The 56,269-nt window shown below is 64.7% G+C and carries 59 protein-coding genes (1 of these 59 cut by a window edge); 50 read left to right on the top strand and 9 right to left on the bottom strand.

Annotated features, from left to right (window positions below; genetic code table 11):
* Positions 1-49: 49 nt before the first annotated feature.
* From flgB to RAD15_RS17140, 31 genes are all read left to right on the top strand, one after another.
* Positions 50-430, top strand: coding sequence for a flagellar basal body rod protein FlgB (gene flgB / locus RAD15_RS17290; RefSeq protein ID WP_458179343.1), 381 nt, complete (start codon positions 50-52; stop codon positions 428-430).
* An 11-nt stretch (positions 431-441) separates the two neighbouring features.
* A complete protein-coding gene (flgC, locus tag RAD15_RS17285; RefSeq protein ID WP_458179342.1) occupies positions 442-858 on the top strand; it encodes a flagellar basal body rod protein FlgC in 417 nt (138 codons plus the stop codon).
* A gap of 2 nt (positions 859-860) precedes the next feature.
* Positions 861-1,190: a flagellar hook-basal body complex protein FliE gene (locus RAD15_RS17280; RefSeq protein WP_458179341.1), complete on the top strand. Its 330-nt coding sequence runs from the start codon at positions 861-863 to the stop codon at positions 1,188-1,190.
* 18 nt (positions 1,191-1,208) lie between these two features.
* Positions 1,209-1,997, top strand: a complete 789-nt coding sequence (flgG, locus tag RAD15_RS17275) for a flagellar basal-body rod protein FlgG (protein WP_458179340.1) — start codon at positions 1,209-1,211, stop codon at positions 1,995-1,997.
* A gap of 34 nt (positions 1,998-2,031) precedes the next feature.
* Entirely contained in the window at positions 2,032-2,487 is a 456-nt protein-coding gene (gene flgA, locus RAD15_RS17270; protein WP_458179339.1) for a flagellar basal body P-ring formation chaperone FlgA, read from the top strand.
* The gene (gene flgI / locus RAD15_RS17265) at positions 2,484-3,614 is read left to right on the top strand and encodes a flagellar basal body P-ring protein FlgI (protein WP_458179338.1); all 1,131 of its coding nucleotides are present in this window, start codon (positions 2,484-2,486) and stop codon (positions 3,612-3,614) included. The genes flgA and flgI overlap by 4 nt, the downstream gene beginning before the upstream one ends.
* Before the next feature lie 67 nt (positions 3,615-3,681).
* Positions 3,682-4,446, top strand: a complete 765-nt coding sequence (locus tag RAD15_RS17260) for a MotE family protein (RefSeq protein WP_458179337.1) — start codon at positions 3,682-3,684, stop codon at positions 4,444-4,446.
* Positions 4,447-5,154, top strand: coding sequence for a flagellar basal body L-ring protein FlgH (gene flgH / locus RAD15_RS17255; protein WP_458179336.1), 708 nt, complete (start codon positions 4,447-4,449; stop codon positions 5,152-5,154).
* Between the two features lie 42 nt (positions 5,155-5,196).
* On the top strand, positions 5,197-5,640 hold the full coding sequence (locus RAD15_RS17250) for a flagellar basal body-associated FliL family protein (RefSeq protein WP_458179335.1): 444 nt from the start codon (positions 5,197-5,199) through the stop codon (positions 5,638-5,640).
* A complete protein-coding gene (fliP, locus tag RAD15_RS17245; RefSeq protein WP_458179334.1) occupies positions 5,637-6,377 on the top strand; it encodes a flagellar type III secretion system pore protein FliP in 741 nt (246 codons plus the stop codon). The genes RAD15_RS17250 and fliP overlap by 4 nt, the downstream gene beginning before the upstream one ends.
* 263 nt (positions 6,378-6,640) lie before the next feature.
* Complete coding sequence (locus RAD15_RS17240; RefSeq protein WP_458179333.1) at positions 6,641-7,582, top strand: flagellin N-terminal helical domain-containing protein; 942 nt, start codon at positions 6,641-6,643, stop codon at positions 7,580-7,582.
* Between the two features lie 275 nt (positions 7,583-7,857).
* Positions 7,858-8,805: a flagellin gene (locus RAD15_RS17235; protein WP_458179332.1), complete on the top strand. Its 948-nt coding sequence runs from the start codon at positions 7,858-7,860 to the stop codon at positions 8,803-8,805.
* 306 nt (positions 8,806-9,111) lie between these two features.
* Entirely contained in the window at positions 9,112-10,740 is a 1,629-nt protein-coding gene (fliF, locus tag RAD15_RS17230) for a flagellar basal-body MS-ring/collar protein FliF (protein ID WP_458179331.1), read from the top strand.
* Complete coding sequence (locus RAD15_RS17225; RefSeq protein WP_458179330.1) at positions 10,737-11,441, top strand: hypothetical protein; 705 nt, start codon at positions 10,737-10,739, stop codon at positions 11,439-11,441. Before fliF ends, RAD15_RS17225 begins: the two co-directional genes overlap by 4 nt.
* 5 nt (positions 11,442-11,446) lie before the next feature.
* Positions 11,447-12,784: a MotB family protein gene (locus tag RAD15_RS17220; RefSeq protein ID WP_458179329.1), complete on the top strand. Its 1,338-nt coding sequence runs from the start codon at positions 11,447-11,449 to the stop codon at positions 12,782-12,784.
* Entirely contained in the window at positions 12,781-13,968 is a 1,188-nt protein-coding gene (locus RAD15_RS17215) for a chemotaxis protein (RefSeq protein ID WP_458179328.1), read from the top strand. Before RAD15_RS17220 ends, RAD15_RS17215 begins: the two co-directional genes overlap by 4 nt.
* Complete coding sequence (locus RAD15_RS17210) at positions 13,965-15,293, top strand: flagellar hook-length control protein FliK (RefSeq protein WP_458179327.1); 1,329 nt, start codon at positions 13,965-13,967, stop codon at positions 15,291-15,293. Before RAD15_RS17215 ends, RAD15_RS17210 begins: the two co-directional genes overlap by 4 nt.
* Positions 15,244-15,825: a transglycosylase SLT domain-containing protein gene (locus RAD15_RS17205; RefSeq protein WP_458179326.1), complete on the top strand. Its 582-nt coding sequence runs from the start codon at positions 15,244-15,246 to the stop codon at positions 15,823-15,825. Before RAD15_RS17210 ends, RAD15_RS17205 begins: the two co-directional genes overlap by 50 nt.
* Positions 15,826-15,915: 90 nt before the next feature.
* Positions 15,916-17,148: a flagellar hook protein FlgE gene (locus tag RAD15_RS17200; protein ID WP_458179325.1), complete on the top strand. Its 1,233-nt coding sequence runs from the start codon at positions 15,916-15,918 to the stop codon at positions 17,146-17,148.
* 34 nt (positions 17,149-17,182) lie between these two features.
* Positions 17,183-18,661 (top strand): flagellar hook-associated protein FlgK, encoded by a 1,479-nt coding sequence (gene flgK, locus RAD15_RS17195; protein ID WP_458179324.1) that lies wholly within the window; start codon positions 17,183-17,185, stop codon positions 18,659-18,661.
* A gap of 3 nt (positions 18,662-18,664) precedes the next feature.
* On the top strand, positions 18,665-19,711 hold the full coding sequence (locus tag RAD15_RS17190; RefSeq protein WP_458179323.1) for a flagellar hook-associated family protein: 1,047 nt from the start codon (positions 18,665-18,667) through the stop codon (positions 19,709-19,711).
* Positions 19,712-19,779: 68 nt separating this feature from the next.
* Positions 19,780-20,127 (top strand): flagellar biosynthesis regulator FlaF, encoded by a 348-nt coding sequence (flaF, locus tag RAD15_RS17185; RefSeq protein WP_458179322.1) that lies wholly within the window; start codon positions 19,780-19,782, stop codon positions 20,125-20,127.
* Positions 20,124-20,534, top strand: coding sequence for a flagellar biosynthesis repressor FlbT (gene flbT / locus RAD15_RS17180; RefSeq protein WP_458179321.1), 411 nt, complete (start codon positions 20,124-20,126; stop codon positions 20,532-20,534). Before flaF ends, flbT begins: the two co-directional genes overlap by 4 nt.
* Before the next feature lie 14 nt (positions 20,535-20,548).
* A complete protein-coding gene (flgD, locus tag RAD15_RS17175) occupies positions 20,549-20,971 on the top strand; it encodes a flagellar hook assembly protein FlgD (RefSeq protein WP_458179320.1) in 423 nt (140 codons plus the stop codon).
* A complete protein-coding gene (gene fliQ / locus RAD15_RS17170) occupies positions 20,968-21,234 on the top strand; it encodes a flagellar biosynthesis protein FliQ (RefSeq protein ID WP_458179319.1) in 267 nt (88 codons plus the stop codon). Before flgD ends, fliQ begins: the two co-directional genes overlap by 4 nt.
* A 69-nt stretch (positions 21,235-21,303) precedes the next feature.
* Positions 21,304-23,385 (top strand): flagellar biosynthesis protein FlhA, encoded by a 2,082-nt coding sequence (gene flhA / locus RAD15_RS17165; RefSeq protein ID WP_458179318.1) that lies wholly within the window; start codon positions 21,304-21,306, stop codon positions 23,383-23,385.
* Entirely contained in the window at positions 23,382-24,134 is a 753-nt protein-coding gene (gene fliR / locus RAD15_RS17160) for a flagellar biosynthesis protein FliR (RefSeq protein ID WP_458179317.1), read from the top strand. Before flhA ends, fliR begins: the two co-directional genes overlap by 4 nt.
* Before the next feature lie 5 nt (positions 24,135-24,139).
* Complete coding sequence (locus RAD15_RS17155; RefSeq protein WP_458179316.1) at positions 24,140-24,559, top strand: hypothetical protein; 420 nt, start codon at positions 24,140-24,142, stop codon at positions 24,557-24,559.
* The gene (locus RAD15_RS17150; RefSeq protein ID WP_458179315.1) at positions 24,556-25,056 is read left to right on the top strand and encodes a rod-binding protein; all 501 of its coding nucleotides are present in this window, start codon (positions 24,556-24,558) and stop codon (positions 25,054-25,056) included. Before RAD15_RS17155 ends, RAD15_RS17150 begins: the two co-directional genes overlap by 4 nt.
* A 39-nt stretch (positions 25,057-25,095) precedes the next feature.
* Complete coding sequence (locus RAD15_RS17145) at positions 25,096-25,608, top strand: flagellar biosynthesis protein FlgN (RefSeq protein ID WP_458179314.1); 513 nt, start codon at positions 25,096-25,098, stop codon at positions 25,606-25,608.
* Entirely contained in the window at positions 25,605-26,063 is a 459-nt protein-coding gene (locus RAD15_RS17140; protein WP_458179313.1) for a hypothetical protein, read from the top strand. The genes RAD15_RS17145 and RAD15_RS17140 overlap by 4 nt, the downstream gene beginning before the upstream one ends.
* Before the next feature lie 210 nt (positions 26,064-26,273).
* On the opposite strand, the gene RAD15_RS17135 is transcribed toward RAD15_RS17140, so the two are convergent.
* Positions 26,274-27,044 (bottom strand): response regulator transcription factor, encoded by a 771-nt coding sequence (locus tag RAD15_RS17135; RefSeq protein ID WP_458179312.1) that lies wholly within the window; start codon positions 27,042-27,044, stop codon positions 26,274-26,276.
* An 820-nt stretch (positions 27,045-27,864) separates the two neighbouring features.
* On the opposite strand from RAD15_RS17135, the gene RAD15_RS17130 reads away from it, so the two are divergent.
* Positions 27,865-28,830: a hypothetical protein gene (locus tag RAD15_RS17130; protein WP_458179311.1), complete on the top strand. Its 966-nt coding sequence runs from the start codon at positions 27,865-27,867 to the stop codon at positions 28,828-28,830.
* Between the two features lie 12 nt (positions 28,831-28,842).
* Here the strand turns inward: RAD15_RS17130 and RAD15_RS17125 are convergent, their stop codons facing one another.
* Positions 28,843-29,421, bottom strand: a complete 579-nt coding sequence (locus RAD15_RS17125) for a MarR family winged helix-turn-helix transcriptional regulator (RefSeq protein ID WP_458179310.1) — start codon at positions 29,419-29,421, stop codon at positions 28,843-28,845.
* A gap of 543 nt (positions 29,422-29,964) precedes the next feature.
* Between RAD15_RS17125 and RAD15_RS17120 the strand changes: the two genes are divergently transcribed.
* Positions 29,965-30,852 (top strand): dienelactone hydrolase family protein, encoded by an 888-nt coding sequence (locus RAD15_RS17120; RefSeq protein ID WP_458179309.1) that lies wholly within the window; start codon positions 29,965-29,967, stop codon positions 30,850-30,852.
* A gap of 58 nt (positions 30,853-30,910) precedes the next feature.
* Here RAD15_RS17120 and RAD15_RS17115 read toward each other — a convergent pair whose 3' ends face one another.
* Together RAD15_RS17115 and RAD15_RS17110 are read right to left on the bottom strand one after the other, a co-directional pair.
* Positions 30,911-32,179 (bottom strand): serine hydrolase domain-containing protein, encoded by a 1,269-nt coding sequence (locus tag RAD15_RS17115; protein ID WP_458179308.1) that lies wholly within the window; start codon positions 32,177-32,179, stop codon positions 30,911-30,913.
* Positions 32,180-32,303: 124 nt separating this feature from the next.
* Positions 32,304-33,152, bottom strand: a complete 849-nt coding sequence (locus RAD15_RS17110) for an SDR family oxidoreductase (protein ID WP_458179307.1) — start codon at positions 33,150-33,152, stop codon at positions 32,304-32,306.
* A 150-nt stretch (positions 33,153-33,302) separates the two neighbouring features.
* On the opposite strand from RAD15_RS17110, the gene RAD15_RS17105 reads away from it, so the two are divergent.
* Complete coding sequence (locus RAD15_RS17105) at positions 33,303-34,058, top strand: HAD family hydrolase (RefSeq protein ID WP_458179306.1); 756 nt, start codon at positions 33,303-33,305, stop codon at positions 34,056-34,058.
* A 24-nt stretch (positions 34,059-34,082) separates the two neighbouring features.
* Here RAD15_RS17105 and RAD15_RS17100 read toward each other — a convergent pair whose 3' ends face one another.
* Positions 34,083-34,490, bottom strand: coding sequence for a nuclear transport factor 2 family protein (locus RAD15_RS17100; RefSeq protein WP_458179305.1), 408 nt, complete (start codon positions 34,488-34,490; stop codon positions 34,083-34,085).
* A gap of 97 nt (positions 34,491-34,587) precedes the next feature.
* On the bottom strand, positions 34,588-36,072 hold the full coding sequence (locus RAD15_RS17095; RefSeq protein ID WP_458179304.1) for a mannitol dehydrogenase family protein: 1,485 nt from the start codon (positions 36,070-36,072) through the stop codon (positions 34,588-34,590).
* Positions 36,073-36,214: 142 nt separating this feature from the next.
* On the opposite strand from RAD15_RS17095, the gene RAD15_RS17090 reads away from it, so the two are divergent.
* From RAD15_RS17090 to uxuA, 6 genes are all read left to right on the top strand, one after another.
* Positions 36,215-37,039 carry a FadR/GntR family transcriptional regulator gene (locus RAD15_RS17090; RefSeq protein WP_458179303.1) on the top strand — a complete coding sequence of 275 codons (825 nt, stop codon included), beginning with the start codon at positions 36,215-36,217 and terminating at the stop codon, positions 37,037-37,039.
* Between the two features lie 70 nt (positions 37,040-37,109).
* Entirely contained in the window at positions 37,110-38,087 is a 978-nt protein-coding gene (locus tag RAD15_RS17085; protein WP_458179302.1) for a sialic acid TRAP transporter substrate-binding protein SiaP, read from the top strand.
* Between the two features lie 169 nt (positions 38,088-38,256).
* Positions 38,257-38,835 (top strand): TRAP transporter small permease, encoded by a 579-nt coding sequence (locus tag RAD15_RS17080; RefSeq protein ID WP_458179301.1) that lies wholly within the window; start codon positions 38,257-38,259, stop codon positions 38,833-38,835.
* A 4-nt stretch (positions 38,836-38,839) separates the two neighbouring features.
* Positions 38,840-40,246 carry a TRAP transporter large permease gene (locus RAD15_RS17075; RefSeq protein WP_458179300.1) on the top strand — a complete coding sequence of 469 codons (1,407 nt, stop codon included), beginning with the start codon at positions 38,840-38,842 and terminating at the stop codon, positions 40,244-40,246.
* On the top strand, positions 40,243-41,292 hold the full coding sequence (locus RAD15_RS17070) for an L-idonate 5-dehydrogenase (RefSeq protein ID WP_458179299.1): 1,050 nt from the start codon (positions 40,243-40,245) through the stop codon (positions 41,290-41,292). Before RAD15_RS17075 ends, RAD15_RS17070 begins: the two co-directional genes overlap by 4 nt.
* Before the next feature lie 13 nt (positions 41,293-41,305).
* Entirely contained in the window at positions 41,306-42,496 is a 1,191-nt protein-coding gene (uxuA, locus tag RAD15_RS17065) for a mannonate dehydratase (RefSeq protein ID WP_458179298.1), read from the top strand.
* A gap of 16 nt (positions 42,497-42,512) precedes the next feature.
* Here the strand turns inward: uxuA and RAD15_RS17060 are convergent, their stop codons facing one another.
* Positions 42,513-43,274: an FCD domain-containing protein gene (locus tag RAD15_RS17060; protein ID WP_458179297.1), complete on the bottom strand. Its 762-nt coding sequence runs from the start codon at positions 43,272-43,274 to the stop codon at positions 42,513-42,515.
* 223 nt (positions 43,275-43,497) lie between these two features.
* Here RAD15_RS17060 and RAD15_RS17055 point away from each other — a divergent pair, with 223 nt between their 5' ends.
* Positions 43,498-45,144, top strand: coding sequence for an L-lactate permease (locus tag RAD15_RS17055; protein ID WP_458179296.1), 1,647 nt, complete (start codon positions 43,498-43,500; stop codon positions 45,142-45,144).
* 13 nt (positions 45,145-45,157) lie between these two features.
* The gene (locus tag RAD15_RS17050) at positions 45,158-46,309 is read left to right on the top strand and encodes an alpha-hydroxy acid oxidase (protein WP_458179295.1); all 1,152 of its coding nucleotides are present in this window, start codon (positions 45,158-45,160) and stop codon (positions 46,307-46,309) included.
* Positions 46,310-46,329: 20 nt separating this feature from the next.
* On the opposite strand, the gene RAD15_RS17045 is transcribed toward RAD15_RS17050, so the two are convergent.
* Positions 46,330-47,268 (bottom strand): LysR family transcriptional regulator, encoded by a 939-nt coding sequence (locus RAD15_RS17045; protein WP_458179294.1) that lies wholly within the window; start codon positions 47,266-47,268, stop codon positions 46,330-46,332.
* Positions 47,269-47,480: 212 nt separating this feature from the next.
* Between RAD15_RS17045 and RAD15_RS17040 the strand changes: the two genes are divergently transcribed.
* From RAD15_RS17040 to RAD15_RS17015, 6 genes are all read left to right on the top strand, one after another.
* Positions 47,481-48,560 carry an ABC transporter ATP-binding protein gene (locus RAD15_RS17040; RefSeq protein ID WP_458179293.1) on the top strand — a complete coding sequence of 360 codons (1,080 nt, stop codon included), beginning with the start codon at positions 47,481-47,483 and terminating at the stop codon, positions 48,558-48,560.
* Between the two features lie 34 nt (positions 48,561-48,594).
* Positions 48,595-49,311 carry an HAD family hydrolase gene (locus RAD15_RS17035; RefSeq protein ID WP_458179292.1) on the top strand — a complete coding sequence of 239 codons (717 nt, stop codon included), beginning with the start codon at positions 48,595-48,597 and terminating at the stop codon, positions 49,309-49,311.
* A gap of 15 nt (positions 49,312-49,326) precedes the next feature.
* Positions 49,327-50,634 (top strand): NAD(P)/FAD-dependent oxidoreductase, encoded by a 1,308-nt coding sequence (locus tag RAD15_RS17030; RefSeq protein WP_458179291.1) that lies wholly within the window; start codon positions 49,327-49,329, stop codon positions 50,632-50,634.
* 22 nt (positions 50,635-50,656) lie between these two features.
* Positions 50,657-51,703: an ABC transporter substrate-binding protein gene (locus tag RAD15_RS17025; RefSeq protein ID WP_458179290.1), complete on the top strand. Its 1,047-nt coding sequence runs from the start codon at positions 50,657-50,659 to the stop codon at positions 51,701-51,703.
* Between the two features lie 69 nt (positions 51,704-51,772).
* The gene (locus RAD15_RS17020; RefSeq protein WP_458179289.1) at positions 51,773-52,585 is read left to right on the top strand and encodes an ABC transporter permease; all 813 of its coding nucleotides are present in this window, start codon (positions 51,773-51,775) and stop codon (positions 52,583-52,585) included.
* On the top strand, positions 52,582-53,367 hold the full coding sequence (locus tag RAD15_RS17015; RefSeq protein ID WP_458179288.1) for an ABC transporter permease: 786 nt from the start codon (positions 52,582-52,584) through the stop codon (positions 53,365-53,367). The genes RAD15_RS17020 and RAD15_RS17015 overlap by 4 nt, the downstream gene beginning before the upstream one ends.
* 154 nt (positions 53,368-53,521) lie before the next feature.
* Here RAD15_RS17015 and RAD15_RS17010 read toward each other — a convergent pair whose 3' ends face one another.
* Complete coding sequence (locus RAD15_RS17010) at positions 53,522-54,172, bottom strand: TetR family transcriptional regulator (protein ID WP_458179287.1); 651 nt, start codon at positions 54,170-54,172, stop codon at positions 53,522-53,524.
* Positions 54,173-54,404: 232 nt separating this feature from the next.
* On the opposite strand from RAD15_RS17010, the gene RAD15_RS17005 reads away from it, so the two are divergent.
* Positions 54,405-55,745 (top strand): MFS transporter, encoded by a 1,341-nt coding sequence (locus RAD15_RS17005; RefSeq protein ID WP_458179286.1) that lies wholly within the window; start codon positions 54,405-54,407, stop codon positions 55,743-55,745.
* Positions 55,746-55,764: 19 nt separating this feature from the next.
* Positions 55,765-56,269, top strand: the start of a protein-coding gene (locus tag RAD15_RS17000; RefSeq protein WP_458179285.1) for a carboxylesterase/lipase family protein. Its footprint extends 974 nt past the window's final position; the window shows 505 of its 1,479 coding nt (coding positions 1-505); its start codon is at positions 55,765-55,767; its stop codon lies off the right edge, out of view.

Genomic DNA, 56,269 nt, shown 5'->3' with positions numbered 1-56,269 from the left:
GAAAGCTTAACGCCCTAAGCTGACCCCAACGGATCATAATGGGGCTGTCGTGGGACCGCTTTATCTCTTTGAACTCGCATCGTCGCAGGCGCGGTACCTCGAGCTCCGCCAGTCGACCATCGCGACCAACGTTGCCAACGCCAATACGCCGGGCTTCAAGGCCCGCGACGTCGAGCCGTTCAACAAGGTGCTCGACACGATGCCGGTCAGGCTTGCGATGACATCGCCATCGCACATGCAGATGGCTACGGCCGAAAGCGACACACGCCCGACGTCCAAGAAGGACAGCTGGGAAGTGGTTCACTCCGGCAACTCCGTCAGCCTCGAGCAGGAAATGATCAAGGGCAATGACGTCAATCGCGACTACTCGATGAACACGGCGGTCGTGCGGTCGTTCCACCGCATGATCCTGTCGAGCGCGAAGACCTGAGGTGAATTGATATGCTGGATCCACTGAGCGCCTCTCTGACGGTCGCGAGCTCCGGGCTCGAAGCGCAATCGACGCGCATGCGCATCGTCTCAGAAAACCTCGCCAACGCCACGGCGACGGGGCGTACCGCGGGCGCCGATCCGTATCAGCGCAAGACCATCACCTTCGATGCTGCGATGGATCGCGCCTCGGGCGCGCAACTGGCGAAAGTCAAGGAAATCGGTGTCGACACCACGCCCTACCGCGTGGAGTACGAGCCCGGACATCCCGCCGCCGACAAGGCCGGCTACGTCAAGATGCCGAACGTCAACATGATGGTCGAAATGGCCGACATGCGGGAAGTCAACCGGTCCTATGAGGCAAATCTCCAGGTCGTGAAACAGGTTAGGTCGATGCTTGGCATGACCGTCGACCTGCTGAGGAGCTGACAATGCTTGAGGCGATTTCATCCACCCTGATCTCCGGCGCCCAGGCGGCGTTGCGCGCGAATGAAACGCAGGCGATCGCCCCCGCGGCGCCGACTGCGGTCCAGTCCGGCAACGACGTCGGCTTTGAATCGGTGATGAAGCAGGTGACGACCGACGCGATCGGAACGTTGAAGTCGGGCGAAGCGGCGTCGATCTCGGCGATGCAGGGCAAGGAATCGACCCGCAAGGTCGTAGAGGCGCTGATGTCGGCCGAGCAGGCTCTGCAGACCGCGGTCGCGGTCCGCGACAAGGTCGTGCAGGCCTATCAAGAAGTCGTCCGGATGTCGATTTGATCTGAAGGAATAACGATCGTGAAATCGCTAGCCATTGCGGCCACGGGCATGAATGCCCAGCAGACCAATATCGAAGTCATCGCGAACAACATCGCCAACATCAACTCGACGTCGTACAAGCGGGCGCGCGCGGAGTTCACCGATCTGTTCTATCAGATGGATCGCATGCAGGGCGTCGCGAACGTCAACGGCTCCTCGCCGATCCCGGAGGGCGCCAATCTCGGCCTCGGCGTCAAGTCGGCGGCCATCCGCAAGCTGCACATCCAGGGCGCGCTGACGCAGACCGGTAACCCCTACGATCTCGCGATCAACGGTCGGGGCTGGTTTCAGGTGCTGGGCCCGAACAACGAGGTGCAATACACCCGTGCGGGTTCGTTCAACACCAATGCCAACGGCCAGCTCGTCACGACCGACGGCTACCTGCTGGATCCCGCGATCACGATCCCGCAGGGAACGGTCCAGGTCACGGTCAACCAGACCGGTCAGGTGTTCGCCAAGCTGGACACCGAAGTGAACCCGCGGCAGATCGGCCAGCTCAACCTCGCCAATTTCGCCAACGAGGCGGGCCTCGAGCCGCTGGGCAGCAATCTCTATCGCGAGACCACGGCGTCCGGCACGCCGGTCGTCGGACTGCCGGGCGATTCCGGATACGGCAAGATCAACCAGCAATATCTCGAAGCCTCGAACGTCGACCCGGTCAAGGAAATCACCGAGTTGATCTCGGCGCAGCGCGCCTACGAAATGAATGCCAAGGTCATCCAGGCCTCGGATGAAATGGCCCAGACAGTCTCGAAGGGCATGCGCTAGTTCCGGTGTCTCGATGTTGAACAGGGTGAACTTGATGGTGCGCGGGTTGGCCGCCGTGCTGCTGGTTCTCGTCTCGGCGCAGGCCGCTGCGGCCGAGGAGAAGCGGCTTCCCGTGCCGGCCGTCTCGATCCGCGCCGGCGAGCTGATCCGGGACGACATGATCACCGAGCGCGCCTTCGCGCCGAGTCTGCTCGGCGTTGCCATGTTCATCGAAGGACGCCAGGTCCTGGTCGGCCGTATGGCGCGGCGCGCCTTGCTGCCGGGCCAGCCCATTCCGACCAACGCGGTGGAAGATCCGTGGACCGTCGCGCGCGGCGCGATGGTCAAGGTCGTCGTCGAAGACAGCGGCCTGTCGATCGTCACCTACGGCGCGGCGATGCAGTCGGGCGCGGCAGGCGCCCTCATCCCGGTGCGAAACACCGATACCGGCGTGATCATCAGGGGCGTCGTCCAGCCGGACGGCACCGTCAAGGTCGTGGACGGGTCATGACCAGATTCCTGCTTGCGCTCGTCCTCCTCGTCTCCGCCGCCAGCGCCCAGGCCGCCGTCCGCATCAAGGACATCGCGGACATCAAGGGATTGCGCGAGAACCAGATCGTCGGCTACGGCCTCGTCATCGGCCTGAACGGCACCGGCGACACGCTCCGCAACGCCCCGTTCACGGAGCAGTCCCTGCAATCGATGCTCGAGAACATGGGCATCAATGTCAGGAACGAGACCACGAGCACCAACAATCCCCCGCGCCCGACGACCCTGCGCACGCGCAACGTCGCGGCCGTGATGGTGACCGCGGACCTGCAACCCTCGATCGGGCCCGGCGAGCGCATGGACGTGACCGTGTCCTCGCTCGGCGATGCGACCTCGCTGCTGGGCGGCACGCTGGTGATGACATCGCTGCGCGCGGCGGATGGCGCGGTCTATGCGGTGGCGCAAGGGGCGGTCACGGTCGCCGGCTACAGCGTGGGAGGCCAGGCCCAGAACGTCAGCCAGGGCACGCCGACCGCCGGGCGCATTCCGAACGGTGCGCTGGTCGAACGGGAAGTGCAGGGAAGTCTCCGCGAGATGGAGTTCCTGGTGCTGGAGCTGAAGAACCCCGACTTCGTCACCGCGACGCGCATTCTCGACGCCATCAACCACTACGCAGGCGGACGTTATCGCGCGCAGATCGCCTTCGAGCGCGACTATCGCACCATCGTGCTGTCGAAGCCGCGCCACATCGGGCCGGTTCGCTTCCTCGCCGAGATCGGCGAGCTGACGGTCGAGCCGGACACACCGGCGCGGGTGGTGATCAACGAGCGCACCGGCACGGTGGTGATCGGACGCGACGTGCGGATATCGACCGTTGCCGTGACGCACGGCAACCTGACGGTTCGTGTCACGGAGATGCCGGTGGTGTCGCAGCCGGCGCCGTTCTCGCGGGGGCAGACGGTGGTCGTGCCGCAGACCGTGGTCGAGGCCAACGAGGCCGGATCACAGGTGGCGATCCTGAGCGGTGTCGATCTCCAGCGCCTGGTGCGCGGGCTCAACCAGATCGGCCTGAAGCCGTCCGGCATCATTGCGATCCTCCAGGCAATCAAGACGGCCGGCGCGCTTCAGGCCGACGTCATCGTGCAATGATGCGCAAGCGTCGTGCAAGCTTGGTCGCTCAATGCTCAGGTCTCGACCGAGAATCGCACGCGGCCCGATGCTGAAGCTGGATCACAAAGCCAAACTCCTCCTCCTGGTCGCGGCCGCGGCGCTTGCGAGCGCTTCGCCCGTGCAGGCGCTGGACGAGGCGAAGTCGTCGAAGCCGCTCAACCTGCTGTCCTTTGCGCGCGCCCGGGCGCCCGGGGCGCAGAAGCCGGGCGCGCCGATCACCGCTGTTCCGGCGAGCAGCGCGTCCATTCGGGCAACGGCATGGGCGGCCGAAGATTCGGGACCCGCGATCACCGGCGCCGTACCGGCTGCCGAGACGCCGGCGCTAGCACCCGCGCCCGTGCGTCCGGCCAAGCCCGGTAGCGTCACGGCGCCGCCGAAGACCGCGCCGCCCCAGGCCGCGGCAACCGCGGACAATGAAGTCGCACTGTTCTGCAGCAACGTGGCCGACCCAGCGGTCGATGCGAGGCTGGCCTGGCAGCTCAAGGAGCTGGAGAAGGCCGAGAGCCAACTCCGTGAACGGATCGCCGAGGTCGAGGCCAAGCGCGCCGAATACGAGAAGTGGATGGCGCTGCGCGACGACTTCCTGAAAAAGGCCGAAGCGCAGATGGTCGAGATCTATTCTCGCATGAAGCCCGACGCTGCGGCCACCCAGATCGCCGGCATGGCGGACGAGACCGCGGCTGCCGTGCTTGCCAAGCTCAGCCCGAGGAGCTCGAGCGCAATCTTCAACGAGATGGATACGGCGCGCGCTGCGCACCTTGCCGACCTGCTCGGCGGAATGCGCCGTGTGGATGACGGAAAGACCAAATAGATGAAGCAGCCGATCCTCACCCTCTCGCTCCTGCTGTCATCGGTGCTTCTGGCCGGATGCTTCCAGGATCCGGCCGAGGTCCTGACCGGCCCGCGCATGTCGCCCGTCGGCAGCGGCCTGAGGACACAGGCGGACCCGATCCCGGTGACGCCACGCATGCGCACGCCCGTCAGCTTCCGCTCGACCTGGGACGACGGCACGGATCTCTACCGCGATCCCCGCGCCCGGCGCACCGGCGACGTGGTGACGGTGATCATCTCGATGCAGGACAAGGCCAAGCTCGACAACAAGACCGACCGCTCGCGCGATTCGCAGATCAAGTTCGGGCTGGACTGGCTGATGGACGTGGCCGGCTGGAACGACAAGGGTTCGGCCAACGCCAATCTCAGCACCAACACCCAGATCAAGGGCAACGGCCAGATCGATCGCACCGAGGACATCAAGCTGTCGATCGCGGCCATCGTCACCGACGTGTTGCCGAACGGCAATATGATGATCAGCGGTTCGCAGGAGTTTCGCGTCAATACGGAGATGCGCGTGCTCAACGTCGGCGGCATCGTTCGTCCACGCGATATCTCACGAACCAACACGATCTCCTACGAGAAGATCGCCGAGGCGCGCGTCTCCTATGGCGGTCGCGGAAATCTGTCGGACGTGCAGCAGCCTGGATGGGGACATCGGATCTATGACGCCGTGGCACCATTCTGAGATTCGCAGCGGCCGGGCCGCGTCGCGAGGGCAGGGGACGTGATGCGCCTGATCGCGGCCATCGTGGCGCTCACGCTTGTTGCGATCGGTGCGGGCGCGCTCGCCGGTCTGCACCTGTTTGCGGCCGCCGAGCGCGTCGCCGACGCCAAGAAGACCGCCACGCCGCCGCCGCTTGCATCGAGCTATGCCGGCAGCGCGCGGCTTCGCAAGCTGTCCCCGATCGTGACCAATCTCGCCGCGCCGGCCAACAACTGGGCCCGCATCGAAGCTTCGATGGTGACCGAGAGCATGAGCGACGAAGATGCCGGCATCCTCGCCGCCCACATCAGCGAGGACATCATCACCTATCTGCGGTCGGCCTCGGTTGGGCAGTTCGAGGGATCGCGCGGGCTCCAGCATCTGCGCGACGACCTGACCGAGCGCGCCAACATCCGCTCGTCGGGCAAGGTGCGCGAATTGATCATTGAGACGTTGGTGATTCAGTGAAAGTGAAAGTCCTGCTGCTCGCGCTGCTTCTGGTCGTGCTGCCCGAGGTGGCGCTGGCCCAGATTCCGGACCTCAACTCGCTGCTGCCGCCCGGCAACGGCTCGACCAGCGGCCGCATCATCCAGCTGATGGCGCTGATCACGGTGCTGTCGGTGGCACCGGGGCTGCTCATCATGGTGACGAGCTTCACGCGATTTGCGGTGGCGCTGTCGTTCCTGCGCTCCGGTCTCGGCCTCCAGACCACGCCTGCCAATCTGGTGATGGTCAGCCTCGCGCTGTTCATGACGTTCTACGTGATGGCGCCGACCTTCGACCGCGCCTGGGAGACCGGCGTCCAGCCTCTCATGAAGAACGAGATCTCGGAGCAAGAGGCCTACCTGAAGATCACCGATCCGTTCCGCGAGTTCATGCTGGCCCACGTCCGCGACAAGGATCTGCAGACCTTCGAGTCGCTCGCCGCCGAAAGCTTCCGCAGGAAATTCGAGGACAAGCGCATCGATCTGCGCGTCATCATTCCGGCCTTCATGATCTCCGAGCTCAGGCGTTCCTTCGAGATCGGCTTCCTCATCATGCTGCCGTTCCTGGTGATCGACATGATCGTCGCGACGCTGACGATGTCGATGGGCATGATGATGATGCCGCCGACGATCCTCGCGCTGCCGTTCAAGATGCTGTTCTTTGTGCTGATCGACGGCTGGAACCTGCTTGCCTCGGGACTGGTACGGTCGTTCTCGTAACGACCGTCGGCCGGCCGGCGGGGTTATGGTTAGCGAGAAGTACCGGCTTATGGTTACCATAGGGTAATAGTAACCATATGATATTGCTACGAAATTCAAGCCGATCTTAATCTCGGCGCAAGATTCGACGTGCTAGCAATGCGGCACGGCGGGTTGGACCCCACCCACATCAGTCCAAAGGCATGATGCCGCCCCTCCGTACCGGTGAAAGCCCGGTATGTCCCCTCGTGAAAATGTAACGCGTACATAAAGGGACATTCGCAATGTCAAGCCTGCTTACGAACTCGACCGCCATGACCGCGCTCCAGACCCTGCGGTCTGTCAGCTCGCAACTCGCCACCACCCAGACCCGCATCTCCACCGGCCAGCGCGTCTCGACCGCTTCGGACAACGCTGCCTACTGGTCGATCGCAACCTCGATGCGCTCCGACAATGCCGCGCTCTCCGCGGTCTCCGACTCGCTCGGTCTGTCGGCCGCGACCGTCGACACCGAATACACCGCTCTGAACACGGTCATCGGCGACAAGGACTCCGGCCTGACCAAGCTCCAGGCGCTGCTGGTCGAAGCCAAGACCGCCGGTATCGACCGCTCCAAGATCCAGGCAGACGTCACCCAGATCCAGGCGCAGCTGAAGTCGACGGCCCAATCGGCCACGATCAACGGCATCAACTGGCTGAGCATCGACGTCACGCCCTCGTCGTCCACGGCCACGCCGACGAGCTTCAACCTCGTGTCGTCGTACTCGCGTGTCGGCAGTACGCCCACCATCGGCTCCATCACCGTGACGACCGCCACCTACGCGCTCTACACCACCGGCGGCTCATCCACCGTCGGCATCCTGGACACGGTGGTCGGCGGCTCCACCGGCGCGTCGGTCGCCTCGATCGCCATCGGCACGCTGACCGACTCGGCGGCTGACCAGACCAAGCTCGATGGCTACATCGCGCAGGTGACCGCCGCGATCGGCTCGGTGGCCTCGGCCGCCGCCAATCTCGGTGCCGTCAAGAACCGCATCGCGACCAACACGGAATTCGTCAAGTCCTTGATGGACTCCGTGGATCGCGGTGTCGGTCAGCTCGTCGACGCCGACATGAACCAGGAGTCCACCCGCCTTGCGGCCCTCCAGGTCCAGCAGCAGCTCGGCGTGCAGGCGCTCTCGATCGCCAACAACAGCAGCCAGAGCATCCTGTCGCTGTTCCGCTAAGCTTCAAACACCATCAGCAAAGGGCCGCGCTTCTCGCGAAGCGCGGCCCTTTCGTTTGGGCGCGACGCAGCGCGCACGCCTAATTTTGGCTGCTCTGTTGCGGCTGGGCCACAGAGCCACAAGCCCCGCACAAGCTTCGTCCGCTAATCTCGCCGTTACGACAGGTTGGGCATTAACCCGCTTTCCGCGGCCCAAAGGCATGACGCCGCCCTGTCGTACCGGTGCAAGTCCGGTATGTCCCCAAACATCATTCAATCGTCAAAGGGACATCAAAAATGGGTTCTAGCCTCCTCACCAACTCCGCAGCAATGACCGCGCTGCAGACCCTTCGGAACGTCAGCACCAGCTTGCAGACGACCGAAAACCGGATCTCGACCGGCCAGCGCGTCTCGACCGCCGCGGATAACTCGGCCTATTGGTCGATCGCGACCTCGATGCGCTCCGACAACGCCGCGCTCTCCGCGGTCTCCGACTCGCTCGGTCTGTCGGCTGCGATGGTCGACACCGAATACACCGCTCTGAACACGGTCATCGGCGACAAGGACTCCGGCCTGACCAAGCTCCAGGCGCTGCTGGTCGAAGCCAAGACCGCCGGTATCGATCGCACCAAGATCCAGTCCGAAGTCACTCAGATCCAGCAGGATATGAAGCTCAAGGCCAGCTCGGCCACGATCAACGGCATCAACTGGCTGAGCATCGACGTGACGCCCTCGTCGTCCACGGCCACGCCGACGAGCTTCAACCTCGTGTCGTCGTACTCGCGTGTCGGCGGTACGCCCACCATCGGCTCCATCACCGTGACGACCGCCACCTACGCGCTCTACACCACCGGCGGCTCATCCACCGTCGGCATCCTGGATACCGTGGTCGGCGGCTCCACCGGCGCGTCGGTCGCCTCGATCGCCATCGGCGCGCTGACCGACTCGGCGGCTGACCAGACCAAGCTCGACGGCTACATCAACCAGGTCACCGCTGCCATCAACTCGGTCGCCTCGGCCGCCGCCAATCTCGGTGCCGTGAAGAACCGCATCGCGACCAACACGGAATTCGTCAAGAACCTGATGGACTCCGTGGATCGCGGTATCGGCCAGCTCGTCGACGCCGACATGAATGCGGAATCGACCCGCCTGCAGGCGCTCCAGACCCAGCAGCAGCTCGGCGTTCAGGCGCTCTCGATCGCCAACCAGAACAGCCAGAGCATCCTGTCGCTGTTCCGCGGCTAAGCGGCGCTTTCGAAAACGACCGTGCTCCCTCAGGGAGCACGGTCCCCGCCGTGAACGGCGGATGTAACGGCACATGACGTGCCCGCAATCGACCTCCCGACGCCACACTTCAAGTCGCACGCCGCAGCCCATCGCGCTGCCACGCGCCAGAATGTCCGCTCGTTGCTGCCGAGCAGATCGCGTCATCCGAGATTCTTGTAAAATTGCAACGCCTCGCCCGCGAACCGACACATTCGCGTCCTTGCGCAACCTTCAGACAAGGTTGGCAGCGGAGTGTCCTCTACGTTCGCATTGGTACGAGGTCATATGCTGTTCAGTCGTGCGCAGATACAGCAACTGCTCAACAATCTGCTGGAGCTTGGGCCGCGACGCCTGATGGCCTTGGGCCTGATCGGCTTTGCCGTCCTCGTCACCGTCGTCGGCGGCGCGTACTATCTGAGCCGGCCTGAATTCGAGACGCTCTATACCGGCCTTTCCCGCGAAGACGTGACGCGCATGGGCGCCGCGCTGCGCGAGCAGAACATCGCCTTCGACGTCAATACCGCCGGCGACGCCGTCTCGGTGCGCCCGAGCCAGACCATGCAGGCACGCATGCTGCTGGCGGAGAAGGGCCTGCCGACCAGCGCCAATTCCGGCTACGAGCTGTTCGACAAGATCGGTTCGCTCGGCCTGACCTCGTTCATGCAGGAAGTCACCAAACTGCGCGCACTCGAGGGCGAGATCGCGCGCACGGTTCAGTTGATGAAAGGCGTGAAGGCGGCGCGGGTGCATATCGTGCTGCCGGTGCGCGGCTCGTTCCGCGCCACGCAGCAGGCGCCTTCGGCCTCGGTCGTGCTGCGCACCGACGGCGCGATCGAGGCGCGCACGGCGCAGTCGATCCGTCATCTCGTCGCCGCCGCCATCCCGGGCATGAGCAAGGACAAGGTGACGGTGCTGGATGCCGACGGTTCGATGCTGCTCGCCGAAGAGGATGAGGCGACCGCGGCGCCGACCAAGATGGCGAGCCTCCAGAAGACCGTCGGCGGCATGGTGCAGGAGAACATCCGCAAGGCGCTGACGCCGTATCTGGGCCTCGACAATTTCGAGGTCAGCGTCGCGCCGCAGCTCTCCACCGACAAGCGGCAGGTCAACGAGACCGTCTACGATCCGGAAAGTCGTGCGGAACGCTCCGTGCGGAACGTGCGCGAGAAGGAATCATCGCAGAACGCGGACCGTTCGCAGCCGACCACCGTGCAGCAGAATCTGCCGGACCAGCAGGTCAATGCCGCCGGCTCCAAGAATTCCAGCGAGGACAAGTCCCGCCGCGAGGACGTCACCAATTTCGAGGTGTCCTCCAAGACCACGACGACGGTGAGCGACGGCTATTCGGTCAAGAAGCTCTTCATAGCCGTGCTGGTCAACCGCGCGCGGCTCGTCGCCGATCTCGGCGACAAGAGCAACCAGGCCATCGTCGACAGCAAGCTCGCCGAGATCAGCGCGCTCGCGGCGACGGCCGGCGGGCTGGACAAGCAGCGCGGCGACCAGATCCAGGTCACCGCCGTGGACTTCATCGAAGGCTCGCGCGAGCTGGCGCCGGTGCCGCCGATCAGCTTCGTCGAGATGATCAACAAGCAGCTCGGCAGCGTCATCAACGCGGTGACGATCCTGGCCGTTGCGTCGATGCTGGTCTGGTTCGGGCTTCGGCCGGCAGTCAACGGCATCCTGATGCACCGCGCGGCGCAGGAGCAGACCGAGGCGGCGGAGGCCGCGGAGCTTGAAGCTGCCACCGCCCTTGCATTGGCCGAGAGCCAGGACCCCGAGCTCAACCTCGTCGAAGACCTCGAGGGCAAGATGCAGCGCACGCCGCAGAAGCGGCTGGAGCAGATCGTCCGGCTCGATCAGATGCAGGCGGCAGCGATCCTTAAAGACTGGATGCGACGCGAGGAGGCGGCATGAACGCGGCAATCGGAAAACTCCTGACGCAGTTCGACGCGAACGGGCGGGCCAAGTCGGCGCCGCCTCCGCCGCCCGTGATCCACGACGTGCTGACGAGACCGAAGGAGGCCCGGCGCGAGCCGCAGCCGCAGCCTCAGGCCCGGCCACAGCCTCAGGCGCATTCGCAGCCGCAGCTCCAGCCGCCGCCTCCCGCGACGGAACCCCCGCCGGTCAATCTTCTGGACGATGCCTATCGGCGCGGCCATGCCGCCGGCGTCGCGGAAGGCGACGCCAGGGTTGCCGAGGAGCGCGTCCGCAGCGCGATCCGGCTCGGCGAGGAGCGCGCCAAGTGGTCCGACCAGCAGGCGGTCGCGATCGTCAACGGCTTCGAGGCGGCTTGCCGCGAGATCGAGACCAACATCGCAAGCTCCGTTGCGCGGATATTGCTGCCGTACCTTGCCGATGCGGTTCGCGACAAGGCGATCGGGTCGCTTGTCGAGCAGGTCGCCGCGCTGACCGGCAACTCGCCGGTGCCGGTGTTCAAGGTGACGGGGCCGAGCGAACTGCTTGATCTCGTGAAGACGCAGCTCGAGGCTTCCCGGCGAACGGGCATCGAGTACGAGGCTGCCGAGACCTTCGAGGTCCGTGTCGTGGCCGACCAGACCGTGATCGAGACGCAGATCATGGCCTGGAGCGAACGCCTGAAGGAAGCGCGCCGGTAGCCGCCATGGAAGAGGTCAAGCAGGAGCTCGTGATCGTCCGCCGGCGTAGCGCCTTCGCCGAGGAGGCGCATCACGGCGGCGTATGGAAGATCGCCTATGCGGACTTCATGACCGCGATGATGGCGTTCTTCCTGGTGATGTGGCTGCTCAATGCGCTCAACCAGGACCAGAAGCAGGTGGTCGCGAGCTATTTCAACCCGATCAAGCTCGCCGAGAACGCACCGGCGCCGAAAGGTCTGAAGGATCTCACCAAGAAGGAGCCGACCACGTTCGACGGCCAGGAGGGCCGGCGTCAGCCGGGTGGGCCGAGCGAGGAACGTCGCGGTGACTCACCGACGGCCGAGAAGCCGCCGTTCTACGAGGAGAAGGTCCTGTTCCGCGATCCCTATGCGACGCTTGCCGAGATCGCCAACAACGCGAACGAGGCCTCGGGCCAGCGCCGCGCCGGTTCGCTGACCTCCGCGGAAGAGGATGGCCTCAAGGGCGGCGACGCCTACCGCGATCCATTCGACCCGGGCTATTGGAAGCTGGCGCCGCAGGCCTCCAAGGATGCCGATCGCATCATCGAGAGCGAGCCCAAACCGAACGCGTCCGCGCGCGACAACGCGACCGGGACGGGCCAGGGCGACCCGCAGCCGCGCCGTGCCAAGACGGATGACGCCGGCGGAAGCGTGGCTCCGAATGCCGATGCGTCGTCGGCAAGCATGTCGCCCCTGCTGCCGCCGGGGCCAGCGCCGTCGCAGTCTTCGCGCGAAGGCAGTGCGCAGGCGAGCGCCCAGGCCAGCGCTCAGGCCAGCGCTCAGACCAATGCCGCTGCGCAGGCGCGTCCCAACGACACGACGAAGGACTCCGAACCGCGCGATGCGGCGCAAACGCAGCAGCCGACGGTCAAGCAGCTTCAGTCCGCGATCGCGGATGCGCTGTCGGACATCAAGGCCGGCGCGGGGCCGGTCGCCGAGGTGCGTCAGGTCGAGGAAGGCCTGCTGGTCAGCCTCACCGACGACGCCAGCTTCGGCATGTTCGCGGTCGGCTCGGCCGAGCCGCGGCCCGAACTGATCCGGGTGATCGACAAGATCGGCCCGCTGCTGATGAAACGCCAGGGCATGATCATCGTCCGCGGTCACACCGACAATCGGCCGTACAAGTCGGAGACCTACGACAATTGGCGGCTGTCAACGGCCCGCGCGCAGATGGCCTATTACATGCTGGTCCGCTCCGGCGTCGATGCGCAGCGGATCGAGCATGTCGAAGGCTACGCCGACCGGCGGCCCAAGCTTCCGAACGACCCCGCGGCCGCACAAAACCGCCGGATCGAGATCCTGATCCGGGAGAAGCGCCCTTGATCCGGCCGCTGCTCCGCGCCGCCGTGCTGATCCTGCTGCCGTTGACGGCCGCAGACGCATTGGCCGGGCCCGCCCCGGCACCGACGTCGGGCGAGCCATATGAGCTCGTGCGCGCGTTGCAGGCGGTGCAGGACGGCATCGCTAGCGGCGACACCGCGGCGCATGGCAGCCATATCGCGCTGATCCGGCAGATCGGCGAGAAATTTCTCGATGCCGATCCGAGCGTATGGAGCAACGCGCAGAACGGTCAGGCCGTCGTCATCTACCTGCTCAGCGGCGGCGGGCCGCAGCTCGTCCGCAAGCTGCCGCGCGACAAGCTCAACGTCGACGAGCGGTTGCTCAATGGTGCGCTGGCCTATGTCGAGGGCCGTCAGGAGGAAGCGCGCGAGCTGCTCAAGGATGTCAAGCCGCGTACGCTTCCGTCGGGGCTGGGCGGGCAGGTAGCGCTGGTGCAGGGCGCGCTGTTCGCGCGCGCCGAGGCATCGCTTGCGATCGAGCGCCTCGACGATGCCCGCCTGCTCCTGCCCGGCACGCTGGTGGAGGAGGCGGCGCTGCGGCGCGAGATCCTGCTGGTCGGGCAAGCCGAGGAGTTCGACAAGTTCGAATTCCTGACGCTGGCCTATATCCGCCATTACCGCAACTCGATCTATTCCGGCGATTTCTGGCAGCGCTTCTCCACGGGCCTGACGCAGTCGAGCCTCGCGCTCGACGAGCGCCGCTTTGCGCGGATCAGCACCTTGCTGGAGCAGATCGATCGCGCGAGCCGCCTCAAGCTCTATCTCGTGATTGCGCGCGCCGCGATGGTGCGTGGACGGATGGCCGTGACCCGGCTTGCCGGCGAGCGGGCGCTGACGCTCAGCGCCGATGCCTCGGCGGACCGCGAGCGTGCGCATTTCTTCCGCGGCGCCTCGCGGGCGCTCACCGACGAATATGACGGCGGTCTTGCCGAGCTGAAGGCACTCGACCGCTCGAAGCTGCCCGAGCGCGATCTTCCGCTCCTGGGTGCAACGGTGCAGCTCGCGCTCGACGTCCGCAAACCCTTCGCGGGCGGATCCGCCGCCGCAGCCGACAAGCCACCAGTAACGCCGGCGCGTCTCGATCTCGCGTCATCAAACGCGAGCCTCGTGCGCGCGCGGAAACAGCTCGGCGAACTCGAACTCCTCACCAGGGATCGCCGCCCATGACCAAGCTCACTGGAACCTCCGGACAGGTCTTTTCGGGGCTCGCCGAAAGTCTCAACATGCGCGGAGCGTCGCGTTCGGCGAAGGGCGCAGCAACGAAATCGCAGACGGATTCCTCGTTCAACGATCTGCTCCACACCGTTTCGAATCTCGCCAAGCGGGCATTGAACGACGAGAGCAGCGACACGGCCGTAAAAGCCGGAACGTTGCGAACGCGCCTGGCGCACGCGGCCGGGCAGGGCGACTCGAAGGACGACATGGTGCACGAACGCACCGACGCGGCTGACGAAGCCGGGTCCAGTCACAAATCCTCCGACCAGAAGACGGAAAAGTCGTCGGACACGCAAAGTGCGGTCGACCACGCCGGGCAGGCGGATGTCTCGGTTCGACCGGCTATTTTCGCGATCGCCGGACAGGAGCTCGCTGCCGTGCCCGCCGTGAAGCCGCAGGTGCACTCGCCGGCCGGCGAGAGGGGCGCGCCGGCGAGCGACGCGCGCTCTTCCACGGCGAAGCGTGAGGTCCAGGCCACCGGCACAGCGAAGGACGGCCTTCCCGAATTCGCGCCGTCCACGGCTGCTTCGACCGGCGCGCGCTCGCAGGCGACGGCAGTCGCGCAGCCGGGCGGCGATGAGTCCTCCAAGGCAATGCCCGCGACATCAGGCTTCGAGGCCGTCACGGCCAATGTCGAACGCGCTGTCAAAGCCTCTGCGCGCGACACACTGCCCGAAGCGACCAAGGTCACCGTGGTTCAGCAGGAGACTCATCTGCCCCCGGCGCAGTTCAACGCTCCGCAACAGGTCGCCAACGCAGTCGTCGCCGAGCTGAAGGAATCCGCAGGCCCAACGGCGTCCGCGGCCCCCGATCTCGCAGCGTCCCAGACCAACGCGCCGGATCAGCCGCTCAAGATCCTGACCATCAATCTGGAGCCGCCGGCGCTCGGCAACGTCACTGTGCGCCTCCGTCTCGTCGGCACGGAGGTCTCCGTCCATCTTGCCGCGGAGCGCAAGGACACGAGCCAGATGCTCGACCAGCAGCGCGACTCGATCCGGGATCTCATGCAGTCGGCGGGCTACGTCGCCGATGTCGCGCCCGTCCAGCATGGCTCGCTGGACGGCTTCCAGAGCGGCTCCGGCCAGTCGCAGCCGCAGCTCTCGGGCCAGCAACAGCAATCTTCGCAGTCGCAAGGCACATTCGACGGCACCGGCACGTCGTCGGGCCAATCGGACGGCGACGCGAAGCAAGCCCGGCAGGAGAGACAGCCGAACCAGGAGACGCGTCATGACCAGGACGTGGGCCCGCAGACTCGTCGCGGCCCTGTTTATCTGTAACGCGGGCGCGGCGGCGGCGGCGACCGACAGCGCGCGCCCCTGCGAGCGCGAGATGGCGCGTGCGTCCCAACAGCACGGGATTCCGCTCGGCATCCTCTATGCGGTCGGCCTGACCGAGACCGGGCGGCGCGGCGCGCTCTATCCCTATGCGCTCGGTGCCGACGGGCAGACCGTGTTCGCCAAGGACATGGATGACGCGATGGCGAATTTCGAGGCGATGCGAGCCAAGGGCATCAAGCTGATCGACCTCGGCTGCATGCAGATCAACCACTATTACCACGGCGACAAGTTCGCATCCGTGCGGGCGATGTTCGATCCCGCCAAGAACGTGGAATATGCCGCGCGCTTCCTCAAGGAGCTGAAGCAGCGGGAGGGGAGCTGGACCATGGCAGTCGCTCGCTACAATGCGGGCCCCAACAACCAGCCGGCGCAGAAGCGCTATGTCTGTCACATCGTCGCTCATCTCGTCTCGAGCGGCTTCGGCGCGTGGACCGACAAGGCGCGCTCGTTCTGTCAGCCGAAAACGACCTGACAACATGAAGTTGTGCATGGTTCCCTACCATCAGCCCCGCGCAAGCAAGAACCCCCATTGTAGCTGCAACCTACCAAAGGAGCCCAATTCATGAGCCTGTATGGTGTTATGCGCACCGGCGTGTCCGGCATGTCTGCGCAGTCCAACAAGCTGTCGACGGTCTCGGACAACATCGCGAACGTCAACACGACCGGCTACAAGCGGGCTTCCACTGAATTCTCCTCGCTGATCCTGAAGAGCGGTTCGGGCAACTACGATTCCGGCGCCGTCGAGACGACGGTTCGCTACGCCATCAGTGACGCGGGACATACGCAGTTCACCACGTCGACCACCGACCTCGCCGTGCAGGGCAACGGCTTCTTCGTGGTCTCGAACGCCACCAACACGCAGCAATATCTGACGCGCGCCGGCTCGTTCGTACCGGACGCCCAGGGCAATCTGGTCAACGCGGCCGGCTACTACCTTCTGGGCCAGCCCGGTAAAGTGACCAATTTCTCGCAGAACAGCCTGTCCGGCATGCAGATCGTCAACATCGCCCAGGTTTCGCAGGTGCCGGTGCCGTCGACGGCGGGGACGCTCACGACCGGCAATCTGGATCCGACCGCGGCCGTGATCGCCGGTCCACCCGGCCCGGCGTCATATTCGTCGAAGAGCTCGATCGTGGCCTACAACAATATCGGCCAGGCCGTTACGATCGACGTCTACATGTCCCACACGGCGACGGCCGCCGGCTCTGACACCTGGCAGGTTCAGGCCTATAACTCCGCGACCGGTGCCTCGCTCGCCGCCGCCACCACCTTCACCTTCGATACGACCGCGACCGGCAAAGGCACGCTGGCCGCGGCGAGCCCGACCGGTATGACCTTCACCGTTCCCGGCGGTGCGGCGATGACCCTGGACTTGTCGAACATGACGCAGGTCGGAACCGATTTCAGCTTCAAGGCGACCGTCAACGGTAGCGTTCCCTCGGCCATCGACAAGGTCGACGTCGACGAGAACGGATACGTTACAGCCGTGCTCAAGAACGGACAGCAACTGACGCTCTACACGATCATGCTTGCCGACGTCGCGAGCCCGGACAATCTGACGCCGGAGCCGGGCAACGTCTATTCGACCAACATGAATTCCGGCAACGCGCAGGCCGGGAATGCCGGCACCGGCGGGCTTGGTACGGTTCAGAGCGGCGCGCTGGAAGATTCCAACGTCGATCTCGCCGACGAGCTCACCGGGATGATCGAGGCCCAGCGCGGCTTCACCGCGAACTCGAAATCGTTCCAGACGGGCGCCGACCTGCTCGACGTCGTCGTCAACCTGAAGCGCTGAATTCTTCAGCGCCCCTTCCGGGCAAGAGCAGATCATGTCCCTCACCGCCGCTCTCGACTCCGCTCGCGCTTCGCTCATGGCGTCGGGCATCCAGTCCTCGACGATCTCACGCAACATCGCCGGCGCCAGCGCCGCCGGCTATTCGCGCAAGATCGCCGTGCTGGACAATCTGCCCGGGGCCGGCGTCTATGTGGCGGCGATCCAGCGCGCCGCCAGCTCAGGTCTCTACGACAACGTCTTGGTCGCGACCTCGTCGTCGGCCAAGCAGGGCGCGATCTATGACGGTCTCCAGAAGATTTCGGCGACCACGGTGGATGATCCGGAGCTCGACCAGTCGCCGACGGCGCAGCTCAATGCGCTGAAGAAGGCGCTGCAGCAATATGCCAACGCCCCTGACAACACCACGCTGGCCCAGGCCGCGGTGACGTCCGCCAAGGACATGGCGACGTCGCTCAATCAGGCGACCAATACCGTGCAGGCGGTCCGTGAGGGCGCGGACGCCGACATGGCGACCTCGGTCGCCAACATCAACCAGCTCCTTACCCAGTTCGACAAGGTCAACAACGCGATCGTGAGGGGCACGATTGCCGGTGACGACGTCACCGACTACCTCGACCAGCGCGACAGCATCGTTTCGAAACTGTCGGGGGAGGTTGGCGTATCGATGTCGATCCGCACCAACGGCGACGCTGCGCTTTACACCGACAGCGGCGTTGTGCTGTTCGACAAGACGGCGCGAACGGTCAGCTTCGCGGCGACTAACATCTATACGCCCGGCACCACGGGCAATGCGGTCTATATCGACGGCGTCCCGGTGACCGGCGCCAATTCGGTGATGCCGCTGAAGTCGGGCAAGCTCGCAGGCCTCGCTCAGCTGCGCGACCAGGACACCGTCACCTATCAGAGCCAGCTCGACGAAATCGCGCGAGGCCTGATCAATACGTTCAAGGAAAGCGACCAGTCAGCCGTGCCGACGCTGGCCGACAGGGCGGGTCTGTTCACCTATCCCGGTGCTCCGGCGATACCCGCGAGCGCGACCGTGTCGGTCGGCCTCGCCGGCACGATCAGCGTTGCTGCATCGGTCGATCCGGCCCAGGGCGGCAATCCCAATCTGCTGCGCGACGGTGCGATCAGCGGCAACCCCGCCTTCAACTACAACACCGCGGGCAATGGCGGTTTCTCGGCCCGGCTGCAGCAGCTCATCGGCGGCATGGATGCATCGCAACCGTTCGACGCGACCACGCAAGGCAAGCCGAGTGGCAGCCTGATCGACTTCGCGTCATCGTCGACGAGCTGGATCGAAAACCAGCGCAAGACCGCGGACTCCAACGTCACCTACCAGAAGACGCTGCTCGACCGCAGCACGGCGGCGCTGTCCAATGTCAGTGGCGTCAACATGGACGACGAGATGTCCTTGATGCTTCAGGTCGAGCGCACCTATTCGGCCTCGTCGAAGATCATCTCGACCGTCGACGAAATGTTGCAGAGCCTGCTGGCCGCCGTGGGGAATTAAGCCATGATGAGCGCGAACTACATCTCGACCTTGATGCTGTCTTCGTCGTTGAGGACTTCGATCACGAACAACCAGGCCGCGCTGAGCAAGGCGTCGAAGGAGGCGACCACCGGTCGTTTCGCCGATGTCGGCCTCGAGCTCGGTGCCACGACGGGAAGCGACCTCACCCTGCGGGCGGACTGGAGCTTCGCCGATCAGCTCGTCGATACCAACGAGCTCGTCGCGGGACGCCTCGACGTGACACAAACCCGGATCACCCAGCTCGGCACGACCGCAAGTGACTTCCTCAAGGACCTGATCGCGGCCCGCAGTACCGACAACGGCGGGCGGATCGTCCTGCCGCCTGCGTCCGCCAACCTCCAGGATCTGATCGGCGCGCTGAACGTCTCCTATAACGGCTCGTATCTGTTCTCGGGCGTCAACACGCAAAACCAGCCGATTACGGCCTATGCCACGGGCTCGGCCAGCAAGAACCAGGTCGATTTCGATTTCAATGCGGCCTTCGGCTTCCCGCAATCCTCGGCCAGCGTGAGCGGCATAACCCCGGCCCAAATGCAGACGTTCCTCAACACCACCTTCGATGCCGAGTTCGCGAGCCCGGCCTGGAACACCAACTGGTCATCGGCCACTGACCCGGTCATGCAAAGCCGTATCTCCACGACCGAGGTCGCCGATACGTCCGTCAGTGCCAACCAGATCGGCTTCCGAAAGCTTGCCGAGGCCTACACCATGATGGCGGATCTCGGGAACGCGAAACTGAGCCAGGAGACGTTCCAAGTCGTCGTGGACAAGGCCATCGGCCTCGTTGGTGGCGCGATCACCGATCTCGCTACGCTCGGCGGCGGCGTCGGCACGGTCCAGCAGCGGATCACCTCCGCAACCGACAAGCTCAAGGCGCAGCAGGACATCCTGAACAATCAGATCGTCGGTATCGAGAAGGTCGATCCGGCGGAAGCCTCGGTCCGGGTCAACACCCTGCAGACCCAGATCCAGACGGCGCTGGCGCTGACGTCACAACTCCAGAAGATCAGCCTGATCAATTATCTCTGAGCCAAAGGCTCCTTCGTAAGGCTCGCAACGTTGCCCTGTTATTCGATTTACTGCGCAGAGTGGTCCTGATGACGTTTGAAGCCTATGAAGCGGTCGTCGACGAGAGTGGCTATGAGGCGAGGGGCCGCGAGCGGCAGGCGCTCAGCCTTGGCATCGACCGGCTCGAGCGGCTCCAGAAGGGGCGCTTCAGCATCGAGGACCTGGTCGAGAGCCTGCTCTATGTGCGACGGCTGTGGACGATCTTCATCGAGGACCTCTCGCATCCGGAGAACGGACTGCCGAAGCAGCTGCGCGCGGACATCATCTCGATCGGCTTGTGGGTGATCAAGGAAGCCGACCGTCTTCGCGAGGAGAAGTCGAACGACGTGATGCAGCTCATCGAAATCAACTGCCTGATCCGAGACGCTCTTCAATGAAGGTCTCCTTGCGGGCTGGCGAGCGGATCTACATCAACGGCGCGGTGCTGCGCGTGGACCGCAAGGTCTCCGTCGAGCTCGTCAACGACGTGATGTTCCTGCTCGAAGGGCAGATCATGCAGGCGTCCGACGCCACCACGGCACTACGACAGCTCTATTTCATCGTCCAGCTCATGTTGATGAACCCGACCGATGTCCGGGATGCTGCTGCGCTCTATGGCGACCATCACGCGGCCCTGCTCGCGGTGTGCGAGAGCCGTGAGATGCTGGACGGACTGGCCGCGATCAACGAACTGGTCGGAGCGACCCGCTACTTCGAGGCGCTCAAACGGATCCGGGCGCTGTTTCCGGTCGAGCAGGCCATCCTGGCCGGCGCCACCATCGACTCCCCCTTCAAGGCTGCCTGACAGCGGAGAGATATATGAACGTCACCAGCGCGACCGACAGTACCAGCAAGTCGTCCAGCTCGACCAGTTCCACCACGACCACGTCGAGCAACAGCGTCGACTACAATACCTTTCTTCAACTCCTCGTCGCCGAGATGAAGAACCAGGATCCGACCAATCCGATGGATACCTCGCAATATATGAGCCAGTTCGCCCAGCTCTCGACGGTCGAGCAGGCGATGCAGACCAATACGAAGCTGGATGCGCTGCTGTCCTCGCAGTCGCTGTCGCAGGCAGACGGGCTGATCGGAAAAACCGTCAGCTTCACCGACTCGACCGGCGCGACCTTCAGCGGCAAGGTCAAGTCCATCTCCATCAACAGCGACGGCTCCGTCGCGACCCTCGAGAACGGCACGAAGGTCGCGGTCGGGCCCGGGCTCACGATCAGCCAGTCATGAACGAGCGGGACGCCCTCGACATCGTCCAGGCGGCGATCTGGACCATCATCGTCGCCTCGGGCCCTGCCGTCGGAGCGGCAATGCTGGTCGGCACCCTCATTGCACTGATGCAGGCCTTGACCCAGATCCAGGAGGTGACGCTGACCTTCGTCCCGAAGATCATCGTCATTCTCCTGGTCGTTGCCGTCTCCGGCTCCTTCATCGGCGCCCATCTGTCGACCTTCACCGAGCTGGTCTATTCGCGGATCGAGCGCGGCTTCTGACCCGGACGGCCACCACCCTCGCGTAAGCTTTGCGCGGCAGATTGGGGGCGGACCCTCTGCCGGTGACCCATGGCCGATACGTTAGCTGCTAGCCTGCCAAGCCCGCGACGCATCGGGGCGGACGCCTTCTTCGCAGGCGGTATCGTGACCATGCTCACGATCCTGTTCCTGCCGATTCCCCCGATCCTGATCGACCTCGGTCTCGCCTTCTCGATCGCGCTGTCCGCACTGATCCTGATGGTCGCGCTGTGGATCCAGCGTCCGCTCGACTTTTCGGCCTTCCCGACCGTGCTGCTGATCGCAACGATCCTGCGCCTGGCACTGAACGTCGCGACCACACGTCTGATCCTGTCGCGGGGCGGGGAGGGCGAACAGGCCGCGGGCTACGTCGTCGCCGGTTTCTCCAAGTTCGTCATGGGCGGCGACTTCGTCATCGGCCTGATCATCTTCGCCATCCTGGTCACGGTGAATTTCGTCGTCATCACCAAGGGCGCGACGCGTATCGCCGAAGTCGGCGCCCGCTTCACCCTGGACGCCATCCCGGGCAAGCAGATGGCGATCGACGCGGACCTGTCCGCCGGCCTTATCGACGACAAGGAGGCCCAGCGCCGGCGCCGCGAGCTCGAAGAGGAAAGCGCGTTCTTCGGCGCCATGGACGGTGCCTCGAAATTCGTCCGCGGCGACGCCATCGCCGGCCTGATCATCACCGCGATCAACATCTTCGGCGGCATCATCATCGGCGTCACCCATCACGGGCTGACCCTGTCGCGCGCCGCCGACGTCTACACGAAGCTCTCCGTCGGCGACGGTCTGGTGTCGCAGATGCCGGCGCTGATCGTGTCGCTCTCGGCGGGCCTCCTCGTCTCGAAGGGCGGCACCAGGGGATCGGCGGAGCAGGCCGTGCTGCGGCAGCTCGGCGGCTATCCCCGCGCGGTGTCGGCCGCCGCGCTGATGATGTTCGTGCTCGCCTTGATGCCCGGCCTGCCGATGGCGCCATTTTTGCTGCTCGGCGGCGTCATGGCCTTCGTCGGCTACTCGCTGCCGAAGCGGCAGGCGGCGCTGAAGCAGAAGGAAGATGCGCGCAAGGCCGACGAACGCGCCCAGGCCGAGGCCAAGGATTCCGTCAAGGAGTCGCTCAAGACCGCGGAGATCGAGCTGGCGCTCGGTGGCCACCTCTCGGTCCATCTGCTGGGCTCGCGCACCGAGCTTGGGCACCGCGTTGCCAAGATAAGGAAGAAGTTCGCCAAGCAGTACGGCTTCGTCATTCCCGAGATCAAGCTCACCGACAATCTGTCGATCGATCCCAAGGGATACCAGATCCGGATTCACGATACGCGTGTTGCCCAGGGCGGGCTCAGGCTCGGCGAGGTGCTGGTGCTTGTCGACAAGGACGGCAAGCCCGACGTGCCAGGCGAGGAGGTGATCGAGCCCGCCTTCGGCATGAAGGCGCTGTGGGTGACGGAAGCCTTCACCGACGAGGTCAAGCGGCAGGGCTGCAAGCCGGTCGACAATCTGTCGGTGCTGCTCACGCACCTGAGCGAGGTGATCCGGGCGAACCTCGCCCAGCTGCTGTCCTACAAGGACATGCGCGGCCTGCTCGACCGGCTCGATCCCGAATACAAGCGCCTGGTCGAGGATCTCTGCCCGTCGCAGATCTCCTATTCGGGCCTGCTGGCGATCCTGAAGATCCTGCTGGCCGAGCGCGTGTCGATCCGCAATCTCCATCTGATCCTCGAGGCGATCGCCGAGATTGCGCCGCATGTGCGCCGTTCCGAGCAGGTCGCAGAGCATGTGCGCACGCGTCTTGCCCAGCAGATCTGCGGCGACCTCTCCGACAATGGCGTGCTCAACGTGGTCCGGCTCGGCAACCGCTGGGACCTCGCGTTCCACCAGAGCCTGAAGCGCGACGGCAAGGGCGACGTCGTTGAATTCGACGCCGATCCGCGCCTGATCGAGCAGTTCGCGACCGAAGCCAGCACCGCGATCCGCAAATTCACCGAGAACGGCACCAGCGTGGTGCTGGCCGTGACGCCCGAAGCCCGTCCCTATGTCCGGATGATCCTGGAACGGGTGTTCCCGACATTGCCGGTCCTGTCGCATGTCGAGGTGGCACGCTGCGCCGAGATCAGGGCGCTCGGAGCCATATCGTGATCAGCGTGCTCGCCGACAGCGTGCTGGTGACGTTCATCGTGTTCTGCCGCATCGGCGCCTGCCTGATGTTCGTGCCCGGCTATTCCAGCGTCAACGTTCCGGCACAGGTCCGCCTGTTCATCGCGCTGGTCACGACGTTCGCGCTGACGCCGATCCTGATCGCGGTCCTGAAACCTCTCACGGACAATGCGGCGCCGCTGACGCTGGCGCTCCTGATCGGCTCCGAGACTCTGGTCGGCAGCGTCATCGGGCTTGGCGGGCGCGTGTTCTTCCTGGCGCTCCAGACCATGGCAACCGTGATGGCGAGTGCGATCGGGCTCAGCAGCATCCCGGGAACGCCGGTCGGCGACACCGATGCGGCGCCGGCCCTGGTGCCGCTGATCATGGTGTCCGTCACCACGCTTTTCTTCATGACCGACCAGCACTGGCAGGTGCTGCGCGGGCTGATGAACTCCTACGACGTCTGGCATCCCGGCGATAGGCTCGGCGGCAGCATGCCGCTCGACCAGCTGGTCAGCCGCCTATCGGAGGCGTTCGTGCTGACGTTGCGGATCGCCAGCCCGTTCATCGTCTATTCCGTCATCGTCAACCTGGCGGTCGGCCTGGTCAACAAGCTGACGCCGGCGATTCCCGTCTATTTCATCTCGGTGCCCTTCGTGCTGTTCGGGGGCTTCCTGCTGCTCTACCTCACCAGCGACGAGCTCCTGACGCAATTCACGCTGGGCGTCTCGTCATGGCTGGCGGAGTGACCGTCATGACGTCGCGCGCGGACAAGCTCGGCCGGATGGTCTCGCTCGTGAAGCTCCAGCTCCGGCTGTCCGAGTGGCAGCTCGCGCAGTTGCGACAGCAGGAGCGAAGCTTGCAGGAAGAACAGGAATGGCTGGTCGGTGCCCTGAACGATGGAAAGCCCCCAGCGGGGTCATCCAGCGCGTCGATCGCGCGGCGCCTGACCAGGACGAGCGTCGGCGCGCGCGAGCTTCAGGCGCAGGCATTGCAGCAGCTCGACCAGGTTCGCTCGGAGAGCCGCCGCGTGAAGCAGCTCGAGGAGGTCGCGAAGGCGGCGCTCGCCGACAAGCTCCGCGATGCCGAGAAGCGCTCGCTCGAGGAAATGACCGGAACGAGCCTTGTCGTGCGCGAATGGATGCCAAGGCCAGCCAATCGGAACAAGACATGATCGTGACAGCGACACCCGACCTCGTCCTCGACGTTCTCGAGGCCGCCGATCCCGTGACCCAGCGGGCGGCGACCGCAAAGCTCGATGCGCTGAAATCGTCCGATGCCGATTTCGCCGCCACGATGGACGCCGAGGTCGTCAAGGCCAAGGCGGCGACGGCCGATCAATCTGCGGCGAAGCTTGCCGAGACCCAGTCGACAGCGATCAACGGAGCGCCGGTAAAGGTGATCAAGGCGCCGGCCTCCGGCGAGGTCTACCGCAAGTTCGAAGCTTTCATTCTGCAGACCTTCGTCGAAACGATGCTGCCGAAGGAATCCGAGCAGATCTTCGGCAAGGGCACGGCCGGCGGCGTCTGGAAGTCGATGCTGGCGGAGCAGCTCGGTGCGCAGCTGGCCAAGGGCAAGGGTATCGGCATTGCCAAGCAGCTCGAGGCCGCGAATGCGGCGAAGGCGGAAGCTGCCGCGAACGCGGACGCCGCGGCGAAGGCCGGATCATGATCCGGGAATGGATGACAGAAGTTGAGGGGTGAATTTCCTATGCAGGCACAAGAAGGCGCGGCGGCCCTGGTGATGGAACAGCCGATCGTGGACACCGAGGCGATGACGACCGAAGCCGCGCCGGGCGATGCGCTGTTGCCGGCGCTGCTGCCGAATGCCGGCGGCGAGGTGGTGATCGACGGCGCGGACGAGGCGAGATCGGACGAGGTGCGCGGCCTGCTGGCGGCGATCCGCCGGCTCGAAAACATCGTCGAGGAGGAGACGGCCGCCCTCACGACGGGTAAGAAGATCGATTTCGACGATTTCAGCGCGCGGAAGAGCCGGAGCATGCTCGAATTCGTCCGTCTGATGCGGGCGCGGATGCATCTCGGCAACGAGCTCGAGGTCACCGAGGAGATTCAGCGATTGCGCGAGAAGCTCGAGCGGAATCGCTCCATCCTCGAAATGCACTACGACGCCGTTCGCGAGGTCGCGTCCATCATCGTCAAGGCGATCAAGGACGCCGAGTCGGACGGCACCTATACCGGTCGCGCAGCGCAGGACGGAAAATGATCAGACTGGTGCTGGCCGGGCTCTGGGTGTGCATCCTCACCGCAGGCACGAGCTACGGCGTGGCCTATTGGAAGGAAAACGGCAGCCTGCTGCCGGCCAAGGACGAATATCTCGACGGGCTGCAATACCAGAAGACGCGGGCGCTGAGCGTGCCCATGGTCGAGAACGGCAGCGTGCAGGGCTACATCGTCGCGCGTTTCGTCTACACCATCGAGGCGCGGACCATGCATCAGCTCAACGTGCCGCCGGAGCCATTCGTCGTCGACGAGGCCTTCCGCAGGATCTATGCCGACGACCGCCTCGATTTCAGGAAGCTCGCCCGTTACGACCTCTCCATCCTCACGACGGCCATCAAGCAGCGCGTCAACGAGCGGATGCAGGCCGACATCGTCCAGGACGTCCTGGTCGAGGACTTCAACTACGTGTCGAAGGAAGAATTCCAATCGAAGCCGTAGGCATCGCCGGATAAGCGTGATCCGGCTTCCCGGAACGATCGTGCGCGCATGAGAAGCTGAGGCGAGATCCCCATCTCGTCGCGCCTTGCGGCTGCATCCGCGCCGTGCGGCCGGACCCTCGTTCCGCCGTCTCCAACCCTCGAAAATGCAACGGCCTCTGCGGGGTGCTCCGCAGAGGCCGTTGTCGTTTGGTCGTGGTGCCCTGCCGGGTCAGTTTCCGGCCGGGTACGCCGCCGGGACGGCATGCGCCCTGTTCAAGAGGATGCCGACCTCGTCGAGCTCCTGCATCGGCACGTCGATGGTCTCGCCGGCCGGGATGTTGAGGCGATATCCGACGTAGCGCCGGGCCACGATCGCGTCGAAGCCGAGGCGGTCGCGGAGCTTCTTGCGCAGCTTGCTGACGTGGCTCTCGATCACGCTCTCGTCGAAGGTCGACTCGAAGATGCCGTAGACCGCGTTGAAGATCTGCGTCTTGGTGATCCACTTGCCGTGGTTGCTGACCATATATTCGAGAATGCGCAGCTCGCGGCGTGGCAGGGTGAGGGCGTGGCCCGCGATCTCGGGGTCACGTCCGTTGAAGAAGACCTGGATCCTGGTCTCGCAGGGCCTCGGCAGTTCGCCCACCCGGCGGCGTGCGATCGCGGCCGTTCGGGCGAGGATCTCGCGGAGATGAATCGGCACGTGCACGACGTCGTCGACACCCGATTCGAACAGCTCCAGCGTGTTCTTGAGCATCTTCTGACCGCTCATGGCGATGATGGGAGCCGCGGAGCGCTTGCGCATCGCCCGCGGCAGGCTTCCACGAGCGTCGCAATCCCCGAGGAGGAAGGCGTCGACCGCAGCCAGATCCGATTCGTTCGCAGATTGCAGCCAGTCCCAGAACTCTCCGGAGGAGAAGCCGATCGACGATACGCCTTCGCGAACGAGCCCTCCGACGTAGCTGTTCGCGACGCTCTCGCGATCATCAACGATAATATACATCAGTCTTTCGCCCCTGTTTCGCACGTGTTGCGGCCGGTTGGTTATTGTGATGCCCGGCTCGGCAACGATGCTGTTTGACGACATTCCTTCCCGCGAACCGTTGTTATGGTTTCGATATTCGCGGGCAGCCCTACGCATTCAGCGCCTGCATCTCGCAGGCCTGCTACTTCGACTCGATACTGAAACGCTTACTGCGTGAGGCTCGGCGGGTGTCTTACGGATCACCTCGCGGAGCGGATTGAGAAAGCGACCTAGAACAGTTGCGCCAAGTTGCTCATCGCGTCTGAACACTACTGAACTGTGTCGATCTCCTCGCCAACTGGCGAGAATCACTTGAGTAGGACCGTAACAATTGCCGATTTCCGATCAAGCGCGCGCAACAAAGCGATTGCTACATCAGCTTGATGCTGTTGGTTCGTTTCGAGTTGTTTCTTTGTATGTCCAATCGCATCAGTTGATTTGGAAGCTGAACTAGTTTTGCACCGTGGCGGGTCTATAGTTCCACATCCCCTACAATTGCAGCTCTTTTAGGTGGTGCGGCGGGTCATGCATATTGAGGGGTTTTCAACCCGGGATTGACTCTCGCGGTGGTGTTTCCGCGTGCGACAATTCGACTCATGTATGGCGAGGCGACTCCAGCTTGGCGAAATCTTGGCGAGTGTGTGTCTTTCGAGTCGCACTATCGCCACGTGTATGTCGCGATTGACTCATGTGACGTCGTATCGCGCGCGGTGAAAACGATTTTGATGCGCACGTTTCAGACAAGCTTCGGCAAATAACGTCACCGTTCGACATATCGAACCGAACGGAGCATTTTCACATGTTGTCCGATGGACAAGCTCGTCCCAACGCGACCGTTGATGCTTCTGCGGCAGCGAAGCCGGCTCCGGAGGTGCGCGATACAAGCAACAACGCGGCGCGAGCCGCCAAGCCCGCGGCAATCGGCAAGCCCGCGGCAAGCGCAAAACGCTCGTCGACGGCAGCGAGCGACGAGGCTCTGGCGAAAGAGGCGCTCGAGGGGCTGAAGCGTATTCGTGCCAAGGCGCGCCTCGACAAGATGGCGATACCCAAGCCTGTGCCGACCGTGATCAAGCCGGCCGTGATCGTGGCCAAGCCGCCGCCGCCCCGTCCGACATGGGTTGCCCCGCTCGCAACGCTGGCGGTCGCCGCTGTGCTGGTGGTCTGCGCCTGCACCGGCGTGATCGCCTATCTCACCACGCAGCCCGCCCAGAACAATGTGGCGGCCAATGCGGAGATCAGGATTCTTCGCGAGACGGTCGCGCAACTGCGCAAGCAGGTGTCGGGCGTGTCCGAGAATCTCGACGGCCTGCGCACCGCGGTCGATCAATCGAGCAAAGCGACCAATGACCGCTTCGGCAGGTTCGCCGAGAATTTGGATCGCATCGAGCGGGTGAGCTCGTCCTCGACCGTGAAGCTCGACAAGCTTGCCCAGGCGCAGGCCCAGGCTCCGGCGCCGGCCGTGGCGCAATCGCAGCCGTCCCAGCCGATGCCGATGATGGCCTCGGTCGCCGCGCCCGAGATCACCGGCTCGGTGTCTCCGTCCGAGCGCGCCTCGGCGCCGCGGAAGACGGTCAAGGGCTGGTCGGTCCGCCAGGCCTATGAAGGGATCGCGATCCTGCAGGGTCCGAACGGCGTCATCGAAACCGTATTGGGGCAGCAGGTGCCCGGCCTTGGCCGCATCGAAGAGATCAGGAACGAGAACGGACGTCTGGTGGTGGAGTCTAGCGGAGGCGTCATCTATTCGTCACGGAAGGCTGCGCCCTGACCGACGTGCCTTCTATTGGCGGTGATGCTCGAAGCTGGTGCATAGCAGATCGACCTCCGCCTCCGCGATCGGCGCGCGAAACAGGCGGCAGCTGAACTCGACTGTCGTCTTGCTGTCGGTGGTGGTGCGGTCTTCCCGCAGGAAGATGCATCGCTTGCAAACGTCGGTGTGGTGCCGCTGCTCGGCCGCGTCCGACTGGTCCAGCACGTGCCGGAAGGTGTCGCGGAAGCGGACCTTGGCCGCGTCGTCGAGGACGGAAATCGCCTCGACGAGAACGTTGACGGGATCGCGCACCAGGAACTTCTTGCCCTGCTGCGTGACGCTCAGCATCACGGAGCGCTTGTCCTTGGCCGAGCGCTTTCGCTCGATATAACCGAGCCGCTCGAGCTCGCCGATGATGAACGAGGCGGTGCCCCGCGTGGTGCCGACGTAGCTCGCCAGCGCCGAGGGGGTCCGGGAAAACCGGTTGGCGCGGGAGAGGAAGCGCAGCGCCATCCACTCGCGGTCGCGCAAGCCATGCTTGGTGCCTTCGAACCACAGGATGCGCGCGGCCTGCTCCAACAGTTCAATCGATTCGCGAGCCAAATTCATTTCAGTTCCAGGTCGGATAAAGCGTTATTCAATTGGGCTTTTGGGAGCGCAATCTGGTTCGGCGAGAATGAAGCTTCTCCATGTCTGGAGACGGAACTTCCGGCCGTGGAACTAGAGCGTCACAAAGAAAGTTCGAGTAAATCACTCCGCTCAACTCTTCTGAAAATTTCAGTCAAATCGCGCCGGCTCGCGCGTCCGCTTCAGATGACGTGCGACGTCCGAGCAACATGATGTGTCCCTGTGGCCACGATGACGCTCATTTATTGCGACGAAGCGTTTCGATTTGTGCGGAGGACACGATCATCGACCACGTCCGACCGTGTGGCCTGTGGCGGCAGAACCGCAATTTGCGGTTAATGGATGTTGCGACGCAACGCGGCCACGCGGTTAAATCCGGCACACGATCGGGGAGGGTTGGTCAGCGGCATCGCAGGCCCGCATCGCGCATCCTGGCTCGCATGCTGGTGACTTGCGTTTGCGCGGCAACTATTGGCGAATGCGTCGCGCTCGGGGCACAGCATGAGCAGAGCAAGGAATAGACCGATGAGCTTTGAAACCACCATGACATCCGATGTCGTCGGGCTGACAAAAGTCGCCCCGGTCTCGCGCCGCGGATTCATGAGCGCCACCGCGGCCGTGGCCGCCGGCTACACGCTTGCGGCCGGTCCGGTCCGCGCCGAGGTGGTCTCGACGGACGTCAATGGCCTCCAGGTCGGCGATACCAGGATCAAGGCCGGCTCCGAGGAGATGCCCGCCTATTTCGCCCGCCCGGCCGGCAACACCAAGGCGCCGGTTGTCATCGTGGCGATGGAGATCTTCGGCTTGCACGAGTACATCAAGGACGTGACGCGGCGCCTCGCCAAGCTCGGCGCGTTTGCGATCGCGCCCGACTATTACTTTCGCAAAGGCATCGATCTGACCAAGGTCGCCGAGGTCAAGGATCTGCTGCCGGTGGTCAATGCCAAGCCGGACGCGGAGCTGCTGTCCGATCTCGACACGGTGGTGGCCTGGGCTGGATCGCAAGGCGGCGACACTGCGAAGCTCGGCATCATCGGCTTCTGCCGCGGTGGGCGCACCGTTTGGGAATATGCCGCCCACAGCGGCAGCCTCAAGGCTGGTGTTGCGTTCTACGGCACTGTGGTCGACCCCGCCAATCCGCTGTGGCCGAAGAGCCCGCTTCAGCTCGCGCCCGAGATGAAGGCGCCGGTGCTCGGCCTCTATGGCGGCGCCGATACCGGCATTCCCGTCGCCCAGGTCGAGCAGCTCAAGGCAGCGCTCGAGCAGAACAAGAAGATGGCCGAATTCAAGATCTATCCGGAGGCACCGCACGGCTTCCATGCCGACTACCGTGGCAGCTACCGCAAGGACGCGGCGGAGGATGCGTGGAAGCAGGCGGAGGTCTGGTTCAAGAAGTACGGCGTGTTGAGCTGACGCCGGATTCCAAAAGGGCGGCCCTGGCGGCCGCCCTTTCTATTTCAGCGCACCGGTCTCACTTCGTCATCGCGCCGTAGACGATGTCCTGAACCTGCTCGCGATAGTATTTGCGCAGCTCGCCCGGCGCCGCCGTTCCGACGACGACCACGAGACGCTCCTTGGGATCGCAGAAGAACTGCGTCCCGTAAGCGCCGTTCCAGGTGAACTCGCCGGGATTGCCGGGGACCGACGACAGGCCCTCGCTGGTGCGGACCGCAACCGAAAGGCCAAAGCCGAAACCGCCGCGATGCGGCTCGACATTGGCCACGTTGTTCTTGATCTCGGGACCGAGGTGGTTGGTTGTCATGTGATGCACGGTCTTGGGCCCGAGGATGCGCTGGCCGTCGAGCTCGCCGCCGTTGAGCAGCATCTGCCCGAAGCGGATGTAGTCGCCGACCGTTGCGAACGAGCAGGCGCCGCCGCAATCGAACTTGGTCGGCGTGTCGAGCAGCTTGATGGCTTGCGGCTTGCCCGTCAGCGGATCGTTGGCGAACGGGCGGGCGAGGCGAGGGCGCTGCGCGTCTGTCGGGTGGAAGGTTGCGTCCTTCATGCCGAGCGGCTGCCAGACATTGGCGGCGAGATAGTCGCCGAGCTTCTGCTCGCTCACTTTCTCGACCACAGCACCCAGCACGTCGATCGAAAAACCGTATTCGAACTCGGTCGAGGGCTGATGCGCCAGTGGCAGCTTTGTGATGCGGTCGATGAAGGTCTGGGTGTCGCCTTCGACCGCCGGCGCGACGCCGTCAGGATATTGCCGTGCCACCGGGCTCGATGAGTCCGGGCGGCCGCCATACATCAGTCCTGAGGTGTGCCGGTAGAGATCGTGGATGAAGATCGGCGAAGCCTGCGGCTCGAGCTTGAGCGAGCCGTCGGCCTGGGGCAGGCCGACCTTCATGTCGGCAAAGCCGGGATAGTAATCGGACAGCTTGGCCTGAAGCGGCAACTGGCCTTTCTCCATCAGCGTCAGGCCAGCGACCGCGGCCATCGGCTTGGTCATCGACGCCAGTGCGAAGATCGCATCGACCGACATCGGCGTGCCCTTGCCCGGATCGAGCATGCCGTAGGCCTGGTAGTGCACCAGCTTGCCGTCCCGCGCGATGGCGACGACCGCGCCGGGGACGCGCTTGGCGGCGATCTCGCGCGCGAAGAAACTGTCGAGCCGCGCAAGACCCTGCTTCGAGAAACCGGCGTCATCAGGATTGGCTTCGGGCAGCGGCGCGGCGTGCGCTGCACTGAGCGTGATGGCGGCAGCTGCCGCCGCGATCATGGCGATCGTCTTCTTCATGGTATCCTCCCCAAGGTGCGAGCTAGTTGTGCTGTGGCTCGCTCACCACCTAGATCACGATCGTGCCGGGGCGAAGTCAAGCGCGGGCAGGGCATGTCTGGGACGCGCCGGGGATGCCGGGACCCTAGCGTCCTTCCCCCGCGCGCCACAGCGCATCGAGGCCATGCCGATAGGTCGAGTGGGCAAGCGTGACGCCGAGCTCGCGCTTCAGTTTCGCGTTGGAGACACGCGCGCTGCTGGAATAGAAGCTGCGGGCGATCGCCGACATCTCGGCCGTCTCGAACGCTTGTTCGGGCGGCGGCGCAATGCCCATGAGCTTCGCGGCATAGGCGATCACGTCCTGCGGCGGGGTCGGCTCGTCATCGCAGACGTTCCAGGTGCCGCCGCCTTGATGGTTCACCGCGGCCATGATCGCGCTCGCGATGTCGTCGACGTGGATGCGGTTGAAGACCTGTCCCGGCTTGATGATGCGCCGGGCGGTGCCTGCCCGCAGCGTCACCAGCGCGTTGCGGCCGGGGCCGTAGATGCCGGCAAGCCGCAGGATCGCGGCATTACCGCCTGTCGTGTCGGTCCAGGCTTGCTCCGCCGCGACCCGCATCCGCGTGCGATCGAGCGTTGCCTGCGGAGCCGTGCTCTCGTCGACCCATTCGCCGCCGTGATCGCCATACACGCCGATGGTCGAGAGATAGACGATCTTGCGGCGTCCCGCCGCCAGCACGTCGCCGAACGCAGCCATGGCGGGATCGCCGGTGCTTCCGGGCGGGATCGATATGAGAAGGACGTCGGCGTCGCCGATACATTCGACCGTCTCGCGAGCCGGACTGCCGCCGGCAAACGGATGCAGCTCGACGCCGGCGAGGTCGTCCCGCTGCGCGGGATCGCGCACCGTGCCGGCGACATGCGAGAAGGCGCCGCCGAATTTGCGGACGAAATGCCCAGCACTGTAGCCGAGGCCAAGGATGAAGAGCCGCATGCGTCTCCCGTGCAGGTCGGAATTCCCGTCCGCGCCAGCTGCGCGTCCTCGCTCATAAGAGATTTTTGGGTCCGGCAAAAGATATTGCGATTTGTCTCGCCCGTCGCCCCGGGCGATGGTTGCCCGTCATAGGGGAGAGAGGCATCGATCATGCAGGCAGAAGCGCCCGCTTTGGCGCAGGCCGATGCGGCCGAACTGATCCGGCGCGCGGCCGCGCTGATCTTCGATGTCGACGGCACCCTGGCCGAGACGGAGGAGCTGCATCGGCAGGCCTTCAACCAGGCCTTCGCCCGCCATGGTCTCGACTGGCAGTGGAACCGGGCTGTCTACAAGGATCTGCTGCGCGTCACCGGCGGCAAGGAGCGCATGCGCGCCTATCATGGAAGGCTGGGAAGGGCTCCGCCATTGCCGGACGAAGACATCGCCGCGCTTCACCGCATCAAGACCGCGCATTATGCCGAGCTGGTCGAAACGGGCTGCTGCCCCCTAAGGCCCGGCGTGGCGGAGCTGCTCGCCGCGGCGAGGGCGCGCGGCCAGCGGCTTGCGATCGCCACCACCACGTCGCACGGCAATATCGATGCGCTGCTGTCGCAGGCGCTCGGCAAGCACTGGGCTGCGGATTTCGAGGTGATCGTGGCCGGCGACGATGTCAGGCACAAGAAGCCCGCACCGGACGTCTATCTCGAAACGCTGGCGCGGCTGAAGCTGGACGCATCGGACTGCGTCGCGATCGAGGATTCGTCGAATGGCCTGATCGCGGCCTCTCGCGCCGGCATTCCGGTGCTCATCACCCGCAGCATGTTCTTTGGGGATGATGACTTCGCGGCGGCGCGGTTCGTGCTGGGTGATCTATTGGAACTCGAGGCCTCAGAACAAAAAACTGAAAAACAACCCCATGCACAGTAGAACGGGCCGGCGGGCCTGCCCCTCTCAGTGGACGCGGTGGCTTGCCCTATCGTCCTCAGCCTGCTCGACAATCTGGGCGATTGGGCTCGACTGGTGATGCACCAGGCGCCAGTCGTCGCCGACACGCCGAAAATGGTTGGCCGCGGCCAAAGCGGTGCCGTCGACGATCTCGATGCAGAGCACGCGGGCGCTGTCGCCGTCGATGATGGCCTGCGGCTCGGCGCAGACGATCTGCGGCCGCTCCGGGTTCTGCAAAATGTCGCGCCAGCTCCCGATCACGGTGGCGCGGCCGATGATCGCCGGCCAGCCGGGATGGATGCAGGAAATGCCGTCGTCATCCGCCCACATCCGTTCCATGCCGTCGAAGTCGCCCGTCGAAAAGGCGGCGTAGAAGGCCGCATTCGCGGCCATGACCTTGCTGTCCTTTGCCATGCCTCTCGGGTGCGGCAATGACACGCAAAAATCAAGCGCGACTTCAGTTCGATTTTGCGTCGACTTTAAACGCAGTGCAGCATTGCCCGCTTTGTAGTCACACGGAGACGTGTGTCTCTACGGCACGCCGCGCGCCATCCTTGTAGAGCCGGCCGAGCGCCGTGGTCACGGCCTCGCGCAGGCGCGGCTCGGCCCCCAGCGGTCCGAACACCTTGGCGACGCCGAGCAGCGCGGGTGCGAGCCGTTCGGCGACGGGACCGGCCTCACGCGCCAGCGTGGCGAACTCGGCGGCAAGGGGATCGCGCACGTCGATCGCGTGGCCCTGCTCGTCGAGCGCGCTGACATAGCGCATCCAGCCGGCGACCGCGAGCGCGTGCGTTGCGATCGGCAGGTTCCTGGCGAGGCGGTCCTGCATCGCGCCGAGCAGGCGCTGCGGCAGCTTTTGCGAGCCGTCCATCGCGATCTGCCAGGTGCGGTGATGCAGTGCCGGATTGGCGAAGCGCTTGAGCAGCGAGACGCGATAGGCGGAGAGGTCCGTGCCGGCAGGCATCGTCAGCGTTACCGCGGCCTCTTCCATCACCTGTGCGGCAAGGCGGGCGAAATGCGGATCCTGCATGGTGTCGGCGATGGTCTCGTAGCCTGAGAGATAGCCGAGATAGGCGAGCGCGGAATGGCTGGCGTTGAGCAGCCGCAGCTTCATCAGCTCGAACGGCTTGACATCAGTGACGAGCTCGACGCCCGCAGCGGCAAAGTCGGGGCGGCCCGCCGTGAACCGGTCCTCGACCACCCATTGCGTGAACGGCTCGGTCATCACCGGCCAGGCGTCGCGATAGCCGAGTGCCGATGACACCGCAGCGCGGTCGGCATCCGTCGTCTCCGGCACGATGCGGTCGACCATGGTCGAGGGGAAGGCGGCGTGATCGGCGATCCACTTGCCGAGGTCCTTCGAGCGCAGCGCGGCAAACTGCGTCACGATCCGCTGCACGGTGTGGCCGTTGGCGGCGAGATTGTCGCAGCACAGCACGGTGAAAGGCGCAAGACCCTGCGCCCGCCGGCGCGCCAGCGCCGCCACGATGAAGCCGGGCGCCGAGCGCAGCGCGTCGAAATTGTTGAGATCGTGCACGACATCAGGATGCCGCTCGTCGAGATCGCCGGTCTGCGGCGTGTGGCAGTAGCCCTTCTCGGTGACGGTGAGCGAGACGATGCGGATGGCGGGATCGGCCATCCGCTCGACCAGGGCTGCCGGCTTCTCGCGGGCGACGACGCTGTCGAGCAGCGCGCCGATGACGCGGTGCTCGGTGCCTTCGGCGGCGCGCACGGCGACAGTATAGAGATGGTCCTGCGGGGCGAGAGCGTCGCGCGTATCCGGGCTGCGCAGGCTCGCGCCGATGATGCCCCAGGAAGCGGCGCCGGTTGCAAGGCAATCGTCGATGACGACGGCCTGGTGTGCGCGATGAAAGGCCCCGAGGCCGAGATGCACGATGCCGGGCGTGGCGCGCGACCGGTCATAGGCCGGGCGGCGGATGGCCGGCGGCAGCCGGTCGAGATTGGCGCTGCCAAGACGCACCGAACCTGGGCGCATGAACGTCTCCCCTTTGCTTTGCCGCTGCTTGACATGGCGCCCGTATCAGGTCAATGCTCCGGTCAATTGGTAAGACCAATTTTCCAAAATTGGCGGGCCGCGGGTTCGGACGACCCCGCGCGACCCTTTCAGGGAGGCCAGCGTGCCGCTGGAAGCTGTGGAGGCGAGACGGCTTTATCGCCAGGTCGCCGATCAATTGCGAAGCCTGATCGACAGCGGCGAGTACGCGGTCGGCAGCCGCTTGCCGACCGAGCGCGAGCTCGCCGAGCAGCTCAAGATCTCCCGGCCGACGGTCCGTGAAGCCCTGATCGCGCTCGAGGTCGAAGGCCGCCTCCGCATCCGCGTCGGTTCAGGCATCTATGTGACCGAGCCCGCGGACGCCACGCCATCACCGGCGGCGGCCGTCATCGAAGGTCCGTTCGAGCTGCTCCGCGCTCGCGAATTCCTCGAAAGCGCCATCGCCGAGCAGGCCGCGCGGGTCGCGACCAAAGACGATATCGCCCGCATCGACGCATCCCTTCTGGCGATGGAGAATGTCGAGCATCCCGGCGAAGCCTCGATGGTCCACGACCGTGCGTTCCATGTCGCGATCGCCGGCAGTCTCGGCAATGCCGTTCTGGTCCGCGTCGTCGGCGAGCTGTTCGACCAGCGCCTCAATCCCTATTTCGCGCAGCTGGCGCATTACTTCGAAAGCCCGGGCACCTGGCGTACGGCGCTCGACGAGCATCGCGCCGTGCGCGACGCGATCGTGGCGCGTGATCCGCAAGGCGCGCGCGACGCCATGCGTGCTCATCTGGCGCGTTCGCAGGAGCGCTTTGCGCAGAATTTTGGTGCGGAGACCGCAGCAGGGTCGCCTGCAGGGCGCGGCCGGTCCGCGCGATCTCCGGTCAAGCCGGCAAAGCCAAAGGGTGCACCGAAGAAGCAGGCCAAGGCAGCCGGAAGGAGCAGCGGCGCGCGGCGGCGATGAGATTGGGCGGTCCGCCTCCGCTTCGGGGCGGGCGAACAAGAAGCAGACTTAGAACATGGAGGAAAAGACAATGTTGAAAAAAATGACGATGGTGCTCGCGGTCTCGGCCGCGGCGATGCTCGCGGCGACCAATGCCGGCATGGCGCAGACCAAGCTGAAATGGGCTCATGTCTACGAGACATCGGAGCCGTTCCACACGGCGTCGGTCTGGGCCGCGCAGGAGATCGGCAAGCGCACCAACGGGCGCTATACGGTCGACGTCTATCCGGCCTCGCAGCTCGGCAAGGAAGCCGACATCAACCAGGGCCTCTCGCTCGGTTCGGTCGACATCATCATCTCCGGCTCGAGCTTCGCGGCCAAGAGTTTTGCGCCGATCGGCGTGACCTACTATCCCTACACCTTCCGCGACTCCGACCATCTGCTCGCCTACACCAAGAGCGACATCTTCAAGGAGCTCGCCAAGGGCTATGAGGACAAGAGCGGCCACCACATCGTCGCGGTGACCTATTACGGCGTGCGCCAGACCTCGTCGAACAAGCCGATCAAGACCTGCGCCGACCTCAAGGGGCTGAAGATGCGCGTGCCCGACGTGCCCGCCTATCTGGCGATGCCGCGCGCCTGCGGCGCCAACACCGCGCCGATCGCGTTCGCCGAAGTCTATCTCGCGCTCCAGAACGGCACGGTCGAGGCGCAGGAGAACCCGCTGACCACGATCGAAGCCAAGAAGTTCTACGAGGTGCAGAAGCACATCGTGCTGACCGGCCATATCGTCGACCATCTCAACACGGTGGTGGCGGGCGCGCTCTGGAAGAAGCTCAGCGACGAAGACAAGAAGATCTTCACCGACGTCGCGCAGGAGGCCGCCGCCAAGGCGACCGGCGAGATCAAGCAGAACGAGGCCAAGCTGGTCGCCTTCTTCAAGGAGAAGGGCCTGACCGTGACCGAGGTCGACAAGAACGAGTTCCGCGACACCGTGCTGAAGAACGTCGCGTTCGAGACCTTTGGTTATCGCAAGGCGGACTGGGAACGCATCCAGGCGGTCAAATAACAACGACTGTCATTCCGGGGCGGCGCGCAGGACCGTGCAGAGCACGGTCCGAGCACCGAACTACGGTGCGCAATTGCGCACCTGAGAATCTCGGGGTTCCGGGTTCTCGCTTTGCGAGCCCCGGAACGACGTGAGTCAATCACGTGAGCGAGTTTTGAGGAGTAACCACATGTCGACCGTCGAAGTGCACCGGCAGATCACCGGGGACGAGATCGCCCATACCTTCGAGGAGGAAGCGACGCCGAAGGTCGATCTCGGCGTCTACGCTTTCGAGGACTGGGTGGCGCTGGCGATTTTCTGGGTGATGGCACTTGCCGTCTTCCTCCAGTTCTTCACCCGCTACGTGCTCAACGACAGCTATGCCTGGACCGAGGAGATCGCGACCTATTGCCTGATCGGCGTCGTCTTCATCGGCGCCTCGATGTGCGTGCGGCTGTCGCGGCACATCCAGGTCGACCTCATCTATCGCTATCTGCCGCACCTCGTGGCGCGCGCGTTGTCGACGGTGATCGACCTGATCCGGATCGCCTTCTTCGGCTACGCCATCAAGCTGGTCTGGGTCTACATCCAGATCATCGGCGACGAGTCCATGACGACGATCAATCTTCCCAAGGACTACGTCTATTACGCCGTGCTCGCCGGCTTCGTGCTGATGTTCGTGCGCTCGGTGCAGGTGGCGCTGCAGCATTTGCGGCAGGGCTATTCGATCCTCGAACGCCCCGGCGCCTACGACGGTTTTGAAGGGTAATCCCATGTTGCTGTTGCTTGGAGGCTTCCTCATCCTGATGCTGCTCGGCGTTCCCGTGGCAATCGCCATGGCCGCGTCGTCGCTGCTCTACATCCTGGTCAGCGGCGTGACGCCCGACGTCACGCTGGCGCAGCGCATGATCGCCGGCGTCGAGAGCTTTCCGCTCCTCGCCGTTCCCTTCTTCATCTTGGCCGGCAATCTCATGAACATCGCCGGCGTCACCGGCCGCATCTACAAATTCGCGGTCGCGCTGGTGGGGTGGATGCGCGGCGGCCTCGGCCACGTCAACATCATCGGCTCGGTGATCTTCTCCGGCATGTCCGGCACCGCGATCGCGGATGCCGCCGGTCTCGGCACCATCGAGATCAAGGCGATGAAGGACCACGGCTACTCCACCGAGTTCTCGGTCGGTGTCACCGCGGCGTCCGCGACGCTCGGACCGATCATCCCGCCGTCGCTGCCCTTCGTGATCTACGGCATGATGGCGAACGTCTCGATCGGCGCGCTGTTCCTCGGCGGCGTCATTCCCGGCGTCGTCCTGACGCTGTTCATGATGGCCACTGTCACCTATTTCGCGCACAAGAACAAATGGGGCAGTGACACGCCGTTCTCCTGGCCGCAGCTTGGCTCCGCGGGCCTCGAGATCGCCATCGTGCTGGCGTTCCCGATGGCGATCTGGCTGATGGTGCTCGCGGGCATGTCGGTCAACATGGCTGTCGTCATCGGTCTCGGCACGCTGCTCGCGATCGACTGGTATTTTGACTTCTCGGCGGTGATGGCGCTGATGGCGCCGGTGATCCTGATCGGCGGCATGACGCTGGGTTGGTTCACGCCGACCGAAGCCGCCGTCGCCGCGGTGATCTGGTCGCTGTTCCTCGGCCTCGTCCGCTACCGGACCATGACATTCCGGACCGTCGCCAAGGCGACCTTCGACACCATCGAGACCACGGCCTCGGTGCTGTTCATCGTCACCGCCGCCTCGATCTTCGCGTGGCTGCTGACGGTGTCGCAGGCCGCCCAGATGCTGTCGGACTGGATGCTCAGCATCACCCACAACAAATGGGTGTTCCTGGCGCTCGCCAACGTCCTGATCCTGTTCGTCGGCTGCTTCATCGACACCACGGCGGCGATCACCATCCTGGTGCCGATCCTGCTGCCGATCGTGCTCAAGCTCGGCATCGATCCGATCCACTTCGGCCTGATCATGACGCTGAACCTGATGATCGGCCTGCTGCATCCGCCGCTCGGCATGGTGCTGTTCGTGCTCGCCCGCGTGGCAAAACTCTCGGTCGAGCGCACCACGGTCGCGATTCTGCCCTGGCTGGTGCCGCTGATGCTCGCGCTGATCGCGATCACCTACATCCCCGAACTGACCCTCTGGCTGCCTAAATACATGGGACTCTCCAAATGACCTCCGTTGCTCTCGCTGCTACCCTGTTCGGACCCGAAGATCTGCGCATGGTCGAGCATCCGCTCGACAAGCTGGCGGACGGCATGGTGCGCATCCGCTTCGGTGCCGGCGGCATCTGCGGCTCGGACATGCACTATTTCCGTCATGCCCGGACCGGCGATTTCGTGGTGAAGTCGCCGCTGGTGCTCGGACATGAGATCTCGGGCGAAGTCGTGGAGATCTCCGGCGCTGCGGCCAACCTGAAGGTCGGCGACCGCGTCGCCGTCAATCCGTCGCGCTGGTGCGGCCATTGCGTCGCCTGCCGCGAGGGCCGGCCGAACCTCTGCGAGAACATCTACTTCATGGGCTCGGCCTCGAAGACGCCGCACATGCAAGGTGGTTTTGCGAACTATTTCGACGCGATCCCCGCGCAGTGCGTGAAGATTCCCGACCATGTGTCCTACCAGGCCGCAGCCCTGGCGGAGCCGCTTTCCGTCTGCCTGCACGCGGTCGCGCGTGCCGGCAAAATCGAGGGCAAGCGCGGCATCATCTTCGGTGCCGGCCCGATCGGGCTTCTGACCATGCTCGCCGCGCACCGCGCCGGCATGGCCGATATCACGGTCGCCGACATCGCGCCGGCACCGCTGGCCTTTGCGACCAAGCTTGGCGCCTCGCATGTCGAGAACGTCTCGGCCGGCGAGGAAGGACTGAAGGCCCAGGCTGCCGCGCGTCCCTATGACGTTGCGTTCGAAGTCTCGGGTACGGCGGCGGGTCTTGCCAGCGCCATCGGCATCGTCAGGCGCGGCGGCGTTGTGGTGCAGATCGGCAATCTGCCAGGTGGGCAGATTCCGACGCCGTCGAATGCGGTGATGGCGAAGGAGATCGACCTGCGCGGCTCGTTCCGCTTCGGCTTCGAATTCGCAACCGCCGTGGAACTGATCTCCAACGGCAGCGTCGACGTGCTGTCGCTGGTCACCGCCGAGCGTCCGCTCTCGACGGCACCCGATGCGCTGAGGCTGGCGCTCGACCGCTCGCAGAGCGTCAAGGTCGTGCTGACCGCGAACTGATCGGAGATTGTACATGATGCTGGAGGGATGGCGCTGGTACGGGCCGGATGATCCGGTCTCGCTGGATGACGTCAGGCAGGCCGGGGCGACCGACATCGTCTCGGCGCTGCATCAGGTGCCGATCGGCGAAGCCTGGACGCGCAAGGCCGTCGAGGAGCGCAAGAACTTCATCGAGAATGGCCAGCCCGGCCGTTCGCAGCTGACCTGGTCGGTGGTGGAATCGATTCCGATCCCCGACGACGTCAAGCGACTTGGCGGAAAGGCGACGAAATCGATCGAGGCGTGGATCGCGAGCCTGGAGGCGGTCGCCGCCGCCGGCATCAAGATCATCTGCTACAATTTTATGCCGGTCGTCGACTGGTGCCGCACAGACCTCGAATGGGAGCTCCCCAACGGCGCCCGCGCCATGCGCTTCGACCAGGACCGCTTTGCCGCGTTCGAGCTGCACATCCTCAAGCGGCCTGCCGCCGTGCAGGAATATTCGCCCGAGCAGCAGGCGCGCGCGAAAGCGCTGTTCGACAGGATGAGCCAGGCCGACATCGACTATCTCGTCATGGTCATCGCCAGCGCGCTGCCCGGCTCGACCACCGAGCCGATGACGATTCCGCAATTCCGCGACCGGCTCGAGACCTATCGCGACATCACGCCAAAAATCCTGCGGCAGCATCTCGCCGAGTTCCTCGGGCGTGTGACGCCGGTTGCCGAGCAGCTCGGCGTTTCGCTGACCCTGCACCCCGACGATCCGCCGCGGCCGCTGTTCGGTCTGCCGCGCATTGCCTCCTCGGCCGACGACTACCAGGCGCTGTTCGATGCCGTGCCGTCAGAGGCCAACGGCATCTGCCTGTGCACGGGCTCGCTCGGCGTGCGCGCCGAAAATAATCTGCCTGAAATGGCCGAACGCTTCGGCCCGCGTATCGCCTTTGCGCATCTGCGCGCAACCAAGCGCGAGGCGGACGGCCTGTCGTTCTACGAGTCCGATCATCTCGACGGCGACGTCGACATGGTCGCGGTGCTCAAGGCGCTGCTGAAGGAGAACGCGCGGCGTTCACGAGACAAGCAGATCGTTTTCCGGCCCGACCACGGCCACCGCATGCTGGACGATCTCGCCGCCACCAAGCGCACCAATCCCGGCTACACCGCGATCGGCCGTCTGCGCGGTCTTGCCGAATTGCGTGGCGCGATCAGAGCGATCGAGCATCGATAGGAGACCTGCGGCTCCATCAAGCGAGAAAATCGCTGCGGTTCACGCGGCTGAGCGATGTCTCCAGCCGCACGCTGTCGCGCCTGATCTCCTCGACCGTCTCGAATGTGAAACGTATGTGTTCCGTTGCGGCGGCTTCGGCGTCCTTGACCTTGCCCGCGATCACGGCTTCCGCGAGCGCCAGGTGCTGCTCAAGCAGCTGATCACGGACGCCTTCGCGCAGGTAGAGCTGAGCGCGGCTGTAGAAGATGTTGTTGCGCAGGAGGTCAGCCAGTGCGCGCATGACGTGGAGCAGCACCACGTTGTGACTCGCTTCGTAGACCAGGAGGTGAAGGTCGACGTCCGCATCGCCTTCCTGCGTGGGGTCTTCGAGCTTGTGCGCCTTCCGCATCCGGTCGACGCACTGGCGGATCGACTGGCGGTCGAGGTCGGTCGCGCGCAAGGCTGCGAACCGTGCAGCGTGCGCCTCCTGAATTCTGCGGAATTCGAAATAGTCGGCGGTGACGCGCGGCTTGTCCTGCAACAGCGTGGCCAGCGGCTGGAGCAGAGGCGAGAGGAATTGCGCGACGAAGGTCCCTGCGCGGCTGGTGACCAGCAATCCCCGCTTTTCCAGAATCTGCAACGCCTCGCGCAGCGAGGGCCGTGAGATTTCCAGCTTGTCGGCCAGCTCCCGCTCGGCCGCAAGCCTTTCGCCCGGCCGCAACACGCCTTCCAGGATCAGCTTCTCGATGTGATCGGCCATCGCCTCGGCGATTTTCGGCGTGTGGACGACGTTGCTCAAGACGGCACCTATCCCTTTGGCGGAGCGTGCGGATTCACCGCCGACTATGAGCCTTTGACGGTGGCGGTCAAGCACGCTCCCCGCCGCCTTCGGCGCACGAAATATATTACCCAATTGACAGCAATGGTAAATTAATTTTACCAGAACTGTGTATGGATAATAGAGATGCCCAAGATCGCGGCCCAACGCGGTGGCATGTGAGGCAACCCGAGGAGATCTTCCAGTGACGTGGACGCAGGTTTACGACCCCTTCAACAATCCGTGGCTGTCGACCGCTGCGGCGGCGCTGCCGATCATCGTCTTGCTGAGCGCGATTGCGATCTTCGAGATCAAGGCGCACTGGGCGGCGGCGATTGGCCTGGCGACCGCGCTCGGCATCGCCGTCTTTGCCTTCGGCATGCCGGCGCAGGCGGCCGGCATGGCGGCGATCTACGGTGCGGGCTTTGGCCTGCTGCCGATCGGCTGGATTGTTATCAACATCATCTTCCTCTATCAGCTCCTCAACGAGAAGGGCGAGTTTGCGGTTCTGCAACGCTCGATCAGCTCGATCAGTGATGATCGCCGGCTACAACTTCTGTTCGTCGCATTTTCGCTGGGCGCGTTCTTCGAAGGCGCCGCCGGGTTCGGCACGCCGGTTGCGGTCACCGCCGCGATGCTCATCGGCCTCGGTTTTTCGCCGCTCGCCGCATCCGGCCTGTCGTTGATCGCCAACACGGCGCCGGTGGCCTATGGGGCGCTCGGCACGCCGGTGATCGCGCTCGCCGCGGTGACCGGACTCGATCTCCAGGAACTGAGCGGGATGATCGGCCGGCAACTGCCGTTCTTCTCCCTGCTCGTGCCGTTCTGGCTGATCTGGGCGTTCGTCGGTTTCCGGCGGATGCTCGAGATCTGGCCGGCGATCTTGGTCGCGGGCCTCTCCTTCGCCATTCCGCAATACCTGGTCTCGAATTTCCACGGCCCGTGGTTGGTCGACGTGATCGCCGCCGTGGCCTCCATGGGATGCCTGGCGCTGTTCCTGCAAGTCTGGCGCCCGGCCAACGTGATGAAGGAGATGCCGGCACGCTATGGCGCGCCGCTGGCAGCCGAAGCGCCGGCCGGCAAGGCCACCAAGGCTGCCGTCGCCAAAGCCTGGACGCCCTGGTTGATCTTCTCGGCCTTCGTCTTCGCCTGGGGCATGCCGCAGGTGAAGAGCTGGCTCGACAGCATCTGGGTCGCGAAGTTTCCGGTCGCGGGCCTGCACAATCTCGTGCTGAAGGCGCCGCCGGTCGTGGCCAAGCCGGTCGCCGAAGGCGCGGTCTATGCGCTCAATCTGCTCTCGGCGGCGGGGACCGGCATCCTGCTGTCGGCGATCATCTCGGGACTGCTGGTCGGCTATAGTCCGCTGGGACTGGCGCGGATGTATGCGCGAACGTTGCACCTGACGCGCTATTCGCTGGCGACCATTGCCTGCATGCTGGCGCTCGGATTCGTCACCCGTTACTCCGGCACGGACGCGACGCTGGGCCTCGCCTTTGCCAGGACCGGTTCGCTCTATCCGCTGTTCGGCGCGCTGATCGGCTGGCTCGGTGTCGCGCTGACGGGATCGGACACCTCGTCGAACGTGCTGTTCGGCGGGCTCCAGCGCATCACCGCCGAGCAGATCGGCGTCAGTCCGGTGTTGATGGCGGCTGCCAACAGTTCGGGCGGCGTCATGGGCAAGATGATCGACGCGCAATCGATCGTGGTCGCCTCCACCGCGACCAAATGGTATGGCCATGAGGGCACGATCCTGCGCTTCGTCTTCTTCCACAGCCTCGCGCTCGCAGTTCTCGTCGGCGTCCTGGTGCTTGGCCAGGCCTATGTCTGGCCGCTGAAGCTGCTGGTGCCTTGAACGGAGATGAGAGATGCGTCTCGCACAGTGCCACAATTTCCACGACTTCCGGCGGCTGGCGCGCCGCCGGCTGCCAGGCCCGATCTTCGACTATATCGATGGCGCAGCCGACGATGAGACGACCCATCGCCGCAACAGCGCAAGCTTCGCGCATTGCGACCTGCTGCCCAACGTGCTGCGCGGCGTGCAGCAGGTCGATCTCTCGGTCACCATCATGGGCCAGAAGCTCGCGCTGCCGTTCTACTGCTCGCCGACCGCCTTGCAACGGCTGTTCCATCATGAAGGCGAGCGTGCCGTCGCCGCTGCCGCTGCGCGCTACGGCACCATGTTCGGCGTCTCCTCGCTCGGCACGGTTGGCCTGGAGGAATTGCGCAAGGCCCACGATACTCCGCAGGTCTATCAATTCTATTTCCACAGGGATCGCGGTCTCAACCGCGCCATGATGCAGCGCGCCAAGGAGGCGGGCGTCGAGGTGATGATGCTGACGGTCGACAGCATCACCGGAGGAAATCGCGAGCGCGATCTGCGCACCGGCTTCAGCATTCCCTTCCGCCTGACGCTTGCGGGCATGCTGCAGTTCGCGATCAAGCCGATGTGGGGCATCCAGTATCTCACCCACGAGAAATTCAGGCTCCCGCAACTGGAGGAGCACGTCGACATGGGCGGCGGCGCCATGTCGATCGGCCGCTATTTCACGGAAATGCTGGATCCCGCGATGAATTGGGACGATGTCGCGGAGATGGTGCGCACCTGGAACGGGCCGTTCTGCCTGAAGGGGATCATGTCGGTGGAAGACGCGCGCCGCGCGGTCGACATCGGCTGTGCCGGCATCGTCCTGTCCAACCATGGCGGCCGCCAGCTCGACGGCTCGCGTTCGGCTTTCGATCAACTCGCCGAAATCGTGGATGCCGTGGGCGACCGCATCGACGTGATGATGGACGGTGGGATCCAGCGCGGAACCCATATCCTGAAAGCGCTGTCGCTCGGGGCCAAGGCGGTCGGGCTTGGACGATACTATCTCTATCCGCTCGCCGCCGCCGGCCGGCCCGGTGTCGAACGAGCCCTCGGCCTCCTGCGGGCCGAGCTTGAGCGCGACATGAAGCTGATGGGATGCACCTCGATCAGCCAGCTATCGCGCGCCAATCTGCGCTTCCGGTCCGGGTAGCGCGCCGTGATCGGCCGGCATCAATAACACGCCGCCATCGCGCCCAGCTTCGGATAGAGCCGGTCGATCGCGGCGATCTCGCTTCGCATCTGCGCGATGATCCAGTCGCGGATCTCGGCGGCGATGGGACGCATCGGGCGGTTGCGCGGGGGCAGGAATTCGCAGATGCGCCGCGTGGTGGTGAGCGAGTCGGAGGCCGGCACCAGCGCGCCGGTCAGTAACCAGTGCGAGGCCACCGTCAGCCAGCCGAGGGCGATGCCCTGGCCGAGCAGGGCGGCCTGCATCACGACGGCATAATCGGTGAAGCTCAGCGCCTTGGCCGCGCCGCGGCGTCCGGTGAGCAGCGACGAATAGTCCGCGGCCCAGTCGCCCGGCGTCTCGGCGAGGCGGATGATGGTGTTGCCCTCGGTGGGATCGGTCTCGCCGAGATAGCCGGGGCTGCACATCGGCAGCATGACCTCCTTCATCACCAGGGTGCCGCCGGACGAGGGCTCTTCGCGATCGCGAAAGCGCATGCCGAGATCGACATTGTCGACCGGCCCGCGCAGCGCGCCGGAGATGAGCTGGAAGCGGAGATCGACTTGCGGAAACTGCTTCTGCAGCTTGTCGATGCGCGGCATCAGCCAGTGCGTGGTGAAGGCGGAGGAGACCGACAGCGTCACCGTCTCGGTGCCCTTGCGGCGCCGCTCGATCTCGACGAGCCCGGTCTCGATGCTGCGAAAGCCTTCGAGCACGCGGCGATACAACAGCTCGCCTTCCTCGGTGAGCACCGCGCGGCCCGCCTTGCGATCGAACAGCCGGACGCCAAGATGCTCCTCGAACTGTCCGAGCATGCGGCTCACCGCCGGCTGCGTGACGTTCAATTCGGCGGCAGCGGCCGTGAAGCTGCCGTTGCGAGCCGCTGCGTCGAAGACGAACAGGGCGTTACTGGAGGGTAGCATCCGGCGGAGCTCGGGCATAACGCCATGTTATGAGCCGGGTGAGAATTTGGCAATTGCCGGATTTTGCCAAGTCTGGTGTCATCAGCATGACAGCCTAAACACAGGGCTTACGGGAGAAGATTTGGTGCGGCGCACGCGGCGCCTCTGAATGCTCCAGTTCCCTGTCTATAAAGCAGGCTTATGGCGTGCAGTGAGGCACGCCATTGCAGGGACACGGGCGAGGTCGATCGTTGGACAAACGAGCGGAAAGCGTCGAGATCAGATCCGCGAGCAAGGCCTATGGCCCGGTTCGCGCCCTCGACGACGTCTCCCTCAATGTCGGCGCCGGCGAGTTCGTCTCGCTGCTCGGCCCTTCCGGTTCCGGCAAGACCACGCTGCTCGGCATTCTCGGCGGCTTCATCCTGCCATCCTCCGGCACGATCCTGTTCGGGGGCCGCGACGTCACCTTTATGCCGCCGCACAAGCGCGACATCGGGGTCGTCTTCCAGAATTACGCGCTGTTCCCGCATATGAGCGTCGGCGAGAACGTCGCCTTTCCCTTGCGCGCGCGCCGCCTGCCGAAGGCGAGCTGGCCCGACAAGGTGCGTGCCGCGCTCGGCATGGTTGGCCTCGCCGGCTATGAGGAGCGCGGCATCGCGCAGCTCTCCGGCGGCCAGCGCCAGCGCGTCGCGCTCGCGCGCGCCATGATCTTCGAGCCGCGCCTGATCCTGATGGATGAGCCGCTCTCGGCGCTCGACAAGCAGCTGCGCGAATCCATGCAGATCGAGCTGCGCACCCTGCACAAGCGCATCGGCGCCACCATCATCTACGTCACCCATGACCAGCGCGAGGCGCTGACCATGAGCGACCGCGTCGCGGTGATGAAGGACGGCCGGCTGATCCAGATCGACGAGCCGGAGCGGCTGCACGATCATCCCGCCGATTCCTTCGTCGCCAGCTTCATCGGCGAGGCGACGATGCTGCCGGTCCGCCGCGTCGATGCCTCCAGCGTCGCGCTCGGCAATGCGCTCTTGCGCAGCGCCCGTGCCATTCCCGACGGCGATGCGCTGATGCTCGCCGTGCACAGTGAAAAACTGTTGATCGATGACGGCGCGCAGGATGCCGGCTGCAACCGGCTGACCGGGACCGTCACCGACATCGTCTACCAGGGTGAGAGCCTGCGGATCTTCCTGGCACTCACCGATGGCATCGCGCTCAGCCTGCGGCAGCCGAGCTATCACCAGGCCTATAGCCGCATCCCGCCGGTCGGCGGCAGCCTCACCGTCACCCTTCACCCCGAGGACACCATCGTCGTTCCCAGGGTGGATTGAAACCAGCCTTGTTCAACCGAGAGAAGAAACTGATATGTCGACCCAAGCCGCGTTCAGCAATTTCAAGGTTCTCACCTTCGACGTCGTCGGCACCTTGATCGATTTCGAGGCCGGCGTGCTCTCCGCGGTGCGCAAGATCTCGGGCAAGACGCCGGCCGAGCTCAGCGACGAGCAGATTTTCGAACCCTACAAGCGCGGCCGCGACATGCATTACGAGCGCTCCAGCGAGGCGATGTTCCACGTCTACCGCCATCTCGCCAAGGAGCTTGGACTGCCCGCTGACGATGCGTCCTGCGACGTGTTCCAGCTCTCGGTGCTGCGCTGGGGGCCGTTCGCGGACTCGGTCGAGGCGCTCAAGCGCCTGCGCACGAAATACCGGCTGGTGGCGATGACCAATGCCGACCGCGTCGCGCTCTCTTGTTATGCGCACGCGCTCGGCAATCCCTTCGACGACACCGTCTGCGCCGACGACACCGGGGTGGCAAAGCCGAACCCGGAGTTCTTCGCTTATAACAAGGGCCGCCAGTCGGCCTTCGGCTACAAGCAGTCCGACATCCTGCACGTCGCCCAGAGCCAGTACCACGACATCGGGATCGCGCGGAAGCTCGGCTACAAGGTGTGCTGGATCGAGCGCCGCCAGGGCATCGCCGGTTTCGGCGGCACGCCGGCGGTGGAGACGCTGACCAAGCCGGACTTCCATTTCCCGACCCTGAAGGCGCTCGCCGACGCGGCCATTGGGCCGGCGGCGTAAGGCATGAGCGCGGGCATGACACGGGACTGGAGCGCGCTGCCATCGGTCGCCTCGCTGTGGGAAGCCACGGCGGAGCCGGCGCGTGCGTTTCCCGTGCTATCGGGCGAGCAGCAGGCGGATGTGGTGATCATCGGTGCGGGCTACACGGGCCTGTCCGCGGCGCACCACCTTGCCAAGGACGGTCTGTCGCCGGTCGTGCTCGAAGCGAACCGCCCCGGTTGGGGCGCGAGCGGCCGCAATGGCGGTGTGATCACCGCGAAATTCCGACTCTCGTTCCGCGAGATCGACGCCGTGCACGGCCGCGCCATGGCGCGGCGCATGTACGAGATCGCGCATGAATCGACCGACATCGTCGAGGAGTTGGTCTCCGAATTCGGCATCACCAGCGCGGCCCTGACGCGTACCGGCCAGGTCAAGGCGGCGCATAACGAGACGACGCTGAAGGCCGCGATCGACGAAGCCAACTGGATGACGCGCGAGATGGGCTCTGCCGAGGTCCGCATCCTCGACAAGAACGGCGTGCGTGAGGAGACCGGCTCCGACATCTTCGTCGGCGGCGTGCTCAATCCCGGCTCCGGCGGCATTCATCCGCTGAATTATCTGCGTGGCCTCGCCGATGGCGTGGCGCGCCGCGGCGTGCCGATCTTCCAGGAATCGCCGGTGATAAAGCTACGGCGGGAGGGCGATGGCATCGTCGCCGAGACGCCGCAGGGCGCGGTGCGCGCCAAGCAGGCCATCATCGCCACCAACAGCTATTCCGATCTCACCAGTGCGACCGCGCACATGCAGCGGACGCTGATCCCGTTCCGCAGCGCCATGGTGGCGACCGAAAGTCTGCCGCGCAATCTCGCAGGGCGGCTGATGCCGACGGGACGCACCTACACCGAGACCAAGCGCATGATGCGCTGGTTCCGCATGGTCGACAACCGCGTGATCTTCGGCGGGCGCGGCGCCTTCGGCAAGCAGGATTCGCAAGCCGCCTTCGATGCCTTGCGTAAGGCGATGGTCGGCATCTTCCCTGATTTGGCCGATGTCCCGCTCGAATACAAATGGTCGGGTCTCGTCGCGATGACGATGGACTCGGTACCGCATATCGGCCGGCTCGACGACCGCACGCTGTTCTCGATGGGTTACAACGGCGCGGGCGTGGCGATGTCGAGCCTGATGGGTCGCTATCTCGCCGCCTTCGTGCGTGGCGAGACGCCCGATGTCGGCTTGCTTGATGCGCGGCGCATGAAAACGATTCCGTTTTATCCGCTGCGTGAGCCCGCCGTGCGCATGGTCGCCGGCTGGTACCAGTTTCTCGATGCGATCGGTCGGTGAGGTCTCTTTGGAGGAGGTGAGGATGATGATGAAGCAGAAGTTTGGATTTGGCTGCGCATTGCTGGGTGCAATCGGATTGACCACGGCTGCCGGTGCCGCCGAGCAGATGACCTTCGTCTCGCAGGGCGGCGCCTATCAGCAGGCGCAGACGGTGGCGATCCTCGATCCCTCCGCCAAGAAGCTCGGCATCACCATCAACCAGGACTCCATTCCCGACGCCTGGCCCGCAATCAAGACGCAGGTCGGCAGCGGCAAGCCGATCTGGGATGTCGTCGACACTCCGACCGGCAACTGCCTGCGCGGCGGCGAGCAGGGGCTGATCGAGAAGCTCGACTTCTCGAAGATCCCGAATGGAGCGGCGATGCCGGAGGCATATCGCAGTCCCTATTCAGTGTCCTACGAGTTCTATTCCAGCGTGCTGGCCTACAGCCAGAAAACCTTCCCGAAGGACGCGCCGAACAGCTGGGCTGACTTCTGGGACGTCAAGAAATTCCCCGGCCGCCGCGCGCTGCGCAACCACCCGTTCGCCACGCTCGAGGCCGCGCTGATGGCCGACGGCGTCGCGCCGGACAAGCTCTATCCGCTCGACGTCGACCGCGCCTTCAAGAAGTTGGAAGAGATCAAGCCGCACATCACGGTGTGGTGGACCTCGGGCGCGCAGTCGGCGCAGCTGCTCAATGACGGCGAGGTCGACATGGAAATGGCCTGGAACGGTCGCGTCAGCGCGGTTGCCAAGGAAGGCGCCAAGGTGGCCTTCACCTACAACCAGGGCATTTTGCAGAGCACCTCGCTCTGCATCCTCAAGGGCGCGCCGAATCTCGAGACGGCGGTGAAGTTCCTCAACGAGGCCGTCGATCCCCTGCACCAGGCCAATCTGCCGCTGCAGATCGACTACGGTCCCGGCAACCCCAAGGCGTTCGAGACCAGTGTGATCAAGCCCGAGCGTGCCGCGCAATTGCCGAGCGAGCCGGCCAATGCGGCCAAGCAAGCGCTGATGTCCTACGCCTGGTGGTCCTCGCCGGCCGGCGAAGCCGCCGAGAAGCGCTGGGCGTCGTTCATGCAGAAGTAAGACGAGGCAGCGTTGTCGATATCAGTGCCAGATCCATCGCAAAAGCATCAGCGCCGTGAGCACGGGCTGATGCTGGCATTGGCGTCGCCGGCGCTGCTGGTGATCTTGCTCCTGATCGTGCTCCCGGTCGGCTGGCTCGCCTGGCAGTCGATCTACCATGACGGCTTCACGCTGGAGAATTATCGCCGCGTTTTCACCGAAGACATCTACTGGCGCAGCTTCGCGCTCACCTTCGGGATCAGCCTCGCAGTTACGGCCATCGCGCTGCTGCTCGGCTATCCCGTGGCCTATCTCGCCAATTCGGTGCCGAAAGGGTGGAGCATCGTCATCCTGTCGCTGGTCGTGCTGCCGTTCTGGACCAGCGTGCTGGTGCGTGCCTATGCCTGGCTGGCGCTGCTCCAGCGCACCGGGGTGATCAACCAGTTCCTGCGTTATCTCGACGTGATCTCCGAGCCGCTCGCGCTGGTCCACAACACCTTCGGCACGGTGGTTGCGACGGTCCACATCCTGCTGCCCTTCATGGTGCTGCCGCTCTACGCCACCATGCAGAAGATTCCGTCCGATCTGATGCAGGCCGGCGCCAGCCTGGGCGCAAGCCCGTCGCTCACCTTCTTCCGCGTCTTCCTGCCGCTGTCGCTGCCGGGCGTGCTCGCCGGCTGCACCATGGTGTTCGTGCTCTGTCTCGGCTTCTACATCACGCCAGAGCTGCTCGGCGGCGGCCGGACCGTGATGGTGTCGATGCTGGTGAGCCGCAATGTCGAGCTCTACAACCAGTTCGGCGCGGCGAGTGCGGTCGCCGTGGTGCTGCTCTTAAGCGTGCTCGCGATCTTCTTCGTCGTCAGTCGCTTCATCTCGCTCGATCGCGTGTTGGGGCAGAAATGATGCGCGTCTCGCCCGCCCGCATCCTCCTCTATGTGTTCAGCGCGCTGGTGCTGGTCTATCTGATCCTGCCGGTCCTGATCATCGCGCCGATCTCATTCTCCAGTGCGCGCTTTTTGACGTTCCCGCCGCCGTCGTTCTCGCTGCGCTGGTATCAGCAGTACTTCTCAAATCCGGCCTGGATGCAGGCGACGCGGGTGACGCTGACGGTCGCGTTCCTGACTGTGATGATCGCAACGCCGTGCGGGGTTGCCGCCGCCTATGCCATCAGCCAGTCGAAGCTGCGCATCATGCGTCTCATCCACATGGCGCTGCTGCTGCCGCTGGTGGTCCCCATCATCATCACCGCGGTCGGCATCTTCTTCGTCTATGCCAGGGTCGGTCTGGTCGCGACCTTGCCCGGCCTCGTGCTGGCGAACGTGATGCTGGGATTGCCCTATGTCGTCATCTCGGTGCTCGCAGGGCTGCAAAGCTTTGACCCCGCACAGGAGATGGTGGCGCGCAGCCTCGGCATGAACCGCCTGCGCAGCTTCTTCGCGGTGACGCTGCCGCAGATCAAGTCGAGCGTGATCGCCGGCGGTATCTTCGCCTTCATCTCGGCGATGGACGAGACCATCGTCGCGCTGTTCATCTCCGGCGGCCAGTATCAGCCGCTGACCAAGCGCATGTTCACCGCGCTGCGCGACGAGATCGACCCGACCATTGCCGCGATCTCGACGCTGATGACGGCGGCGTCCTTCATGCTGGTGCTGCTGGCGAGCTCGCGACAGAAGAGGGCTGGGTGAGGGGATTGTCGTCCTGGCGAAAGCCAGGACCCATTACCCCAGGGGGATGTTGCGACGGGTGCGGGTAACCCCGAGTCTTCGCCAAATGATGTTCGGTGGTTATGGGTCCTGGCTTTCGCCAGGACGACATCGAATGTGTGGCGGCAGTTAAGCCTCACCCCTTCGCCGCGAGCCATGCCAAAATCATCTCCACGATCTGCGTCCTGCTCCTGGCTAGCACCCTGGGCTCGCTGAGGTCGCGATCGAACAGCGCCCCGAACGTATGACGGTTGGCGACGCGGAAGAAGCAGTAGGAGGAGATGGCGAGGTGCAGGTCGATGGCGTCGACGTCGTCGCGGAAGACGCCATCGTCGCGCCCGCGCTTCAGGATGCCGTCGAGGGTTGCGATCACGCTGGCGTTGAGCTGGCGCAGCTGGAGGTTCTGCTGCAGGTGCTTGCCGTGGTGGATGTTCTCGATGCTGACGAGGCGAATGAAATTCGGGTTGCGCTCGTCATGGTCGAAGGTGGCCTCGATCAGCCGGCGCAACCCCTCGCGCGCGTCGCAGCTTTCGATGTCGAGTTGATCCTCCAGCGCGCGGATGCTGCGATAGGCCTCCTCCAGCACCGCGAGATAGAGCTGCTCCTTGCCGCCGAAATAGTAATAGATCATCCGCTTCGACGTGCGCGTCCGCGCCGCGATCGCGTCGACGCGGGCGCCGGAATAGCCCTCCGAGGCGAATTCGGCCATCGCCACTTCGAGGATGTCGCGCTTGGTGCGCTCGGGGTCGTTGGTGCGCTTCGATAAGGGCGGCATGCGCTCGAGCATCGCTGTTTCTCCCGCCAGTTTCCACGGATCACCTTGAAGGTGAAGGCAAATTTCGCCCCTCCAGGCATTGATCCAACGCGTATTGCATTAACGTACTAGTTCGTACATTATCGCTCCAAACCAGGGTCGCGGCAACCAGAACCATAAAACGCGCGCGGCGGATGACCCGCCTGACGCGAGCCGCACCGGACACTGGGGGCCTGAGGGTCCGAACACAGGGGAGGAGATTTCGATGACGTTGACGTCAGCCGCATCGCTGCAAGCGACATCCAGCGCACAAGCCACGCCGAACAAGCTGCCGAAGCGCGCCGCGCTCGTCAGCTTCGTCGGCAGCATGCTCGAATACTACGACTTCTTCATCTACGGCACCGCGGCGGCGCTGATCTTTCCAAAAGTGTTCTTCGCCAATGTCGATCCCTCGACGGCGACGCTGCTCGCGCTTCTGAGCTTCGGCATCGGCTACATCGCGCGGCCCGTCGGTGCGGTCATCCTTGGCCATTTCGGCGACCGCATCGGGCGCAAGACGGTGCTGCTGTTCACGCTGGTCCTGATGGGCGGCTCGACGCTCGCGATCGGACTGCTGCCGGATGCCAAGGCGATCGGCAACGCCGCGCCTGTCATCCTGACGCTGCTGCGCCTGTTGCAGGGCCTGTCGGCTGCCGGCGAGCAGAGCGGGGCGAACTCGCTGACGCTGGAGCATTCCGCCAATTCCAACCGCGCCTTCTTCACGAGCTGGACCCTGAGCGGCACCCAGGCCGGCGCGATCCTGGCGACGCTGGTTTTCATCCCGGTGTCGAGCCTGCCGGAGGACCAGCTCCTGAGCTGGGGCTGGCGCATTCCCTTCCTTCTGTCGTTCTTCGTGCTCGTCGTCGCTTATCTGGTGCGCCGGACCATGCCGGAAACGCCTGTCTTCGAAGACATCAAGGACAAGGCGCAGGTGGCGCGCTTCCCCGTCGTGACGCTGCTCCGCGACTACTGGCCCGACGTACTGCGCGTGATTACCTGCGCGCTGATCGCGACCGTGAGCACCATGACCGCCGTGTTCGCGCTCGGCTACGCCACCAGCAAGTTCGGTGTGGCGCGTCCGACCATGCTGTGGGCCGGCGTGCTCGGTAACGTCACGGCGCTGATCACCCAACCGTTGTGGGCGCTGCTCGCCGACAAGATCGGCCGGAAGCCGGTGTTCATCGGTGGCGTGCTCGGCTGCGCCGTGCTGCTGTTCCCGTATTTCATGCTGGTGACATCAGGTAACACGATCGCGATCTTCGCCGCCGCGATGATCCTCTCGGGTGTCGTCTACGCCGCGCCGAACGCGATCTGGCCGTCCTTCTATGCCGAGATGTTCGATGCGCGCGTGCGCTATTCCGGCACGGCGATCGGCACGCAGCTCGGTTTCCTCGCCGCCGGCTTCACGCCGCTGGTGAGCGCGAGCCTGGTCGGTGACGGCCCGAACGGCTGGATTCCCGTTGCGATCTTCGTGGCCTGCTGCTGCGTGATCTCGGCCGTATCAGCGGCGACCGCACGCGAAACCCACACCGTCGACATCGCCGATCTCGGCAAGCGACGCGCTTGAGAGCAGAGGTCAGTTCCGCATGTTGACGAATGCCGTTTCGACCACGAACGGGCCGGTTACCGGCGTCGAGCAGAACGGCGTGCGCGCCTTCAAGGGCGTGCCGTTCGCAATCGCGCGGCGCTTTGCGAAAGCAGTACCGCCGGCTGCGTGGACGGAGCCGCGCCAATGCACGGACTACGGCGCGTATGCGCCGCAGCCCGGTCATCTCGATCATGCGGACGAAGCATCCTGTCTCAGCCTGAACATCTGGGCGCCGGCGGCGGATCGCCCGCTGCCGGTGCTGTTCTTCATCCATGGCGGCGCCTTCGTCACCGGCGGCGGCGCCGATTATGACGGCGCCTTCCTCGCCGCGCGCGGTCCGGCGGTGATCGTGACCATCAATTACCGGCTCGGCCCGCTCGGCTTCCTGCAATTGCATCGCCATGGCCTCGGTGAAGCCAACAATCTCGCGATGTCGGATGCGCTCGCAGCGCTCGACTGGGTCCGCGCCAACATCGCAAGTTTCGGCGGCGATCCGGACGCGA

The organism is Bradyrhizobium sp. 14AA (assembly GCF_054185205.1).
This window is presented reverse-complemented; position numbering and strand designations above follow the sequence as displayed.

Bases quoted from the DNA above. Each gene is read 5' to 3' on its own strand.
- flgC (WP_458179342.1), top strand. From the start codon at position 442: ATGCTGGATCCACTGAGCGCCTCTCTGACGGTCGCGAGCTCCGGGCTC.
- RAD15_RS17280 (WP_458179341.1), top strand. From the start codon at position 861: ATGCTTGAGGCGATTTCATCCACCCTGATCTCCGGCGCCCAGGCGGCG.
- flgA (WP_458179339.1), top strand. From the start codon at position 2,032: ATGGTGCGCGGGTTGGCCGCCGTGCTGCTGGTTCTCGTCTCGGCGCAG.
- flgI (WP_458179338.1), top strand. From the start codon at position 2,484: ATGACCAGATTCCTGCTTGCGCTCGTCCTCCTCGTCTCCGCCGCCAGC.
- RAD15_RS17260 (WP_458179337.1), top strand. From the start codon at position 3,682: ATGCTGAAGCTGGATCACAAAGCCAAACTCCTCCTCCTGGTCGCGGCC.
- flgH (WP_458179336.1), top strand. From the start codon at position 4,447: ATGAAGCAGCCGATCCTCACCCTCTCGCTCCTGCTGTCATCGGTGCTT.
- RAD15_RS17250 (WP_458179335.1), top strand. From the start codon at position 5,197: ATGCGCCTGATCGCGGCCATCGTGGCGCTCACGCTTGTTGCGATCGGT.
- RAD15_RS17240 (WP_458179333.1), top strand. From the start codon at position 6,641: ATGTCAAGCCTGCTTACGAACTCGACCGCCATGACCGCGCTCCAGACC.
- RAD15_RS17235 (WP_458179332.1), top strand. From the start codon at position 7,858: ATGGGTTCTAGCCTCCTCACCAACTCCGCAGCAATGACCGCGCTGCAG.
- fliF (WP_458179331.1), top strand. From the start codon at position 9,112: ATGCTGTTCAGTCGTGCGCAGATACAGCAACTGCTCAACAATCTGCTG.
- RAD15_RS17225 (WP_458179330.1), top strand. From the start codon at position 10,737: ATGAACGCGGCAATCGGAAAACTCCTGACGCAGTTCGACGCGAACGGG.
- RAD15_RS17220 (WP_458179329.1), top strand. From the start codon at position 11,447: ATGGAAGAGGTCAAGCAGGAGCTCGTGATCGTCCGCCGGCGTAGCGCC.
- RAD15_RS17210 (WP_458179327.1), top strand. From the start codon at position 13,965: ATGACCAAGCTCACTGGAACCTCCGGACAGGTCTTTTCGGGGCTCGCC.
- RAD15_RS17205 (WP_458179326.1), top strand. From the start codon at position 15,244: ATGACCAGGACGTGGGCCCGCAGACTCGTCGCGGCCCTGTTTATCTGT.
- RAD15_RS17200 (WP_458179325.1), top strand. From the start codon at position 15,916: ATGAGCCTGTATGGTGTTATGCGCACCGGCGTGTCCGGCATGTCTGCG.
- flgK (WP_458179324.1), top strand. From the start codon at position 17,183: ATGTCCCTCACCGCCGCTCTCGACTCCGCTCGCGCTTCGCTCATGGCG.
- RAD15_RS17190 (WP_458179323.1), top strand. From the start codon at position 18,665: ATGATGAGCGCGAACTACATCTCGACCTTGATGCTGTCTTCGTCGTTG.
- flaF (WP_458179322.1), top strand. From the start codon at position 19,780: ATGACGTTTGAAGCCTATGAAGCGGTCGTCGACGAGAGTGGCTATGAG.
- flbT (WP_458179321.1), top strand. From the start codon at position 20,124: ATGAAGGTCTCCTTGCGGGCTGGCGAGCGGATCTACATCAACGGCGCG.
- flgD (WP_458179320.1), top strand. From the start codon at position 20,549: ATGAACGTCACCAGCGCGACCGACAGTACCAGCAAGTCGTCCAGCTCG.
- fliQ (WP_458179319.1), top strand. From the start codon at position 20,968: ATGAACGAGCGGGACGCCCTCGACATCGTCCAGGCGGCGATCTGGACC.
- flhA (WP_458179318.1), top strand. From the start codon at position 21,304: ATGGCCGATACGTTAGCTGCTAGCCTGCCAAGCCCGCGACGCATCGGG.
- RAD15_RS17155 (WP_458179316.1), top strand. From the start codon at position 24,140: ATGACGTCGCGCGCGGACAAGCTCGGCCGGATGGTCTCGCTCGTGAAG.
- RAD15_RS17150 (WP_458179315.1), top strand. From the start codon at position 24,556: ATGATCGTGACAGCGACACCCGACCTCGTCCTCGACGTTCTCGAGGCC.
- RAD15_RS17145 (WP_458179314.1), top strand. From the start codon at position 25,096: ATGCAGGCACAAGAAGGCGCGGCGGCCCTGGTGATGGAACAGCCGATC.
- RAD15_RS17140 (WP_458179313.1), top strand. From the start codon at position 25,605: ATGATCAGACTGGTGCTGGCCGGGCTCTGGGTGTGCATCCTCACCGCA.
- RAD15_RS17135 (WP_458179312.1), bottom strand. From the start codon at position 27,044: ATGTATATTATCGTTGATGATCGCGAGAGCGTCGCGAACAGCTACGTC.
- RAD15_RS17130 (WP_458179311.1), top strand. From the start codon at position 27,865: ATGTTGTCCGATGGACAAGCTCGTCCCAACGCGACCGTTGATGCTTCT.
- RAD15_RS17125 (WP_458179310.1), bottom strand. From the start codon at position 29,421: ATGAATTTGGCTCGCGAATCGATTGAACTGTTGGAGCAGGCCGCGCGC.
- RAD15_RS17120 (WP_458179309.1), top strand. From the start codon at position 29,965: ATGAGCTTTGAAACCACCATGACATCCGATGTCGTCGGGCTGACAAAA.
- RAD15_RS17115 (WP_458179308.1), bottom strand. From the start codon at position 32,179: ATGAAGAAGACGATCGCCATGATCGCGGCGGCAGCTGCCGCCATCACG.
- RAD15_RS17110 (WP_458179307.1), bottom strand. From the start codon at position 33,152: ATGCGGCTCTTCATCCTTGGCCTCGGCTACAGTGCTGGGCATTTCGTC.
- RAD15_RS17105 (WP_458179306.1), top strand. From the start codon at position 33,303: ATGCAGGCAGAAGCGCCCGCTTTGGCGCAGGCCGATGCGGCCGAACTG.
- RAD15_RS17100 (WP_458179305.1), bottom strand. From the start codon at position 34,490: ATGGCAAAGGACAGCAAGGTCATGGCCGCGAATGCGGCCTTCTACGCC.
- RAD15_RS17095 (WP_458179304.1), bottom strand. From the start codon at position 36,072: ATGCGCCCAGGTTCGGTGCGTCTTGGCAGCGCCAATCTCGACCGGCTG.
- RAD15_RS17085 (WP_458179302.1), top strand. From the start codon at position 37,110: ATGTTGAAAAAAATGACGATGGTGCTCGCGGTCTCGGCCGCGGCGATG.
- RAD15_RS17080 (WP_458179301.1), top strand. From the start codon at position 38,257: ATGTCGACCGTCGAAGTGCACCGGCAGATCACCGGGGACGAGATCGCC.
- RAD15_RS17075 (WP_458179300.1), top strand. From the start codon at position 38,840: ATGTTGCTGTTGCTTGGAGGCTTCCTCATCCTGATGCTGCTCGGCGTT.
- RAD15_RS17070 (WP_458179299.1), top strand. From the start codon at position 40,243: ATGACCTCCGTTGCTCTCGCTGCTACCCTGTTCGGACCCGAAGATCTG.
- uxuA (WP_458179298.1), top strand. From the start codon at position 41,306: ATGATGCTGGAGGGATGGCGCTGGTACGGGCCGGATGATCCGGTCTCG.
- RAD15_RS17050 (WP_458179295.1), top strand. From the start codon at position 45,158: ATGCGTCTCGCACAGTGCCACAATTTCCACGACTTCCGGCGGCTGGCG.
- RAD15_RS17045 (WP_458179294.1), bottom strand. From the start codon at position 47,268: ATGCCCGAGCTCCGCCGGATGCTACCCTCCAGTAACGCCCTGTTCGTC.
- RAD15_RS17035 (WP_458179292.1), top strand. From the start codon at position 48,595: ATGTCGACCCAAGCCGCGTTCAGCAATTTCAAGGTTCTCACCTTCGAC.
- RAD15_RS17030 (WP_458179291.1), top strand. From the start codon at position 49,327: ATGACACGGGACTGGAGCGCGCTGCCATCGGTCGCCTCGCTGTGGGAA.
- RAD15_RS17025 (WP_458179290.1), top strand. From the start codon at position 50,657: ATGATGATGAAGCAGAAGTTTGGATTTGGCTGCGCATTGCTGGGTGCA.
- RAD15_RS17020 (WP_458179289.1), top strand. From the start codon at position 51,773: ATGCTGGCATTGGCGTCGCCGGCGCTGCTGGTGATCTTGCTCCTGATC.
- RAD15_RS17015 (WP_458179288.1), top strand. From the start codon at position 52,582: ATGATGCGCGTCTCGCCCGCCCGCATCCTCCTCTATGTGTTCAGCGCG.
- RAD15_RS17010 (WP_458179287.1), bottom strand. From the start codon at position 54,172: ATGCTCGAGCGCATGCCGCCCTTATCGAAGCGCACCAACGACCCCGAG.
- RAD15_RS17005 (WP_458179286.1), top strand. From the start codon at position 54,405: ATGACGTTGACGTCAGCCGCATCGCTGCAAGCGACATCCAGCGCACAA.